General features: G+C 73.8%; 50 protein-coding genes (1 of these 50 only partly in view). 29 read left to right on the top strand and 21 right to left on the bottom strand.

All coding sequences use genetic code 11. The annotated features are described in order from the left end of the window. Window positions 1-496: 496 nt before the first annotated feature. Window positions 497-3,088 carry an AAA family ATPase gene (locus tag ACFW3D_RS27355; RefSeq protein WP_500508131.1) on the top strand — a complete coding sequence of 864 codons (2,592 nt, stop codon included), beginning with the start codon at window positions 497-499 and terminating at the stop codon, window positions 3,086-3,088. Here the strand turns inward: ACFW3D_RS27355 and ACFW3D_RS27360 are convergent. Continuing rightward, window positions 3,079-3,942: a 3-hydroxybutyryl-CoA dehydrogenase gene (locus tag ACFW3D_RS27360; RefSeq protein ID WP_500508133.1), complete on the bottom strand. Its 864-nt coding sequence runs from the start codon at window positions 3,940-3,942 to the stop codon at window positions 3,079-3,081. The genes ACFW3D_RS27355 and ACFW3D_RS27360 overlap by 10 nt on opposite strands. A 294-nt stretch (window positions 3,943-4,236) precedes the next feature. Here ACFW3D_RS27360 and ACFW3D_RS27365 point away from each other — a divergent pair, with 294 nt between their 5' ends. Next, complete coding sequence (locus ACFW3D_RS27365) at window positions 4,237-5,547, top strand: glycoside hydrolase family 10-like protein (RefSeq protein ID WP_500508135.1); 1,311 nt, start codon at window positions 4,237-4,239, stop codon at window positions 5,545-5,547. Window positions 5,548-5,617: 70 nt separating this feature from the next. On the opposite strand, the gene ACFW3D_RS27370 is transcribed toward ACFW3D_RS27365, so the two are convergent. The 4 genes from ACFW3D_RS27370 to ACFW3D_RS27385 form a co-directional block, all read right to left on the bottom strand. Next, entirely contained in the window at window positions 5,618-5,821 is a 204-nt protein-coding gene (locus ACFW3D_RS27370; RefSeq protein ID WP_500508137.1) for a DUF1918 domain-containing protein, read from the bottom strand. Window positions 5,822-5,916: 95 nt separating this feature from the next. Beyond that, on the bottom strand, window positions 5,917-6,660 hold the full coding sequence (locus ACFW3D_RS27375; protein WP_500508139.1) for a nucleotidyltransferase domain-containing protein: 744 nt from the start codon (window positions 6,658-6,660) through the stop codon (window positions 5,917-5,919). A 29-nt stretch (window positions 6,661-6,689) separates the two neighbouring features. Beyond that, the gene (locus ACFW3D_RS27380) at window positions 6,690-8,150 is read right to left on the bottom strand and encodes an aldehyde dehydrogenase family protein (protein WP_500508141.1); all 1,461 of its coding nucleotides are present in this window, start codon (window positions 8,148-8,150) and stop codon (window positions 6,690-6,692) included. Between the two features lie 565 nt (window positions 8,151-8,715). Next, window positions 8,716-9,111 carry a DUF5997 family protein gene (locus tag ACFW3D_RS27385; RefSeq protein WP_500508143.1) on the bottom strand — a complete coding sequence of 132 codons (396 nt, stop codon included), beginning with the start codon at window positions 9,109-9,111 and terminating at the stop codon, window positions 8,716-8,718. Between the two features lie 59 nt (window positions 9,112-9,170). On the opposite strand from ACFW3D_RS27385, the gene ACFW3D_RS27390 reads away from it, so the two are divergent. The 8 genes from ACFW3D_RS27390 (at window position 9,171) to ACFW3D_RS27425 (ending at window position 16,554) form a co-directional block, all read left to right on the top strand. Then, window positions 9,171-9,926: a LysR family substrate-binding domain-containing protein gene (locus ACFW3D_RS27390; protein WP_500508144.1), complete on the top strand. Its 756-nt coding sequence runs from the start codon at window positions 9,171-9,173 to the stop codon at window positions 9,924-9,926. Window positions 9,927-10,035: 109 nt separating this feature from the next. Beyond that, window positions 10,036-11,313 carry a hypothetical protein gene (locus ACFW3D_RS27395; protein ID WP_500508145.1) on the top strand — a complete coding sequence of 426 codons (1,278 nt, stop codon included), beginning with the start codon at window positions 10,036-10,038 and terminating at the stop codon, window positions 11,311-11,313. 189 nt (window positions 11,314-11,502) lie between these two features. Next, the gene (argC, locus tag ACFW3D_RS27400) at window positions 11,503-12,531 is read left to right on the top strand and encodes an N-acetyl-gamma-glutamyl-phosphate reductase (RefSeq protein WP_500508146.1); all 1,029 of its coding nucleotides are present in this window, start codon (window positions 11,503-11,505) and stop codon (window positions 12,529-12,531) included. After that, on the top strand, window positions 12,528-12,716 hold the full coding sequence (locus ACFW3D_RS27405; RefSeq protein WP_500508148.1) for a hypothetical protein: 189 nt from the start codon (window positions 12,528-12,530) through the stop codon (window positions 12,714-12,716). Before argC ends, ACFW3D_RS27405 begins: the two co-directional genes overlap by 4 nt. Continuing rightward, complete coding sequence (gene argJ, locus ACFW3D_RS27410; protein ID WP_500508149.1) at window positions 12,713-13,864, top strand: bifunctional glutamate N-acetyltransferase/amino-acid acetyltransferase ArgJ; 1,152 nt, start codon at window positions 12,713-12,715, stop codon at window positions 13,862-13,864. The genes ACFW3D_RS27405 and argJ overlap by 4 nt, the downstream gene beginning before the upstream one ends. Further along, complete coding sequence (argB, locus tag ACFW3D_RS27415; protein WP_500508151.1) at window positions 13,861-14,796, top strand: acetylglutamate kinase; 936 nt, start codon at window positions 13,861-13,863, stop codon at window positions 14,794-14,796. The genes argJ and argB overlap by 4 nt, the downstream gene beginning before the upstream one ends. Further along, complete coding sequence (locus ACFW3D_RS27420) at window positions 14,793-16,010, top strand: acetylornithine transaminase (protein WP_500508152.1); 1,218 nt, start codon at window positions 14,793-14,795, stop codon at window positions 16,008-16,010. Before argB ends, ACFW3D_RS27420 begins: the two co-directional genes overlap by 4 nt. Window positions 16,011-16,017: 7 nt before the next feature. Then, the gene (locus ACFW3D_RS27425) at window positions 16,018-16,554 is read left to right on the top strand and encodes an arginine repressor (protein ID WP_500508246.1); all 537 of its coding nucleotides are present in this window, start codon (window positions 16,018-16,020) and stop codon (window positions 16,552-16,554) included. A 33-nt stretch (window positions 16,555-16,587) separates the two neighbouring features. Here ACFW3D_RS27425 and ACFW3D_RS27430 read toward each other — a convergent pair whose 3' ends face one another. The 4 genes from ACFW3D_RS27430 to ACFW3D_RS27445 are packed head-to-tail and all read right to left on the bottom strand — an operon-like array spanning window position 16,588 to window position 20,122. Further along, on the bottom strand, window positions 16,588-17,367 hold the full coding sequence (locus tag ACFW3D_RS27430; RefSeq protein WP_500508154.1) for an SDR family oxidoreductase: 780 nt from the start codon (window positions 17,365-17,367) through the stop codon (window positions 16,588-16,590). A gap of 34 nt (window positions 17,368-17,401) precedes the next feature. Continuing rightward, a complete protein-coding gene (locus tag ACFW3D_RS27435) occupies window positions 17,402-18,178 on the bottom strand; it encodes an FAD:protein FMN transferase (RefSeq protein ID WP_500508156.1) in 777 nt (258 codons plus the stop codon). 2 nt (window positions 18,179-18,180) lie between these two features. Beyond that, window positions 18,181-18,729: an FMN-binding protein gene (locus tag ACFW3D_RS27440; RefSeq protein ID WP_500508158.1), complete on the bottom strand. Its 549-nt coding sequence runs from the start codon at window positions 18,727-18,729 to the stop codon at window positions 18,181-18,183. 7 nt (window positions 18,730-18,736) lie between these two features. Continuing rightward, window positions 18,737-20,122: a ferredoxin reductase family protein gene (locus tag ACFW3D_RS27445; protein WP_500508160.1), complete on the bottom strand. Its 1,386-nt coding sequence runs from the start codon at window positions 20,120-20,122 to the stop codon at window positions 18,737-18,739. Window positions 20,123-20,413: 291 nt separating this feature from the next. Between ACFW3D_RS27445 and ACFW3D_RS27450 the strand changes: the two genes are divergently transcribed. The 4 genes from ACFW3D_RS27450 to ACFW3D_RS27465 all read left to right on the top strand — a co-directional run bounded on the left by ACFW3D_RS27450 (window position 20,414) and on the right by ACFW3D_RS27465 (window position 25,227). Beyond that, window positions 20,414-21,607, top strand: coding sequence for an argininosuccinate synthase (locus ACFW3D_RS27450; RefSeq protein WP_500508162.1), 1,194 nt, complete (start codon window positions 20,414-20,416; stop codon window positions 21,605-21,607). A 90-nt stretch (window positions 21,608-21,697) separates the two neighbouring features. Continuing rightward, a complete protein-coding gene (argH, locus tag ACFW3D_RS27455; protein ID WP_500508164.1) occupies window positions 21,698-23,125 on the top strand; it encodes an argininosuccinate lyase in 1,428 nt (475 codons plus the stop codon). A gap of 99 nt (window positions 23,126-23,224) precedes the next feature. Continuing rightward, window positions 23,225-23,782 carry a TetR/AcrR family transcriptional regulator gene (locus ACFW3D_RS27460; RefSeq protein WP_500508166.1) on the top strand — a complete coding sequence of 186 codons (558 nt, stop codon included), beginning with the start codon at window positions 23,225-23,227 and terminating at the stop codon, window positions 23,780-23,782. Next, complete coding sequence (locus ACFW3D_RS27465) at window positions 23,779-25,227, top strand: MFS transporter (protein ID WP_500508168.1); 1,449 nt, start codon at window positions 23,779-23,781, stop codon at window positions 25,225-25,227. The genes ACFW3D_RS27460 and ACFW3D_RS27465 overlap by 4 nt, the downstream gene beginning before the upstream one ends. A 228-nt stretch (window positions 25,228-25,455) precedes the next feature. Here the strand turns inward: ACFW3D_RS27465 and ACFW3D_RS27470 are convergent, their stop codons facing one another. Further along, a complete protein-coding gene (locus tag ACFW3D_RS27470) occupies window positions 25,456-26,166 on the bottom strand; it encodes a hypothetical protein (protein ID WP_500508170.1) in 711 nt (236 codons plus the stop codon). Window positions 26,167-26,309: 143 nt separating this feature from the next. Between ACFW3D_RS27470 and ACFW3D_RS27475 the strand changes: the two genes are divergently transcribed. Continuing rightward, on the top strand, window positions 26,310-30,728 hold the full coding sequence (locus ACFW3D_RS27475; protein ID WP_500508172.1) for a tetratricopeptide repeat protein: 4,419 nt from the start codon (window positions 26,310-26,312) through the stop codon (window positions 30,726-30,728). A 299-nt stretch (window positions 30,729-31,027) separates the two neighbouring features. Here ACFW3D_RS27475 and ACFW3D_RS27480 read toward each other — a convergent pair whose 3' ends face one another. Further along, window positions 31,028-31,684 (bottom strand): lysophospholipid acyltransferase family protein, encoded by a 657-nt coding sequence (locus tag ACFW3D_RS27480; RefSeq protein ID WP_500508249.1) that lies wholly within the window; start codon window positions 31,682-31,684, stop codon window positions 31,028-31,030. Between the two features lie 301 nt (window positions 31,685-31,985). On the opposite strand from ACFW3D_RS27480, the gene ACFW3D_RS27485 reads away from it, so the two are divergent. The 3 genes from ACFW3D_RS27485 (at window position 31,986) to ACFW3D_RS27495 (ending at window position 34,440) form a co-directional block, all read left to right on the top strand. Then, window positions 31,986-33,191 (top strand): glycerophosphodiester phosphodiesterase, encoded by a 1,206-nt coding sequence (locus ACFW3D_RS27485; RefSeq protein WP_500508174.1) that lies wholly within the window; start codon window positions 31,986-31,988, stop codon window positions 33,189-33,191. 90 nt (window positions 33,192-33,281) lie between these two features. Further along, window positions 33,282-33,806, top strand: a complete 525-nt coding sequence (locus ACFW3D_RS27490) for a sigma-70 family RNA polymerase sigma factor (RefSeq protein WP_500508176.1) — start codon at window positions 33,282-33,284, stop codon at window positions 33,804-33,806. A gap of 124 nt (window positions 33,807-33,930) precedes the next feature. After that, the gene (locus ACFW3D_RS27495; RefSeq protein WP_500508178.1) at window positions 33,931-34,440 is read left to right on the top strand and encodes a GNAT family N-acetyltransferase; all 510 of its coding nucleotides are present in this window, start codon (window positions 33,931-33,933) and stop codon (window positions 34,438-34,440) included. A 13-nt stretch (window positions 34,441-34,453) separates the two neighbouring features. Here ACFW3D_RS27495 and ACFW3D_RS27500 read toward each other — a convergent pair whose 3' ends face one another. Then, window positions 34,454-34,897, bottom strand: a complete 444-nt coding sequence (locus ACFW3D_RS27500) for a hypothetical protein (RefSeq protein ID WP_500508180.1) — start codon at window positions 34,895-34,897, stop codon at window positions 34,454-34,456. Then, the gene (locus ACFW3D_RS27505; protein ID WP_500508182.1) at window positions 34,890-35,258 is read right to left on the bottom strand and encodes a hypothetical protein; all 369 of its coding nucleotides are present in this window, start codon (window positions 35,256-35,258) and stop codon (window positions 34,890-34,892) included. Before ACFW3D_RS27505 ends, ACFW3D_RS27500 begins: the two co-directional genes overlap by 8 nt. Window positions 35,259-35,712: 454 nt before the next feature. Here ACFW3D_RS27505 and ACFW3D_RS27510 point away from each other — a divergent pair, with 454 nt between their 5' ends. Genes ACFW3D_RS27510 through ACFW3D_RS27520 form a run of 3 tightly spaced genes read left to right on the top strand, consistent with a single transcriptional unit; the run spans window position 35,713 to window position 38,334 of the window. Beyond that, window positions 35,713-36,750, top strand: coding sequence for a methionine ABC transporter ATP-binding protein (locus tag ACFW3D_RS27510; protein WP_500508184.1), 1,038 nt, complete (start codon window positions 35,713-35,715; stop codon window positions 36,748-36,750). Then, a complete protein-coding gene (locus ACFW3D_RS27515; protein WP_500508186.1) occupies window positions 36,747-37,466 on the top strand; it encodes a methionine ABC transporter permease in 720 nt (239 codons plus the stop codon). The genes ACFW3D_RS27510 and ACFW3D_RS27515 overlap by 4 nt, the downstream gene beginning before the upstream one ends. Window positions 37,467-37,503: 37 nt before the next feature. Further along, a complete protein-coding gene (locus ACFW3D_RS27520; RefSeq protein WP_500508188.1) occupies window positions 37,504-38,334 on the top strand; it encodes a MetQ/NlpA family ABC transporter substrate-binding protein in 831 nt (276 codons plus the stop codon). Window positions 38,335-38,367: 33 nt separating this feature from the next. Here ACFW3D_RS27520 and ACFW3D_RS27525 read toward each other — a convergent pair whose 3' ends face one another. Together ACFW3D_RS27525 and ACFW3D_RS27530 are read right to left on the bottom strand one after the other, a co-directional pair. Next, complete coding sequence (locus tag ACFW3D_RS27525) at window positions 38,368-38,754, bottom strand: MmcQ/YjbR family DNA-binding protein (RefSeq protein ID WP_500508190.1); 387 nt, start codon at window positions 38,752-38,754, stop codon at window positions 38,368-38,370. A 42-nt stretch (window positions 38,755-38,796) separates the two neighbouring features. Next, window positions 38,797-39,570: a class I SAM-dependent methyltransferase gene (locus ACFW3D_RS27530; RefSeq protein ID WP_500508192.1), complete on the bottom strand. Its 774-nt coding sequence runs from the start codon at window positions 39,568-39,570 to the stop codon at window positions 38,797-38,799. Between the two features lie 212 nt (window positions 39,571-39,782). On the opposite strand from ACFW3D_RS27530, the gene ACFW3D_RS27535 reads away from it, so the two are divergent. From ACFW3D_RS27535 to ACFW3D_RS27555, 5 genes are all read left to right on the top strand, one after another. Next, a complete protein-coding gene (locus ACFW3D_RS27535) occupies window positions 39,783-40,427 on the top strand; it encodes a GNAT family N-acetyltransferase (protein WP_500508194.1) in 645 nt (214 codons plus the stop codon). Window positions 40,428-40,526: 99 nt separating this feature from the next. Further along, on the top strand, window positions 40,527-41,735 hold the full coding sequence (gene cbiE / locus ACFW3D_RS27540) for a precorrin-6y C5,15-methyltransferase (decarboxylating) subunit CbiE (RefSeq protein WP_500508196.1): 1,209 nt from the start codon (window positions 40,527-40,529) through the stop codon (window positions 41,733-41,735). Between the two features lie 249 nt (window positions 41,736-41,984). Continuing rightward, window positions 41,985-45,140 (top strand): nicotinate-nucleotide--dimethylbenzimidazole phosphoribosyltransferase, encoded by a 3,156-nt coding sequence (cobT, locus tag ACFW3D_RS27545; protein ID WP_500508199.1) that lies wholly within the window; start codon window positions 41,985-41,987, stop codon window positions 45,138-45,140. A 762-nt stretch (window positions 45,141-45,902) separates the two neighbouring features. After that, entirely contained in the window at window positions 45,903-47,150 is a 1,248-nt protein-coding gene (gene cobA, locus ACFW3D_RS27550; protein ID WP_500508201.1) for a uroporphyrinogen-III C-methyltransferase, read from the top strand. A 46-nt stretch (window positions 47,151-47,196) separates the two neighbouring features. After that, window positions 47,197-48,015 carry a TrmH family RNA methyltransferase gene (locus ACFW3D_RS27555; protein ID WP_500508203.1) on the top strand — a complete coding sequence of 273 codons (819 nt, stop codon included), beginning with the start codon at window positions 47,197-47,199 and terminating at the stop codon, window positions 48,013-48,015. Window position 48,016: 1 nt separating this feature from the next. Here ACFW3D_RS27555 and ACFW3D_RS27560 read toward each other — a convergent pair whose 3' ends face one another. The 6 genes from ACFW3D_RS27560 to ACFW3D_RS27585 form a co-directional block, all read right to left on the bottom strand. After that, window positions 48,017-49,141, bottom strand: coding sequence for an acyl-CoA dehydrogenase family protein (locus ACFW3D_RS27560; RefSeq protein ID WP_500508205.1), 1,125 nt, complete (start codon window positions 49,139-49,141; stop codon window positions 48,017-48,019). Continuing rightward, window positions 49,138-50,322 carry an acyl-CoA dehydrogenase family protein gene (locus tag ACFW3D_RS27565; RefSeq protein ID WP_500508207.1) on the bottom strand — a complete coding sequence of 395 codons (1,185 nt, stop codon included), beginning with the start codon at window positions 50,320-50,322 and terminating at the stop codon, window positions 49,138-49,140. The genes ACFW3D_RS27560 and ACFW3D_RS27565 overlap by 4 nt, the downstream gene beginning before the upstream one ends. A gap of 863 nt (window positions 50,323-51,185) precedes the next feature. After that, window positions 51,186-51,809 (bottom strand): TetR/AcrR family transcriptional regulator, encoded by a 624-nt coding sequence (locus tag ACFW3D_RS27570; RefSeq protein WP_500508209.1) that lies wholly within the window; start codon window positions 51,807-51,809, stop codon window positions 51,186-51,188. Between the two features lie 64 nt (window positions 51,810-51,873). Then, entirely contained in the window at window positions 51,874-52,620 is a 747-nt protein-coding gene (locus ACFW3D_RS27575) for an SDR family NAD(P)-dependent oxidoreductase (protein WP_500508211.1), read from the bottom strand. Window positions 52,621-52,643: 23 nt separating this feature from the next. Further along, window positions 52,644-53,405 (bottom strand): VOC family protein, encoded by a 762-nt coding sequence (locus ACFW3D_RS27580; RefSeq protein WP_500508213.1) that lies wholly within the window; start codon window positions 53,403-53,405, stop codon window positions 52,644-52,646. Between the two features lie 245 nt (window positions 53,406-53,650). After that, window positions 53,651-54,889: a serine/threonine-protein kinase gene (locus ACFW3D_RS27585; protein ID WP_500508251.1), complete on the bottom strand. Its 1,239-nt coding sequence runs from the start codon at window positions 54,887-54,889 to the stop codon at window positions 53,651-53,653. Between the two features lie 207 nt (window positions 54,890-55,096). Here ACFW3D_RS27585 and ACFW3D_RS27590 point away from each other — a divergent pair, with 207 nt between their 5' ends. The 3 genes from ACFW3D_RS27590 to ACFW3D_RS27600 form a co-directional block, all read left to right on the top strand. Then, window positions 55,097-55,339, top strand: coding sequence for a DUF8836 family protein (locus ACFW3D_RS27590; protein ID WP_500508215.1), 243 nt, complete (start codon window positions 55,097-55,099; stop codon window positions 55,337-55,339). Window positions 55,340-55,603: 264 nt separating this feature from the next. Next, on the top strand, window positions 55,604-55,807 hold the full coding sequence (locus ACFW3D_RS27595; protein ID WP_500508217.1) for a hypothetical protein: 204 nt from the start codon (window positions 55,604-55,606) through the stop codon (window positions 55,805-55,807). A 193-nt stretch (window positions 55,808-56,000) separates the two neighbouring features. Then, window positions 56,001-56,139, top strand: partial view of a phosphotransferase gene (locus ACFW3D_RS27600; protein ID WP_500508219.1) — the 5' end (the start) only. Its footprint extends 839 nt past the window's final position; 139 of the gene's 978 nt are visible here — the first part of the coding sequence; the start codon lies at window positions 56,001-56,003; the stop codon falls past the right edge of the window.

Below are 56,139 nucleotides of genomic sequence, written 5' to 3' on the forward strand. Positions count from 1 at the left end.
GCCGGTGGGGGTGAGGAGGCGGTCCAGGGTGTCCCCGGACCGCCTCCTTACCCACCCTTCTCTCCTCGGCCTTGGGCCGGGTCGGCCGGAGGGGGTGAGCAGGGCACTTGCGGCAACTCCGGACTGCTTCATCACCCCCCACCGGGCGTTGGTCGCGCAACTCGCGGAGGGGGTGGGGTCGTAGGGGTGGGCGTTCTGGACGCTGACGTGTATTTGTTGTGCGGCAGAGCGGCACCTGTCCGTATCGCCCGCCATGCACATAAATATGCGGTACAGAATGCCCATCCCGGAGGCCCCGCCCCCGGCCCACCAACGAACCCGGGCGAGACCCGCACCAACCAACCGGGGCCACGGGAGGGCGGGCGGGAAAAACCCCAACCGCAACCACAACGCACCCGCACACGAACAACCGGCCGCAATCACAACCGCGTCCGGGGACACGCCGACCCGACTGCGGGCATTGACAAGGGAGTTGAGCAAACGTTGTCATGAGCATATGCCGTCCCTGATCGGGCGTCGGGAGATCCTCGACCATGCCCGGACACAGCTGACCGCCGGTCCGGGCGTACTGCTCCACGGAGCGGCCGGGATCGGCAAGTCCGCCCTGCTCGCGGCGCTGACCGACGAGGTCCCGCCGGGAGGCTCCGTGCTGCGGGCCGTCCCCGTCGAGGAGGACGCGAAGCTGCCCTTCGTGGCGTTGATGGACCTCTTCGCCCGCGTGCCGGAGGAGTACGTCGACGGGCTGAGCGCGGGGCCCCGGGCCGCCCTGCGGGCGGCGTTGCTGCGGGGGCACGAGCCGGTCGCGACGCAGAGCCGGCTGGCGGTGCGTGACGCGGCCGTCGAACTGCTGCGGGCGCTCGCGGCGGCCGGCCCCGTGCTGATCGTCGTCGACGACCTGCAGTGGCTCGACACGCCGAGTGCTGAGGTGCTGTCGCTCGCGCTGCGCAGGCTGCCCCCGGGCGAGGGCGTGCGGTTCCTGGCCGCCGAGCGCGTCGTGGAGGGGGAGGAGCCGCTCGGGATGCGGTGCTGCCCGCCGGGCACCACGGCGCTGCCCGTGCCGCCGCTGTCCGACGGTGACGTGGCCGCGCTGCTGCTGGACCACACCGGGGCGGAGCTGCCCGAGCCGGCCGTGCGCGCCGTCCAGGACACGGCCGCGGGCAATCCGCTGTACGCCCTGGAGCTGGGCCGGGCCCTGATGCGGGACGGGACGCCGTTCGAGACCGGGGACGTGCTGTCCGTGCCGCCGCGGTTGCGCGACCTGCTGCTGGACCGGGTGCGGCTGCTGCCCGCCTCCGCCCGGCAGACGCTCCTGGTCGCGAGCGCAGCGGCCCGTCCCACGGTGCCGCTGCTCGGCGCCGCGGGGATCCCCGACCCGGAGGGCGACCTCGGCACCGCGGAGGCCCTGGGGGTCGCCGTGGCCGACGCCGAGGGAACGATTCGCTTCCAGCACCCGCTGATCCGCGCCGCGGTGTACGCCGACGCCCCCGAGCACGGCCGGCGCACCGCGCACAAGCTGCTGGCCCGCGTGGTGCCCGAGCCCGTGGAGCAGGCCCGGCACCTGGCCCTGGCCCACCCGCACGCGGACGAGGCCACCGCGGCCACGCTCGCGACCGCCGCGGATTCCGCGCGCCGTCGCGGCGCCCCCGCCACCGCCGCGGAACTGGCCGCCCTGGCGGCCCGCCGTACCCCCGAGGACCGACCCGACGAGCGGGCCGACCGGCTGCTGGCGGCCGCCGAGTACGCCAGCGACGCCGGGCTGCGGGGCGACGCGGACCGGGCCGCGGAGACCGTGCTCGCGGAGGCCGGCTCCGCGCGGCAGCGCGTACTGGCCCGGCTGATCATGCTGGGCAACGCCGGCCAGGCGCTGGGCGCCGCGGGACGCCTCATCTCGGACGGCCTGGTGGAGGCCGAGGGGCACCCCGGGCTGGAGGCCCGGCTGCACCAGTGGGCCGCCCTGCGGCACCTCATCGGCGGCCGGCCCGCGCAGGCCTCCGCCCACGCCCGCCGCGCCGCCGACATGGCGGTCCGGGCGGACGCCGTCGACACCCGGGTGGCCGCCCTGGCGCTGCTCGCCCGGCTGCACGCGCTGCACGGCGAGGCGGAGGCCGCCGAGGCCGCGCTCGGCGAGGCGTTCGGCCTCCCCGTGCCGCCGGACGGGCCCGGCGCCCGCGAACTGGTGCGCACCCGCGCGATCCTGGCCGCCGACGCCGACCGCATCACCGACGCGGAACACGAGATGGCCGGACTCCTCGGCAGGACCGGCGAGTACGCCTCCGTCGAGGAGACCGCCGCGACGCTGGTGGCGCTGATCCGCATACAGGTGCGGTCCGGCCGGTGCCGCGAGGCCCTGGACAACGTCGCCCGCTGCGCCGTGCTCCCCGTCCGGGCCGGCGACGACTCACCGCCCGTGCTGTACGCCGCCGCGCTCGCCGAGACGGTCGGAGGACGCCTGGAGCGCGCGCTGGAGCTCACCGACCGGACGATCCGGGCCTGCATGACGGACGGGGACCAGCTCTTCCTGCTGCGGGCCCTGGGCGTCCGCGGCCGGGCCCAACTGCTGGCCGGGGGGCGGGAGAACACCGCGGCGGCCGTAGAGACCCTGCGGCAGGTGCGCAGGCTGGGGGAGACGATGGGGATCGCCGACCCGGTGATGCTGCGCTGGTACGGGGACCTCGCCGAGGCAAGCGTCATCCTCGGCGACACGGACTCCGCCGCCGAGGTCCTGCGGGCGGCCCGCCGCCGCGCCGGGGCGCGGCCGTCCGCGAGCGTGCTGTCCGCCCTGGAGCGCGCCGAGGGCCTGCGCGACTGCGTGCTGGGCCGCTCCAAGCGGGGCGTCACCCGCATCCAGGCCGCCGCGGAGAGGCTGCGCGGCCGTTCGCTCCCCATCGACCTCGCCCGCACGCTGATCGTGCTGGGCGCCGCCGAGCGCCGTCCGCGGCGGGCGGCGGCGGCCCGGGGTGCCCTGGTCGAGGCGCTGGAGATCAGCTCGGCCGTCGGCGCCGCCCCGGTCGAGGCCCGGGCCAGGGCGGAACTGGCCCGGCTCGACGCGCGGCGGGAGACGACGGCGCGGACGCCGAACTACACGTAGTCGTAGAAGCCGTGGCCGCTCTTGCGGCCCAGCCGGCCCGCGTCGACCATGCGCTGGAGCAGCGGCGGAGCGGCGTACAGCGGCTCCTTGAACTCCTCGTACATCGACTCGGCGACCGAGGCCACGGTGTCCAGCCCGATCAGGTCGGAGAGCTTGAGCGGGCCCATCGGGTGGGCACAGCCCATCTCCATGCCGTTGTCGATGTCCTCACGGCTGGCGATGCCGGTCTCGAACATCCGGATCGACGACAGCAGATACGGGATGAGCAGGGCGTTGACCACGAAGCCCGCGCGGTCCTGGGCCCGGATCGGGTGCTTGCCCAGCACGTCGGTGACGAGCTTCTCGGCGCGCACCAGCGTCTGGCCGTCCGTGGTGAGGGCGGGGATCAGCTCAACGAGCTTCTGGACCGGCGCCGGGTTGAAGAAGTGGATGCCGATCACCTGCTCCGGGCGGGAGGTCGCCACGGCGAGCTTCACCAGCGGGATGGAGGAGGTGTTGGAGGCCAGGATCGCGTCGCGGCGGGTCACCACCTGGTCGAGCACCTGGAAGATCTCGGTCTTGACCTGCTCGTTCTCGACGACGGCCTCGATGACGAGGTCACGGTCGGCGAAGTCGCCCAGGTCGGTGGTGAAGCTGAGGCGCTCCAGCGTCGCGTCGCGCTCCTCCGCGGTGATCTTGCCGCGCTCCGCCGCCTTGCGGAGCGAGTTCGTCAGCCGGGTGCGACCCAGTTCCAGGGCCTCGCCGGTGGTCTCCGCCACCCGGACGTCCAGTCCGGCCCGGGCGCACACCTCGGCGATACCCGCGCCCATCTGGCCACAGCCCACCACACCGACACAACGGATGTCGTCGTTCAACGCCCAGCCTCTCCCTGATCGCGAGATGGAGACCCGGACCGTCGTGAGGTCCGGACCAGCCCGCTCGACATTACACCCGGCCGGCCCACCGGTCCGGGCCCCGGCAAGGGCCGCCCGGCCGGGCACGACGCCGTCGGCGGCACCCGTGCGCCGGAGGCGACGCGAGTGGCCGGGCGGGACGGACGGGACCCGGAGGCACCCCCGGACCCGTCCGGCTCCGGGTAGGTTGCCGGACGGGTCGATTCGGCCCAGTATCAGCGAAATATGAATATGACGGGGAATCAGGGGACAGCCATGCGCCGACTCTCACGCAGGACCTTCGCCGCGGGCGCCGCCGGGGCGATCGGCACCGTCCTCGGCGCGGGCGAGGCCGCGAGGGCGGCGGAAAGGACGGCCAGGATCGCCGGCGCGGTGCCCGCGGGGACGGAGTCACCGTCCGGCACGGCGGGCGGTCCTGGCGCACCGGCGCAGTTCCGCGGCATGTGGCTGGCGACGGTCGCCAACCGGGACTGGCCCTCCGCCCGGGGGCTGCCGGCCCGTCAGCAGTACGACGAACTCCTCGGCTACCTCGACCTCGCCGTCGAACGGCGCCTCAACGCGGTCGTCATGCAGGTCCGCCCGACCGCCGACGCGCTGTGGCCGAGCCCGTACGAGCCCTGGTCGGAGTACCTGACCGGGGTCCAGGGCCGGGATCCCGGCTGGGACCCGCTCGGCACGGCCGTGACGGAGGCACACGCGCGGGGGCTGGAACTGCACGCCTGGTTCAACCCGTTCCGCGTCGCCACCCACGACGACCCCGCACGGCTCTCCCCGGACCACCCGGCCCGGGTCAACCCCGACTGGACGGTCGCGTACGGCGGCAAGCTCCACTACAACCCCGGGCTCCCCCAGGTCCGCCGCTTCGTGCAGGACGCCATGCTCGACGCCGTCCGCCGCTACCCCGTCGACGGCGTGCACTGGGACGACTACTTCTACCCCTATCCGGTCGCGGGCCGGCGCTTCGCCGACGACGACGCCTTCGCCCGGTACGGGGAGGGCTTCGACGACCTCGCCTCCTGGCGGCGCGACAACATCGACCTGCTCGTCAGCGAGACCGCCGCCCGCGTCCGGGCGCTCCGCCCCGGCACCCGCTTCGGTATCAGCCCCTTCGCCGTCTGGCGCAACCGCGGCACGGACCCGCGCGGCTCCGCGACCCGCGGCGGGGTCCAGACGTACGACGACCTCTACGCCGACACACGCGGCTGGGTCCACAAGGGCTGGATCGACTACATCGTGCCCCAGGTGTACTGGCACATCGGCTTCGACGTCGCCGACTACGCCACGCTCGTGCCGTGGTGGGCCGACGTGGTCGACGGCACGGGCGTCCACCTCTACATCGGCGAGGCGCTCTACCGCGCCGGCGCCGCCGGCGAGGCGGCCGCCTGGCAGGACCCGGCGGAACTCTCCCGCCACCTCGAGCTGGACCGGAGCCATCCCCAGGTGCTCGGCAACGTGTTCTTCTCCGCCAAGGAGGTCGCCGCCGACCCCATCGGGGCGATGTCCCGCGTCGTCGCCGACCACTATCCGACCCGCGTCCGCACCCCCGGCCGGGGGCCGGGCGCGTAGCCGCGCACGCCGAGCGCCGCGGCCGCGTGGTGCCACGGCCGCGGTCCCGCACGATCCCGTACGGAGCGGCTCAGCGGGTGGGGGGCGCGCCCCGCCCGTGCTCCACCGTTGAGTCCGGCCCGGGGGACAGGATGCACTCGTGGCCGTCGTCGTACCGGACCCGGTACGGCGGCTCGCCGCCCTGCCCCATCACCTCGACGATCTCGGCCACCTTGTCGTGCTGGCCGACGACCCGCCCGTGCTGCCTGACCCGGTCACCCTTGTTCGCGTGCATCGGTCGACCTCCTGAGAACTCGGCGGTCCGCAGCCCTTGCCCCTCCAGTCTAGGTTCGGGCGTCCGCTCCGCACCCCCGGGAACGGAGCCGGCGCTCAGGCCGGCCGCAGGCCGAGTTCCGCCAGCATGCGCGGGTCCGGGGTGCGCCGGTAGCCCGCCCACAGCGGTCCGCCGCAGGCGTGCAGCACCGCGTCCACCGCCGCCGCGAACGGCTCGCGCGGGCCGCCGCGGACGAGGCCGCGGTAGCCGCCGAGCAGGAGCCCCGCGAGTTCGGGGTCGGCCTCGCGCAGCCGTCGGGGCAGCCACTTGCCGCCACCGCGCCAGTGCCCGCGGGTGGCGAGCAGGAGCTCGGCGGCACCGTCCAGCAGGGCGGCGGCCACGGCGAGGAGTTCGTCCTCGTCCAGCGCGCCGAGCAGGTCGTCGCGCAGGTCGGTGACGCAGTAGCGCCGGTGGTCGCGCGCCGCGTCCGTGACCGCGGGCGGTCCGGCGGCCAGGATCCGCTCCGCGGTGTCGCGCAGCCGGGCGGCGGTCCCGTCGCGGTCGAGCAGGACGACGCCCCGCGCGCACATGAACGCCATCGTGCCGTTGCCGCGGTCGCGGTCCCAGCCCATGAAGGCGTGCGCCGACTCGGGGGTGTGCACGAAGAGCTCGACCGGCCAGGACCCCCAGGTCAGCGATTCGGCGTGGCACCCGGCGGGCGGATCGAGGACGACGACCACGTCCAGGTCGGACGTCGCCGTCCCCTCACCGCGGGCGGTGGACCCGCCGAGGAAGCCGGCGAGGGCGTCGGGGAAGCGTTCGGCGAGAAGGGCGCGGGCCGCGCCGATTGGATCTTCCATGCGCGGACCCTACGCCCTTCGCAGCGGGTTCAGAACGGGTAGTGCGCCTGCCGAGTGGCCAGGGTGACCCAGCGGGTGTTGGAGAACGCCTCCAGGCCCCAGCGGCCGCCGAACCGGCCGTAGCCGGAGGCCTTGAAGCCGCCGAAGGGCGCCTGCGGTTCGTCGGCCACCGACTGGTCGTTGACGTGCACGATGCCGGTGCGCAGCCGGCGGGCGACGGCGAGGCCGTGGGTGCCGTTCTCGGTGATGACGCCCGCGGTCAGACCGTGGTCGGTGTCGTTGGCCAGGGCCACCGCCTCGTCGTCGTCGGCGAAGGAGGAGACGGTGACGACGGGGCCGAAGGCCTCGCCGTAGTAGATCTCCGCGTCCTTGGGCACGTCCCGCAGCACGGTGGCCGGGTGCACCGCGCCGTCCGGTTCGCCGCCGCCGGCCAGCACGGTGGCGCCCTTGGCGACCGCGTCCCGCACCAGCGCGGCCACGCGCCGCGCGGAGGCCTCGCTCACCAGCGGCCCGATCACGGTGTGCGGGTGCGCGGGGTCGCCGGAGGGCAGCGTGCCGACCTTGGCGGCGAACTTGGCCGTGAACTCCTCGGCGAGGCTCTCGTGGACGAGGATGCGGTCACCGGACATGCAGATCTGCCCGGAGTTGAGGAAGACGCCGAAGACCGCGGCGTCGACGGCGTAGTCCACGTCGGCGTCGTCCAGCACGACGATCGCGTTCTTGCCGCCGAGCTCGAGCACGGCGGGCTTGAGGTGGCGTGCGGCGTGGGTGCCGATGATCCGCCCGACCTCCGTCGACCCGGTGAAGTTGACGATGCGGACCCTCGGGTCGGCGATCAGCGCCTCCGCGACCTCGGCGGCGTCCTCGCGGGCGTTGGTCACCACGTTCAGCACGCCGTCCGGCAGCCCGGCCTCGCGCAGCACGTCGGCGACGAACAGGCCGCAGGCCACCGGGGCGTCCTCGCTCGGCTTCACCACGACCGTGTTCCCCGCCGCGAGGGGTGCGGCGACCGCGCGGACCCCGAGGATGACCGGGGCGTTCCACGGCGCGAAGGCGGCCACGACGCCGACGGGCTCGCGTACCGCCATGCCGAGGACGTCCTCCTCCTGCGCGCTCAGCACCTCGCCGCGCGGCGCGGTGACGGCGGCGGCCACCTCGCGCAGGATGTTGGCGGCCAGCCCGACGTTGAAGTAGGCCCAGGGGCGGGTTCCGCCGGCCTCCTGCGCCATGATCTCCGCGGCCTGCTCGGTACGGGCCTCCAGCAGGTCGGCAGCGGTCAGGAAGATCTTGCGCCGCGCGAACGGGCCGAGCGCCGCCCACTGCGGGAACGCGGCCTCGGCGGCGTCCACCGCCCGGGTGATGTCCTCGACGCCCCCGGCGGCGACGGTGGCGTACACCTCGCCGGTGAAGGGGCTGACGTCCTCGGCCGTGCGTCCGGAGACGGCCGGGACGTCCTTGCCGCCGATCAGCAGTTCGCGGGAGATGGTCATGGCAGCCCCTGTTCTGGCGCGCGAACAGCGCTGTTCGCACAGTGAACTATCGTTCATCGACCGTTCGGGCACTGAGTCTGCGACGCGCCCCCCGCGCTGTCAACGGACCGGGACGCGCTTTGTGCGCGGGGCGGGAGGGCGCCGTGCCGGGCGGCGGGGTTCCTGCCGCGGGCTGCCTCGGCGCCCGGGGGATGCCGTCGCCGGTGTGCCGTGAACGTGGCCGGCGGGCATGGGCAGAGCGTGAGCGCGCGGACGACGGCACGGCAGCGGGGCCTGAACCGGTGCCGCCGCCGTCGGGCCGACGTCCGGGCGTACGCGTGGAGGCCGGCCCCGGAGGGTGTGCGGGGACGGGGCGCCGTCCGCAGGCGGACGCCGTCTGCCGTTCACGGGGTTCGGTGTACGCGCCCCGGCCGCCTCCCGGGGCGCGGCAAGAGCGTCGGGGAATGCCGGTGCGGGCGCCGGGGCCGGGGGTGGAGCGCCTGTCGCCCTGCCGGTCGTACCGAAGCCGGTGATGCTGCGACGCAGGGCCGCCGTGAGGGCGGCCCTGCGTCGCGGGCGGGGGGTGTCAGGCGTCGGCGCGGCGGGCGCGCTCGGCGTCGCGCTCCTTGAGACGGGCGGTCTCCTTGCGGACCTCGGCCTGGGTGGCGCGCTCCTTCTGCAGCCACTCCGGCGCTTCCTGCTTCAGCGCCTCGATCTGCTCCGTGGTGAGCGCCTCGGTGACCCCGCCGCGGGCGAGACCGGAGATGGAGACGCCCAGCCTGGCCGCGACGACCGGCCGCGGGTGCGGGCCGTTGCGGCGGAGCTCCCGGAGCCACTCGGGCGGGTCGGCCTGGAGCGCGTTCAGCTCGTCGCGCGACACGACGCCCTCCCGGAACTCGGCGGGGGTGGCCTCGAGGTACACACCCAGCTTCTTCGCCGCGGTGGCGGGCTTCATGGTCTGGGTGGAGTGGTGCGACGTCATGCCCCAAGGATATCGATCGCGGGGACGGCCCCCGACCGGCGCCGGGGTAGCCTGGCCGGATGACCGGCTCGGAAGCTCCCTCCTCGTTCCGCCTCGCCTACGTCCCCGGGGTGACCCCCGCCAAATGGGTGCGGATCTGGCAGGAGCGGCTGCCGGACGTCCCGCTGGAGCTCGTCATGGTCCCGGCCGCCGAGGCTCCGGGGAAGCTCCGCGGCCTCGACGCCGACGCGGGCTTCGTGCGGCTGCCGATCGACCGGACGGACCTCAGCGCGATCCCCCTCTACACGGAGACGACGGTCGTCGTCGTCCCCAAGGACCACCTCGTGGCGGCGGCCGAGGAGGTGTCGGTGGCGGACCTGGCCGACGAAGTCGTGTTCCACCCCCTCGACGACACCCTGGACTGGGACGAGCTCCCGGGGCGGCCCGCGATCGAGCGCCCGGCCACGACCGCCGACGCGATCGAGCTCGTCGCGGCGGGCGTGGGGCTGCTGGTCGTCCCGCAGTCGCTGGCGCGCCTCCACCACCGCAAGGACCTCACCTACCGCACGGTCGTCGACGCACCGCAGTCGCGGGTGGCCCTGTCGTGGCGCGAGGACACCACGACCGACCGGGTCGAGGACTTCATCGGCATCGTGCGCGGCCGCACCGTCAACAGCACCCGCGGCCGTACCCAGCCCCAGGCGCAGCCTAAGAAGCAGCGCTCGGACGAAGGGGCGGCGCGGCGCAAGCCCGCCGCCGCCAAGTCGTCCGGCCGTGCGTCCGCGAAGACGCCTCGCCCCACCGCGAAGCGCGGAAAGCCCCGCCGGCGTTCCTGACCGGGTGATGACATCTCCATCATGACAGTCCGGCCGCACTTTTTGTAGGACGGAACGCACAGCTCACAGGCCTTGTTGGGGAGTTGGGGCGGCTTCCAGAATCCCCGTCATGGATGTCACTGGGGGATTCGATCAGGACGCGGTGCTGCGGGCACGGACCATGCTGCTGGGATCCGGCCGGCTCACCGCGCGTCAGAAGGTCACGGCGTACCGGGTGCTGGCGGAGGTGAGCCCGTTGTCGTATCTGCCGAAACTGTCGGAGGCGCTGATCTCGCACGGCTACGACGAGCAGTTCCGGGACCGGCCGCAGGAGCGGCTGGCCCTGCACGAGGAGGCGGCGGCCGCGGCGCGCCGGATCGACCCGGCCGAGCCGGGGCGCGCGAAAGTCCTCGTCGACGCCCTCGGGACGTACGAGCGCGGGTTGCACTCGGCGGGGCGGCGCGCCGAGGGTCTGGCGGTGTGCGAGGAGATGGCGGCGGCCGGGCGCCGGGGGTTCGAGCTGGGGCAGGTGCCGAGCCCGGTGTACGGGCACGGGCGGCTCGCCGTCGTTCTGGCCGAGGAGGGGCGCCACCGGGAGGCCGCGGAGATCTGCGAGGGGCTCGTCCGGGGCGGGAGCTCGGACGGCGAGGACGACGTCTCCTTCTGGTACACGGTCGCGTGGGTCGCCGCACTGGAGGCCGCGGGGATGCGCGACGCGGCGCTGGACGCCCTCGCGCCGCTGCTGGACTTCCTGCGCCGCCGGGTCGACGAGGACGGCGAGCCGCTGGCCATCCTGACGTGGACCCTCGTGCGGCACTCCCAGATGCTGGACGAGGGCGGGCGTCCCGCCGAGGCCGCCGCGGCCCGGAGGGAGGCGCTGACGCTCCTCACGGAACTCGACCTGACAGGGGAGCGCAGGAGCTGGAGCAACATCCTCTCGTGGTGGACCACGCTGTACGCGCTGTCCGGCAGGGCGCTGGAACCGGCGGGTGCCCCGGGCGCACCGGCGCCGCCGTACGGCTGGGACATGATGCACTGGTCGCCGGACGTCTCCCGGGCCTACGTCGCGGAGCTCCCCGGCCTGGAGGCGGAGGCCGCCGCGCTCGCCGGGGCGGCCGCGGCCGAGCCCGGGCGGCACCTTCCCGCGCTGGTCGCCGCCCACCGCAGGCTGACCGTCCGCTCGGCGCTGTGCTGGGAGCGCCGTACCCACCGCATCCTGAAACCGCTCCGGCCGCTCTTCGCCGAGGGCGTCACGCTCGCCCGCCGCCTCGCCGCCCTGCCCGGCGCCCGGCGGGGGCAGGAGGCGCTGGGCCGGGCGCTGACCGACCGGTCGATGTTCCTGCTCGCCGCCAGGCAGTATGGAGAGGCCTGCGACGACTTCCGCGAGGCCGTGGCCCTGCTGGGCTGACCTGCGGAGAGTTCGCCCAGTGTTCGCCGGGCGGCGCGCGGCCGCCACCGGGCGGAGGGCCGCGCGCCAACCGGGGCGCCGAGACTCGCCGGGCTCCGCGGCGCCCACCGCGTCCCGGGGCGGCGGGCGTCAAATCTTTGCATAAAAGTTCCGATGGCTGTATATTCATGCCATCGACGAGGAGGGTCCATGGCATTCCGGGCAGCGGTGGCGGGAGCGAGCGGGTACGCGGGCGGGGAGATCCTGCGCCTGTTGCTGAACCACCCCGAGATCGAGATCGGCGCGCTCACCGGGAACTCCAACGCAGGGCAGCGCCTCGGCGGACTGCAGCCGCACCTGCTGCCGCTGGCGGACCGCGTCCTGGAGGCCACGAGCGCGCAGGCGCTGGCCGGTCACGACGTCGTCTTCCTCGCGCTGCCGCACGGGCAGTCGGCCGCCGTCGCCGAGCAGCTCGGCGACACGGCGCTCGTCGTGGACTGCGGCGCCGACTTCCGGCTCGAGGACGCTGCGGACTGGGAGAGGTTCTACGGCTCCCCGCACGCCGGCACGTGGCCGTACGGCCTCCCGGAACTGCCGGGTGCCCGCGCCGCGCTGGCGGGGTCCAAGCGCATCGCGGTGCCCGGTTGCTACCCCACCGCGGTCTCGCTGGCCCTCTTCCCCGCGTACGCGGCGGGCCTGGTGGAGCCCGAGGCCGTGATCGTCGCCGCGTCCGGCACCTCCGGTGCGGGCAAGGCGGCCAAGCCGCACCTGCTGGGCAGCGAGGTCATGGGCAGCATGACCCCGTACGGCGTCGGCGGCGGGCACCGGCACACCCCCGAGATGATCCAGAACCTCTCCGCCGTGGCCGGCGAGCGGGTCACCGTCTCCTTCACCCCCACGCTGGCGCCGATGCCGCGCGGCATCCTCGCCACCTGCAGCGCCAAGGCCAGGCCCGGCACCACCGGCGACGCCCTTCGGGCCGCCTACGAGAAGGCGCTGGCCGACGAGCCGTTCGTGCACCTGCTGCCGGAGGGCCAGTGGCCCGCCACCGCCGCCGTGTACGGCTCGAACGCCGCGCTGATCCAGGTGGCCCACGACGAGGCCGCCGGCCGGGTCGTCGTCGTCAGCGCCATCGACAACCTCACCAAGGGGACCGCCGGCGGCGCCGTGCAGAGCATGAACATCGCGCTCGGCCTCCCCGAGGGGCTGGGTCTGAGCACCGCGGGCGTCGCGCCATGACCCCCCGCCCGGCCACCCGCGCCCGCCGCGCCGTCGCGGAACTGCTCACCCGGGCCACGCCCTGCGACACGGGCGCCGACACGCACGGCACGGCCCCGGTGACCGGGTCGCACACCGACATCACGGCGAAGGCCGCGCCCCTGCGGTGCGTCGGCCCAGAAGCGGACAAGGAGACGACACAGTGAGCGTCACGGCAGCACAGGGATTCACGGCGGCGGGCATCGCCGCCGGGATCAAGGAGAACGGCAACCCGGACCTCGCCCTCGTGGTGAACAACGGTCCGCGGCTCGCCGCGGCCGGCGTCTTCACCTCCAACCGCGTCAAGGCCGCCCCCGTCCTGTGGTCGGAACAGGTCCTCAAGGGCGGCCAGGTCTCCGCCGTCGTCCTCAACTCCGGTGGTGCCAACGCCTGTACGGGCCCCCTGGGCTTCCAGGACACCCACGCCACCGCCGAGGCGGTCGCCGACGCCCTCGGGCAGAGCGCGGGGGAGGTCGCCGTCTGCTCCACCGGGCTGATCGGCGTCCGGCTGCCGATGGACAAGCTGCTGCCGGGCGTCGCCAAGGCTGCGGCCGAACTCTCCGCGCACGGCGGCGAGAAGGCCGCCATCGCCATCAAGACCACCGACACCGTCCACAAGACCGCCGTGCACGAGGGCGAGGGCTGGACCGTCGGCGGCATGGCCAAGGGCGCGGGCATGCTCGCCCCGGGCCTGGCCACCATGCTGGTCGTCCTCACCACCGACGCCGACCTGGACGCCGCCGCCCTGGACGAGGCGCTGCGCGCCGCCACCCGCACCACCTTCGACCGGGCCGACTCCGACGGCTGCATGTCGACCAACGACACGGTGCTGCTGCTCGCCTCCGGCGCGTCGGGCGTCACCCCCGCACCGGAGCCCTTCGCCGCCGCCGTCGAGGAGGTCTGCGCCGACCTCGCCCGGCAGCTGATCCGGGACGCCGAGGGCGCCTCCAAGGACATCAAGATCGAGGTGATCAACGCCGCGACCGAGGACGACGCCGTCGAGGTGGGCCGCTCCATCGCCCGCAACAACCTCCTCAAGTGCGCCATCCACGGCGAGGACCCCAACTGGGGCCGGGTGCTCTCGGCGATCGGCACCACCTCCGCAGCCTTCGAGCCGGACCGCCTCAACGTCGCGATCAACGGCGTGTGGGTCTGCAAGTCCGGCTCCGTCGGCGAGGACCGGGAACTGGTCGACATGCGCTACCGCGAGGTCCGGATCACCGCCGACCTCGCCGCCGGCACTGAGACCGCGACCATCTGGACCAACGACCTGACCGCCGAGTACGTCCACGAGAACAGCGCCTACAGCTCATGAGCGCCCGCAAGCACACCGCCCTGCCCAAGGCGCAGATCCTGATCGAGGCGCTGCCCTGGCTGACCCGGCACCACGGCAAGACCGTCGTCATCAAGTTCGGCGGCAACGCGATGGTCGACGAGGAGCTGAAGGCGGCCTTCGCCCAGGACGTCGTCTTCCTGCGGCACGCCGGCCTCAAGCCGGTCGTGGTGCACGGCGGCGGCCCGCAGATCAGCGCGCAGCTCGACAAGCAGGGGCTGGTCAGCGAGTTCAAGGCGGGGCTGCGGGTCACCACACCGGAGGCCATGGACGTCGTCCGGATGGTGCTCGCCGGGCAGGTGCAGCGCGAGCTGGTCAACCTGCTCAACCAGCACGGCCCGCTCGCCGTCGGGCTGACCGGCGAGGACGCCCACACCATCAGCGCGACCCGGCACCGCCCGATGATCGACGGCGAGGCCGTCGACATCGGCCGGGTCGGGCAGATCACCGAGATCGACACCGGCGCCATCCGGGCCCTGCTGGACGACGGCCGCATCCCGGTCGTCTCCTCCATCGCCCGCAGCGCCGACGACGGCCACATCTACAACGTCAACGCCGACACCGCCGCGGCGGCGCTCGCGGCCGCGCTCGGCGCCGAGACCCTGATGGTCCTCACCGACGTCGAGGGCCTGTACGAGGACTGGCCGAACAGCGACGAGGTGATCAGCCGGCTCACCGCCAGCGAGCTGGAGAAGCTGCTGCCCGAGCTGTCCAGCGGCATGGTGCCCAAGATGGAGGGGTGCCTGCACGCGGTGCGCAACGGCGTCCGCACCGCCCGGGTCATCGACGGGCGGGTCCAGCACTCGATCCTGCTGGAGATCTTCACCGACGAGGGAATCGGCACGATGGTGCTGCCCGACACCGTCAACGCGGCGGGCGGCGCCACATCGCAGAACGGAGGGGGACGGGCATGACCGGCACCGGAAACCAGGGGAACGAGGCGCTCACACGGCGCTGGCAGGGCGCCCTGATGGACAACTACGGCACCCCGCGGCTGCCGCTGGTCCGCGGTGAGGGCGCGCGGTACTGGGACGCCGACGGCAAGGAGTACCTGGACTTCCTCGGCGGCATCGCCGTCAACGCCCTCGGCACCGCCCATCCCGCGGTCGTCCGTGCCGTCTCCGAGCAAATCGCGACCCTCGGCCACGTCTCCAACTTCTTCATCGCCGAGCCCACGGTCGCCCTCGCCGAGCGGCTGCTGCAGCTGTCCGGCCGCCCCGGTCGCGTGCTGTTCTGCAACTCCGGCGCCGAGGCCAACGAAGCCGCCTTCAAAATCGGCCGGCTGACGGGCCGTACCCACATGGTGGCCACCGACGGCGGCTTCCACGGCCGCACCATGGGCGCGCTCGCGCTCACCGGGCAGCCCAAGAAGCAGGAGTCCTTCCGCCCGCTGCCCGGCGACGTCACCCATGTGCCGTACGGCGACGCCGACGCGTTGCGCGCCGCCGTCACCGAGGAGACCGCGCTGGTGATGCTCGAGCCCGTCCAGGGCGAGAACGGCGTCATCGTGCCGCCCGCCGGGTACCTGGCCGCCGCACGGGAGATCACCCGTGCCACGGGCACCCTGCTCGTCATGGACGAGGTGCAGACCGGCATCGGCCGCACCGGCCACTGGTTCGAGCACCAGGCGCAGGGCGTCGAGCCGGACGTCGTCACCCTCGCCAAGGCGCTCGGCGGCGGACTGCCCATCGGCGCCACCCTCGCCTTCGGCCCCGCCGCCGACCTGCTGACCCCCGGTCAGCACGGCACCACCTTCGGCGGCAACCCGGTGGCCTGCGCGGCGGCGCTCGCCGTCCTGGACACCATCGCCCAGGAGGGCGTGCTGGAGAACGTCAAGCGCCAGGGCGAGAAACTGCGCCAAGGTGTCGAGGCGCTGGGCCACCCTCTGGTCGATCACGTGCGCGGTGCGGGCCTCCTGCTGGGTATCGTGCTCACCGAGCCGCTCTCCGCGCAGGTGCAGAAGGCGGCTCAGGACGCCGGACTCCTGGTGAACGCCGCCGTACCCGACACGGTGCGGCTCGCCCCGCCGCTGATCCTCGGTGACGCCGAGGTGGACGCGTTCCTGGGGGCGCTGCCGGGTGTCCTCGACGCCGTACACGCCGCAGAGGAACCGCGATTTGGAGAATGACACGACGATGACCGAGGCGCAGCAGCAGGCCGGCGGGGGAGCCGCCGCAGTACCGCAGACCCGGATGGCACGCCACCGGCGGATCGTGGACATCCTGAACCGGCAGCCTGTGCGGTCCCAGAGCCAGCTCGCCAAGCTGCTCTCGGACGACGGGCTGAGCGTCACCCAGGCGACGCTCTCCCGCGACCTCGACGAACTGGGCGCGGTGAAGATCCGCACCAACAACGGCGAACTCATCTACGCCGTGCCCAGCGAGGGCGGATTCCGCACCCCCATGGCGCCGCTCGGGGAGTCGGTGAAGGAGGAGCGGATGCGCCGCCTCGCCGGTGAGCTGCTGATCTCCGCGGAGGCCTCGGCCAACCTCGTCGTCGTCCGCACCCCACCGGGCGCCGCGCAGTTCTTCGCGTCGGCGATCGACCAGGCCGAGGTGTACGACATCCTCGGCACGATCGCGGGCGACGACACGGTCATGCTGATCAGCCGCGACCCGGCCGGCGGGCAGGCGGTCGCCGACCACCTGCTGCGCCTGGCCGCGGGCAGCTAGGCCCCGGAATCCGGTCCGGGGCCCGGGGCCCGGTCAGACGACGGGGCTGAGGCCGCCGTCGAAGTTGATGCCGGTGCCGGTCACGTAACCGGCCCGGTCGGACAGCAGGAAGGCGACCAGGTCAGCGAACTCCTCGGCGCGGCCCACCCGGCCCAGGGGGATGCCGGAGTCGCGGCCCATCGTGGCGTACAGCTCCTCGACGGCGATCCCGCGCTCCTCGGCCTGCCGGGTCCACTGGCCGCTCTCCACCAGTCCGACGAGGACGGCGTTGACCCGGATGTTGTCGGGCCCGAGCTCCTTGGACAGCGCCTTGGTCAGGGCGAGGCCCGCCGCGCGGGAGACCGAGGTCGGGGTGCTGCCCGCGCCGGGGGCCTTGGCCGACACGGCGAGGGTGTTGACCACGCCGCCGCCCCCCGCGGCGCGCAGGTGGGGGAGGGCCAGCCGGGTCAGCCGTACCGCGGCGTGCAGCTTCAGCTGCAGGTCCTCCTCCCACACCGAGTCGTCCTGGCGCTCGAAGAACCCGGCCGCGCTGCGGCCCGCGTTGTTGACCACGGCGTCGATCCGTCCCCAGCGCCCGTCGGCGGCGGCGACGAAGCGCTCGAGGTCCTCGGGACGGGTGACGTCGGCCGGCACGCCCAGCACGTCGGCACCGGTGGCGCCCATCTCCTTCACCACGTGCTCGATGCGCTCGGGGTCACGTCCGCACAGCGCCACCTTGGCGCCCTCGTCGGCGAGCCGCCGGACAAGGGCCGCGCCGAGCCCGTCGGACCCTCCGGTGACCAGCACGACCTTGCCGTTCAGTTGCAGATCCATGTGACGAATTCTTGCCACCTGGAACAGCTGATCGTCAAGCGCTCAACTTCGCGACGAATCGCCCGAATCCCGTGGTGTGCCAGGTCGTGCCGTCGGCGGCGACGGCGAAGGCCTCCAGATCGGGGAGCGCTTCCAGCCACGCGCGGGCCCGGTCGCCCATGGCGTACCCGGCCGTCGCCCAGGTGTCCGCCTCGGTGAGGGAGGGGCACACCACGGTGAGGGACGCCAGTCCCCCGGCGGGCGGGGCCCCCGTGCGCGGGTCGAGGACGTGGCAGCCGCGCTCGGCGGGCCCGGAGGTGGCGACGGCCAGTTCGCCGTCCGCCTCGACGACGGTGGCGAGCCCACCGGGCCGCAGCGGGTCGGCGATGCCGACCCGCCAAGGGCCGCCGGTCAGCTGCACGTCGCCGCCGCCGTTGAGGCAGACCTTCCCGGCACCCGCGGCCGCGATCGTCCGGACGGCCCGCTCCACCGCCCAGCCCTTGACGAGGCCGGTGGGGTCGAGCGGGGTGCCGGGGCCCGCGTAGCGCGGGGTGAACCAGCCGTCGGTGCGGCGCTCGGCGTCCTCGCACAGCCCGAGGACCTCCCGCACCTCGGGGGAGCAATCCGCGAGGGCGAGTTCACCGCGGCCCAGCCGGCTGACCTCGCTGTCGGCGCGGAAGGTGGAGAACACCGCGTCGGCCCGGTGCAGGCCCGCCACCGCCGCGTCCAGGGCGGTCCGGACGCGCGGGTCGCGGGCGCCGCGCACGTCGAAGGAGAACACCGTCCCCATGCAGTGCTCCACGTGCCGCAGGCGCGGCGGGTTCTCGGACATCGTCAGGCACCGGCCTTGTCCAGGGCGCTCTGCAGCGACTTCCGGTAGCCCTCGCTGGTGAAGGAGGCACCGGAGACGGTGTCGATCTGCGCGCTCTGGGCGGTGACCGCGGCCTGGTTGAGCTCCGGCACGGCGGTGGCGGTGAGCTGGTCGCTGGTGGGCGTGCCGGCGGGCGCCTGGACGGCGGCGGCCGAGACGATCCGCCCGCCGTCGACCGTGATCTCGACCTGGACGGGTCCGTAGCCGGTCTGCGCCACGTCCCCGGTGACGGTCTTCCGCGCGGGCACGCCGCCCTGCTTCCCCTGCTGCTTCCCAGGGTTGCGCGCACCGCCGGAGCCGCCGCCGTCCGCCGGGTCCGAGGCGACCGGCACCGACGGGTCGGGACCGGCGGGCGAGGGGGCCGCCGAGACCGGCGGCAACTGCTGCGCCGGCGCGCCGGCCTGCGAGGTGAAGGGTGCGGTGGTCGGCTTCAGGGCGAGCAGCAGCACGACCCCGGAGACGGTCGTCACGCTGCTCAGGAGGATCCGGCGCAGCGGGTGCTTCTTCTTCACTCGGACCTCACATCTCGAAGGACTCGTGGTGGATACGGCGTTCGGGCACTCCCGCCTCGCGCAGCGCGGAGTACGACTCCTCGGCCAGCCCCGGCGGGCCGCACAGGTACACGTCGTGCCGGTCGATGTCGGGCAGCATCCGCCGCAGTCCCTGGGCGGTGATCTCCGGGCGGGCGCCGTCGGGTCCGTTCACCGCGTACACCAGGCGTGCGCCGCGCTCGGCCGCGATCTCCTCCAGCTCGGCCCACAGCGCGAGGTCCTGCCTGCTGCGGGCCCGGTACAGCAGCGTGAGGTCGCCGGGCGCGGCCGGCAGCGTCTCGAACAGCGCCCGCAGCGGCGTGATCCCGGCGCCGCCCGCCAGCAGCAGCACCTTGCCGCCGCGGCGGCGGGAGGCCGTCATGGCGCCGTACGGGCCCTCGGCCCACACCCGCGTGCCGGGCTCGAGCGAGGCCAGCGCGGAGCTGTGGCCGCCCACCGCCTTGACGGTGATCCGCAGCAGGTCGGGGCGCGGCGGCGCCGACAGGGAGTACGGGTTGGCGCTCCAGCGCATCCCCTCGGCGAGGAAGCGCCAGCGGAAGAACTGGCCGGGCTCGGCGCCGAGCCGGTGCAGCCTGCGTCCCGTGATGAGCACCGAGACCACGCCCGGTGCCTCCTCGACGGTCTCCGCGACCCGCATGCGGTGCCTCATGTTGAGCCGCACGGGCACCAGCACCCGGTACCAGAGCACCAGCGCCGTCACCGAGCCGTACAGCGCGTACCAGATGCCGCGCGCGGCGGCGCTGCCCGCGAACTCGGCGCCGGTGGCGAGCTGGTGCCAGAAGGTCAGGTAGACCGCGGCGTAGGTCAGCAGGTGGACGTAGTACCAGGTCTCGTAGCGCAGCCGGCGGCGCAGCACGCCCGCCGAGACGAAGCCGACGACCAGCAGCAGCACGGTGCCGGCGGTCGCCTCGATCATCCGCGGATAGTCCATGACGACCGCGACCGACTGCTGCACGACCGGCTGCCCGGACTGCTCGGAGTAGCCCCACAGGATCAGCGCGACGTGCGCGACGACCAGGGAGACGGCGTAGCGGCCGCTCATCGCGTGCCAGCGGGCGACCCGGTCGCTGCCCACCCGCCGTTCCAGCGCGGGGACCCGGGCCATCTGCAGGACGACCAGGGCGATGGCGTAGCCGCCGAGCAGGCCGGTGATCCGGCCCGCGGCGGTGAGCCGGCCGGCCGTGGTCGGCTGGATGTAGGGGGTGTTGCCCCACCACAGCCACACGACCCCGGCGGCGCCCGCCCAGGCCAGGAGGAGCAGCGGGATCGCGGGGGAACGGCGGGGCCGGATCCGGCGCATGGCCTGCCGCCTGCCCGCCCTGCTGTTGTGGATCATCGTGGTCGTGGCCGCCATGCGCATGAGTACGGAAGGACCCGTGCCGCTGTTCAAAGCCCGGTCTCTCCCCGTGTTGCGTGCGGTGTCGCGATGCGGCCGCACTCACCGGGGAGCGGCTGTGCCGGGGCGGCCGCGGTGTTCTCGGCGCGGCTGCCGCGGGGAGTCGCGGGGAGTCGCCGACACGCCTGTGACCTGCGACGACGCGGCCGATTGACGAAGCATGCAGAGGAGTGCATACTTATACCCAACAGCGTATGCATCATCACCGCCGCCATACGCACTCGACCTCGCGCACCAAAGGAGAGACCCGTGACCGAGCGCGTCGTACTCGCCTACTCGGGCGGACTGGACACCTCCGTCGCCATCGGATGGATCGCCGAGGAGACCGGCGCCGAGGTCATCGCGGTGGCCGTGGACGTCGGCCAGGGCGGCGAGGACCTGGACGTCATCCGCAAGCGGGCGCTCGCCTGCGGCGCGGTGGAGGCCGAGGTCGCCGACGCCAGGGACGAGTTCGCCGACGAGTACTGCCTCCCGGCGATCAAGGCCAACGCCCTCTACATGGACCGCTACCCGCTGGTCTCCGCGCTCTCCCGGCCGACCATCGTCAAGCACCTGGTGGCCGCCGCCAAGAAGCACGGTGCCTCGATCGTCGCCCACGGCTGCACCGGCAAGGGCAACGACCAGGTCCGCTTCGAGGCCGGCATCTCCTCCCTCGCCCCCGAGCTGACCTGCATCGCGCCGGTCCGCGACTACGCGATGACCCGGGACAAGGCGATCGCGTTCTGCGAGGAGAAGAACCTCCCGATCGCGACCACCAAGAAGTCCCCCTACTCGATCGACCAGAACGTCTTCGGCCGTGCCGTCGAGACCGGCTTCCTCGAGGACATCTGGAACGCCCCGATCGAGGACGTCTACGAGTACACCCAGAACCCGGCCACGGCCCGCGAGGCCGACGAGGTGATCATCACCTTCGAGCAGGGCGTCCCGGTCGCCGTCGACGGCAAGCCGGTCACCGTGCTGCAGGCCATCCAGCAGCTCAACGAGCGCGCGGGTGCCCAGGGCATCGGCCGGATCGACATGGTCGAGGACCGGCTCGTCGGCATCAAGTCCCGTGAGGTGTACGAGGCTCCGGGCGCGATCGCCCTGATCACCGCCCACCAGGAGCTGGAGAACGTCACCGTCGAGCGTGAACTCGCCCGCTACAAGCGGCAGGTCGAGCAGCGCTGGGGCGAGCTGGTCTACGACGGCCTGTGGTTCTCCCCGCTCAAGCGGGCCCTGGACGGCTTCATCGAGGAGGCCAACCAGCACGTCACCGGCGACATCCGGATGACGCTGCACGGCGGCCGCGCCGTCGTCACCGGCCGCAAGTCCGCCGAGTCCCTGTACGACTTCAACCTGGCGACGTACGACACCGGCGACACGTTCGACCAGTCCCTCTCCAAGGGCTTCATCGAGATCTTCGGCATGTCGTCGAAGATCGCGGCCAAGCGCGACCTGGCCTAGTCAGTAGCCTCGATCACGGCAGCCCGCCTCCTCGCCCGTCCGGGCGGGGAGGCGGCCGCACATCCACCCCCGACGGAAGCGAGCAGAGCAGTGAGCACCAACAGCGGCGACGTCCGGCTCTGGGGCGGGCGTTTCGCCGACGGTCCCGCGGAGGCGCTGGCCAAACTCTCCGCGTCCGTCCACTTCGACTGGCGGCTCGCGCCGTACGACATCGCGGGCTCCCGCGCCCACGCGCGCGTGCTGCACAAGGCCGGCCTGCTCAGCGACGTCGAGCTGACCCGCATGCTCGCCGGCCTCGACCAGCTGGAGTCCGACGTCGCCGACGGTTCCTTCACCGGGACCATCGCCGACGAGGACGTCCACACCGCCCTGGAACGCGGCCTGCTGGAGCGGCTCGGCCCCGAGCTCGGCGGCAAGCTGCGCGCCGGCCGGTCGCGCAACGACCAGGTCGCCACCCTCTTCCGGATGTACCTGCGCGACCACGCCCGGACCATCGGCGGCCTGATCGCCGAGCTGCAGCACGCCCTGGTGCGGCTCGCCGAGACGCACATCGACGTCGCCATGCCCGGCCGCACCCATCTGCAGCACGCGCAGCCGGTGCTCTTCGCCCACCACGTGCTCGCCCACGTCCAGGCGCTGTCCCGGGACGCCGAGCGGCTGCGGCAGTGGGACGCGCGCACCGCCGTCTCGCCGTACGGCTCCGGCGCGCTGGCCGGCTCCTCGCTCGGGCTGGACCCGGAGGCGGTCGCCAAGGATCTCGGCTTCGAGCACGGCTCGGTGGCCAACTCCATCGACGGCACCGCCTCGCGGGACTTCGTCGCCGAGTTCGCCTTCATCACCGCCATGATCGGCGTCGACCTCTCGCGGATCGCGGAGGAGGTCATCATCTGGAACACGAAGGAGTTCTCCTTCGTCACCCTCCACGACGCCTTCTCCACCGGCTCGTCGATCATGCCGCAGAAGAAGAACCCGGACATCGCCGAACTCGCGCGCGGCAAGTCCGGCCGGCTCATCGGCAACCTGACCGGGCTGCTCGCCACGCTGAAGGCGCTGCCCCTGGCGTACAACCGGGACCTCCAGGAGGACAAGGAGCCGGTCTTCGACTCCTGCGACACCCTCGAGGTCCTGCTGCCCGCCTTCACGGGCATGATGGCCACGCTCACCGTCAACCGGCAGCGCATGGAGGAACTGGCCCCGGCAGGCTTCTCGCTCGCCACGGACATCGCCGAGTGGCTGGTGAAGCAGGGGGTGCCCTTCCGCGTCGCGCACGAGGCCGCGGGGGAGTGCGTCAAGGTCTGCGAGGCCGAGGGCATCGAGCTGGACCAGCTCACCGACGAGCAGTTCGCGAAGATCTCGCCCCATCTCACCGCCGAGGTGCGCTCGGTGCTCGACGTCCACGGCGCGCTGGCCGCCCGTGACGGCCGCGGCGGGACCGCGCCGTCGGCGGTGGTCGTCCAGCTCGCCGAGGTCAAGCGGGACCTCGCCGTCCAGCTGGCGTGGGCGCAGGCCAAGAGCTGATCCCGCGAGCGGGGAGCCCGGCCGGGTCCGTCCACCCGGCCGGGCTTCTTCGTCCTCTCGAATGAGACATCAATGTCTCACATGGGTTAATCTTGTCTCATGAGCTTCGATCGTGAGCAGGTCCTGCGGGACGCGGCCGACCTGCTGTCGCGGCGTGCCACCGCCTCCATGGACGAGATCGCCAAGGCCGCCGGCGTCAGCCGCGCCACCCTCCACCGGCACTTCCCCGGCCGGGACGCGCTGGTGCGGGCCCTCGGCATGCTCGGCATCGAGCAGACCGAGGAACGGCTGGACGCGGCGCGCATCGAGGAGGGCGACCCCGTCGAGGCCGTCCGCCGGCTCATCAACGAGGCCGTGCCCGTCTCCGGCTTCCTGGCCTTCCTCTACGGCGAGAACCAGATCTACGACTTCGCCGAGATCAACGACGGCTGGGCACGCATCGACGCCCGGGTCGCCGCACTCTTCCGGCGCGGCCAGGAAACCGGCGCCTTCCGCTACGACCTGACCCCCGCCTGGCTCGTCGAGGCGCTGTACGCGCTCATCGCCGCCTCGGCCTGGTCCGTCCAGGACGGCCGCATGGCCCGCCTCGACTCCGCCCGCATGGTCACCGGACTGCTGCTCGGCGGCATGCTGCGCGAGCCCCGGAGCGGCTCATGACCACCGCCGCACCCGCCACGACCCCGCGCCACGACGACCGCGGCCACCCCGCCCGCTGGCTCGCCCTCGGCGTCCTCACCCTCGCGCTGCTGCTCATCGCCGTCGACGCCACCGTGCTCGGCCTCGCCGTGCCCTTCCTCAGCGCGGACCTGCGGCCCACCTCCACCCAGCTGCTGTGGATAGGCGACGTCTACTCCTTCGTCATCGCCGGACTGCTCGTCTCCATGGGCGGCCTCGGCGACCGCGTCGGCCGCAAGCGGCTGCTGCTCACCGGCACGGCGGCCTTCGGTGCGCTCTCCGTCCTCGCCGCGTACGCCACGAGCCCCGGCATGCTCATCACCGCCCGCGCCCTCATGGGCGTCGCGGGCGCCACCCTCATGCCGTCCACGCTCGCGCTGATCCGCACCCTCTTCCCCGACCCGCGCGAGCGGAGCTTCGCCATCGGCGTCTGGGGCGCCGTCTCGACCGCCGGCGCGGCCCTCGGCCCGGTCGTCGGCGGTGTCCTCCTCGAGCACTTCTGGTGGGGCTCGGTCTTCCTCATCAACCTGCCCGTCATGGCCCTGCTGCTCGTCGTCGGCGGCCGGCTGCTGCCCGAGTCCCGCGACCCCGCGCCCGGCCCCTGGGACCCGCTGAGCGTCCTGCTCTCGCTGCTCGGCATGTTCGGCGTCGTCTACGCCGTCAAGCAGCTCGCCGTGCACGGCCCCGGCCTCGGCGCGGCCGGCGCCGGGCTGCTCGGCGCGGTCTGCCTCCACACCTTCGTCCGCAGGCAACTCGCGCTGCCCAAGCCGCTGCTGGACATGCGGCTCTTCCGGCACCGCGGCTTCTCCGGCGCGGTGCTGGCCGACCTGCTCACCGTGCTCGGGCTCGCCGGGAGCGTCTTCTTCCTCTCCCAGTTCCTCCAGATCGTCCAGGGCCGCACCCCGCTCCAGGCGGGCCTGTGCGAACTCCCCGCGACCCTGGGCGCCGCCGCCACCGGACTCGCCGCCGGCGCCGTCGCGCGCCGCTGGTCGGTACGCGTCGCCGTCGCCGGCGGCCTCGTCGCCACCGGCCTCGCCCTGCTCGCGCTGCTGGCCCTGCGCCCCGGCACGGGCTACCTCTTCCTCGGCGCCGCCCTGCTGGTCGTCGGCGCGGGAGCCGGGCTGTCGTTCACCGTCACGGCCGACGTCATCCTCTCCAGCGTCCCGCCGCAGCAGGCCGGTGCCGCCTCCGGTGTCTCCGAGACCGCCTACGAACTCGGCGCCGCCCTCGGCATCGCCCTCCTGGGCTCCGTCGTCACCGGCATCTCCGGCGGCCCGGCCTCGGCCGACCCCGCCGCCTTCACCGACGGCCTGCGCGCCGCGTCCGGCGCCGGCGGCGCCGTCCTGCTGCTGGCCGCCACCGCCGCCTGGCGCCTGCTGCGCGGCCAGCGGCTCGTGGAGGGCCGGGTCTCCGCGGTGGGCCACTGAGGGTTTCGGCGGCGGGGTGAAGTGGCGTGTCGCGCCGAGGTGTTCGGCGGGGGTCGCCTTCGGCCGGCGGGCGATGGACGCCTTCTGCGAGGAGGACGACCGGATCCCCGGCCACGCCGCCGACGCCCGGCGCGAAGGAACCCTCCGCGAGCACCGGCGCCGCGCCAGCCGCCGGGCCGGACGCGTCCTGCTCCCGAGGGCCGGACCGCGTCCCCGAGCCGTACCGGGTCAGGCGGCGCCGGGGTCGTCGAGGGAGAAGACCGTGAGCCACTGCGATCCGGCGGGCCGGTAGCCCAGGTCCATCAGCGCCGTGGTGACCGCGCGCATGTGCGCCGCGCCGTACAGGATCCCCGCCGTGAACGGCTCGGCACGGCCGGCCCGGGCGTGGTGCAGACGCGTCACCGCGTCGATCAGCAGGCGGTCGCGCTGATGCAGCACCAGATCGTCCGCCTGGAGATCCGTGTCCTCGTCGTCCACCGGCAGGTCCTCCAACTGCAGGTGCCGGGCGAGGAACCGGCGCGTGCCGAGCAGCCGCATGCCCGCGACGTAGGCGGGGACGAGCGCGGCCAGCGCCGCCCGCTCCTTGAGCGGCAGCCGCCGCCACCGGTCGTCGAACTCCTCACCGCTCATGTCCGGGCACATCACCGGTACGCCCAGCGTGGCGAAGTCGATGTCCTGGACGACCAGGCCGAGCCGCTCGTGGCCGGAGAGGCTGCGGTACGACCGCGTGAGCGCACGGGCCGCCGTACCGCCCCGGATGCCCTCGGCGATCACGAGGTCGCAGGAGGCGCGCAGACGGGCCGTCACCTCCTCGTAGAACGCCGGCTCCGCCAGATGGATCATCGGGTAGAGCTCGAAGACCAGCGCCGTCCCGCGGCTGCGGAAACGGATGAGCGCCGACCGTACCCCCGCCAGTTCCGTGACCTCGATGTACTGCACACGTCCCCCCGCCCCCGGTGGATCCGTCACCGGCGAGGACGCGCCGTGCGGGTCCACGGGTTGCGGCGACGCCAACACGGCCTGCGCGCCGCCGGGTTGTACTTCCGTATGCTGCCGGTACCCGCCGCGGGGGAGGGAGCGCCATGAGCACGGACGCACAGTCCGGTCAGGACACCGACGTCCTGGCCGTCCTGAGGGACTACATCCTCGACTGCCGCTACGAGGAGGCCGAGGCCCTCATCGGCGCCGAACTCGCCCGGGCGGACGGCGACCCGGAGCGGACGGCCCGGTTGCACGTCGCACGCGGCCGGTCGCTGCTGCGGCAGTACGAACACGCCGCGGCCCTCGCGGAGTTCGCCACCGCCCTGCGCCACGACCCGCGATGCGGCCGGGCGGCAGGATGGCGCGTGGCGACCCTCGACCGCATGGGCCGCCACGACGAGGCCCTGGCCGAGGGCACGGCGGCCGCGGCGCGCCTCCCGGAGGCCGTGGACGTCCACACCGCGCTGGGCTGGCTCCACCACCACGCATGCCGCTGGGACGAGGCACTGGCGGCCTTCGAGCGGGCCACCGCCGTCGGACCGCGCCACGCGGAGGGCTGGATCGGCGCCGCGTGGACGCGTGCCGATCTGGGCGACACCGCGGCCGCGCTGCGGGGCCTGGAGGACGCCGAGCGCGGTCTCGCCGACCCCGTCGAGGTCCGCTGCGCGGCCGTACGGATCGCGGCGAGCCGGGGCGAGACCGACCTCGCCCGCGCCAAGCTGGTCTCCGCCCGTTCCCTGGACCGCGACGACATCGCCGTGATGACGGCGGAGGTCCGCTACGAGAGCGGCCGCGGGGCCGACCAGGCCGCCCTGGAGGCCGCCGAGCGCCTCGTGGGCAGGTACGGTCGCCGGCCCGACGCGCACGTCGAACACGTCCGTTGCCTCCTGGACCTCCGGCGATGGGACGAGGCGATCGCGGCCTGCGACCGGGCGCTGGCGATCGAACCGCGCTGGACCGACGCATGGGGGTGCAAGGCCCAGGCGCAGCGGCAGCGCGGCGACCTCGAGGGGGCCCTCTCCACGGGACGGCACGCGGCGCGGATGTGCCGGTACTCCCCGGGCATCAGGCTGGAACTGGCCGCCGCCGAACTGGCCGACGGATCAATCGAAGGCGCCCTGGCGCGCACCGAGGAGGTCCTGGAGCTCAACCCCACCGACGAATGGGGGCTCTCCGCCCGGGCCGAGCTGCTGCTGTGCACCGGCGACGTGGCGGGGGCGATCACGACGGCCGAGCGCGGCGCCGCCCTGCGCCCCGCAGAACCCGCGGCGCTCACCACCCTCGCCCGTGCCCTGTGCACGGCCGCCCGGCAGGACGAGGCGCTCGCCGTCCTGACGCGCGCCAGGCAGATCGCGCCCGGCGACACCGTCCTCGTGGAGGAGGTCCTGGCCCTGCTGCGCTCGGCCCACCGCTGGGACGAGGCAGGGCGACTGATCGCCTCGCTGCGCGCGGACGACACCACGGGGCGGCTCGAGGGATTCCTCCTCGAACAGGAAGGCTGCCTCTCCTACGGGCGGCAGATGTACGTCCGGGCCCTGGGGGAGTTCGAGGCCTCACTGCGCGCGGAACCGGGGCGCCGCCTCGCCGCCAGACTGCGCGTCCAGTCGCTGGAGATGCTCGGGCGCCTGACCGACGCCGAGGCCGGGGCCCGGCAGGGAGCACAGGACGCCGCCGACGATCCGGACGCCCACGTGCTCCTCGCGAAGGTCCTGTTCGCCGCGGAGCGCGACGACGAGGCGCTCGCGGCGATCGATCACGCCCTGCGGCTCGACATGACCTCCACGGAGGCCCACTTGGCGCGTCTGGACGGCCTCCGCGGGGCGGAACGGTGGAGCGAGGCCGCCGCCGCCCTGGAGGAGGCCGCCCGCCATGGTGTGCCGGCGGACGAAGTGGCCGTTCAGCGGGCCTGGATGCACCTCGGAGCGGAGGAGCACGAAGCGGCTCTGACCGCGGCGGAGGAATGTCTGCGCCTGCACCCGGACGCCACGGGCGGCCTGCACGTGCTCGCCCTGGCGCACGCGGGTCTTCAGGAGTGGACGGCGGCCGAGTCGGCCGCGCGCCGGGCCGCCGCCGCGTCGCCCCGTTCGGCGGCGGGCCCCTGCCTGCTCGCCACGTGCCTCGGCGAGCAGGACCGCCGTGCCGAGGAGTGCGAGGCGTACGAGGAGGCGCTGCGCCGTGAGCCGGACCACCGCGACGCACTGCTGGGCAGGCTCTCCGTCCTGCGGACGCTCGGGCGGTGGGAAGAGGCCGAGAGCGCCGCCGAGCATGCCGTCGGACTCCGGCCCGACGACCCCGAGGTGCTGATCGCCGCCGGACGGCTGTACTCGGCGATGGAACGGCCGCACGACGGCCTGCCCTTCGCCCGGCGCGCCGACGAGCTGACCGGCGGCAACGCCGACGCCGCGGGCCTCCTCGCCTGGCTCCTGCGTCGTTCGCGGAACTGGAACGAGGCGCAGGAGGTGCTGCGCGGCTACATCGGCCGTCACCCGGAGGAGGTGGACGCCCACGTCGATCTCGCGTACTGCCTCTGGGACCAGGACAGGGACGAGGAGTGCCTCGCGAGCGTCGACCACGCCCTGGCCCTGCGGCCCGACCGCGTGCGCACGCTGACCTTCAAGGTGGAGGTGCTGTGCGCGCTGCGGCGGTGGAACGAAGCGGAGGCCGTCGCGCGCCAGGCGCGCCACGGCCATCCGGAGATCGCCGCCGCGCACGTCGCGACCGCCCAGGTGCTCGCCGACACCTACCGCCGGGAGGACGCGCTCCCGCACCTCAGGCGCGCCCTGCAGCTCGACCCGGAGCACGAGTGGGCCTGCCGGCTGCTGATCGACACCCTCGCCGCGCTGGGCCGTTTCGAGGAGGCGGAACAGGCGGCGGAGGCGCTGCTCGGCAGGGTCCCGGGCGCGGTGTCCGTACGGTGCCGGCTGGCCGCCGTGCTGTGCGAGCAGCACCGGTACGACGAGGCCCTGGCCCAGTGCGAACGCGCCCTGGCCGATGCCCCGTACAGCGTGGCCGCCCACGACCAGCGGGCCACCGCACTGCGCGAATGCGGCAGCCTGGACGAGGCCGAGCGCTGCGCCGAGGAGTTCACCCGCGGCCGCCCGCACCTGACGTCGCTGCGGTTCCAGCTGGCGGCGGTGCACGCGGAGCGCGGCGACCACACCGCGGCCCGGCAGGTCCTGGACGAACTGCTGGAGTCCGCGGCCGGCCCCCTCGGGCGGGCGGAGGCCCGGGCCGCGACCGGCTGGGTCGCGCTGATGGACCAGCGTCCGCCGGACGCGGCGGACGCCTTCGCGGAGGTCCTGCGGGACTGGCCGCACGACCACGACTTCCGGATCGGCCGCGCCTGGTCGCTGGTGCGTCTGGCGGACCTCGGCCCAGACGGCCCCGAGGCGGACGGGCTCCTCGCCGAGGCGGCCGCCCACTGCCGTGCCGTCGGTCGTGAGGACCCGCGCAGCGCGGCCGCCCACACCTGCCTCGGACTGATCGCGCACCGGCGCGGGGAACCGGCCGCCGCCGAGCGGCACTTCACCCGCGCCGTGGAACTCGACCCGTACGGGCGCTCCCACACCGAACTGGGCGCGCTCCATGTGCAGCTGGGCCGGTACGGGGAGGCCGAGACCGTGCTGCGCCGGGCCGTGGAGCTGGACTGGTACGACGTGCAGGCCCACGTCGAACTGGGCAGCCTCGCGCTGCACCGGGCCCGGGAGGGCGGGGGCGGGGCCACGATGGCGGAGGCGGCGGGCGAGTTCCGCCGGGCCGTCGCGGTGGACCCGGACAGCGGCAGCGCGGCCCTCGGGCTCGCGGTGGCGCTGGCGGAGGGCGCCGGCGACCTCGGCGCCGCCGAGGAGGAGCTGCGGCGGGTGCTGGGCCGCCGCGGGGTGCGGGACCAGCCGCAGTGGCAACTGCGGCTCGCCCTCGCGCGCCTGCTGGTGCAGGCCGGCGACGCCGAGCAGAACGCCGACCGCTACCGCGACGCCGGCCAGGAGGCGCGGACCGCCATCCGGCTGGCCGAGCGCGAGGCCGAACCGCACTTCGTGGCGGGGGTCGTGGAGCAGCGCCTGGGCACGCAGACCGTCGACGTCCGGCTGAAGCTGCTCCACCGGCGCCGGGCCCAGCGTTTCCTGACCCGCTGCCGCCGTCTCGACCCGGCGCACCAGGACGCGGAGCGGGCGCTGCGGCTGCTGGAGGAGGACTCCCGGGCCGCCCGGGGGAGCCGGCTGAGCAGCGCGGTCCTGGTACTGGTGGCGACCGCCGTGCTCGGCGCGGCCTGGGTGGACTTCCTGTGGAAGCACCACGTCACCGCCGTGATGCTGACGACGCTGACCCCGGTGCTGGCCGGGCTGATCGCGGTGGGGTTCCTGCTGCCGGTGCTGATCCGGCTGAAACTGCCCGGCGGGATGGAGGCCGACCTGTCGGCGAGCATCGGCCAGATCTCCCGCGGCCCGCGCGGCGAGGTGGCGCTCACCCCGGCGCGGACACCCGCCGGCAACGGGCCGGTCGGCCGGATGCCGCGCCTGTGAGGGGGAGAGGGCGCGGGGTGGGGGCGCCCCCCCCGGCCGAAGGCTGGGGAGGGACTTCGGCGACGGGGCCCAGGGCCCGTCGTCACATGAGCTCCCCAAGCCTTCGGCCGGGGGTGCCCCCCGCTGCCCGGAGGGCGGGCCCAGCGGCTCCCCGGGCGTGCGCTGGGAGGTGCCCCCAGTGCGGTGCATCGCACGGCGGTGAGTCGTCCTCATAGTGGGCTGCTCGGACGATCCGGCACTCCCCCGGGCCGAAGGCAGGGGGAGTGCCGTGCCTGGGGGAGGGACTTCGACGACGGGCCCTACGCCGCCGTCGCGTGGTCCGTGGCCTTGGACGCCTTCGCCTTGGTGGCGTAGATGTCGACGTACTCCTGGCCGGACAGCCGCATCACATGGCTCATCACCTCGTCGGTGACGGCGCGCAGCACGTAGCGGTCGCGGTCCATGCCCTCGTAGCGGGAGAACTCCAGCGGCTTGCCGAAGCGCACGGTGAAGCGGTGCACCCGCGGGACGCCGGCGCCGCCGGGCTGGATGCGGTCGGTGTCGACCATCGCGAACGGGACGACCGGCGCCCCGGTCATCAGCGCCAGCCGCGACACGCCCGTACGGCCGCGGTAGAGACGGCCGTCGGGGGAGCGGGTGCCCTCGGGGTAGATGCCGAAGACCCGGCCCTCGTCGAGGATGCGACGACCGGTCATGAGGGCGGCGACGCCGCCGTGCCCGCCGTCGCGGTCCACGGGGATCATGCCGACGGAGGTGAAGAAGGCCGCCATCAGCCGGCCCTTGATCCCGGGGGTGGTGACGTACTCGTCCTTGCCGATGAAGAAGACCTGACGCCTCACGACCAGTGACAGGAACATCGAGTCGATGAAGGTGACGTGGTTGCCGGCGAGGATCACGGGGCCGTCGCCCGGGATGTGCTCCGCTCCCTCGACCCGGGGGCGGAACAGTACGCGCATCAGTACTCCGAGCAGTGCCTTGAGGATGATGCGGAACAACGGGTCCTCCGGTCGTGGTCGGCGGGAGTCCGGCCGGACGCCCGCGGGGTTTCGCTCACCAGTGTGCGCCTCCCCCGCCGAGGACGATACTTCCGCCACGTCGCGACACGCACACCGGGTTCACACGACCGGTACGCATTGTTGACGTGCGTTTCCGTCACGTTCCGTCGCTCGCCGCTCCAGGGCAACACGGGCCCGCCTACGATGCGCGCGTCGCTTGGCAGGATCCGGACGTACGTTCGGCCGACACGAGGGAGCGCACATGACGCACGAGCAGCAGGGCGGCCGGGAGCAGGGCAGGGGGCCCGGGCGCCGGGCACTGATCGGGGCCGCGGCGCTCGGCGCCGGCGTCACCGTGCTCGGCGGCGCGGGCACCGCCGTGGCCGGCGAGCGGAACTCCTCGCACGGCTCCTCGCACGGCTCCTCGCACGGTTCCGTCCCCGTCCTCCCCCTGCCCGTCCCGACCGTCGTGGGCCACCGCGGTGCGAGCGGCTACCGCCCCGAGCACACCCTGGGCTCGTACCAGCTCGCCCTGGACCTCGGCGCCGACGTCATCGAGCAGGACGTCGTCCCCACCAGGGACGGCCACCTCGTCTGCCGCCACGAGCCGGAGATCGGCGGCACGACGGACGTCGCCGACCACCCCGAGTTCGCCTCCCGCCGGACCACCAAGACCATCGACGGTGTCGCCACCACCGGCTGGTTCACCGAGGACTTCACCCTCGCCGAGCTGAAGACGCTGCGGGCGGTCGAGCGCCTGCCCGCGCAGCGGCAGCGCAACACCCTCTACAACGGCCACTGGGAGGTGCCCACCTTCGAGGAGGTGCTGCGCTGGGCCGACGAGCAGGGCCGCAAGCGCGGCAAGGCGGTCTGGCTGCACGTCGAGACCAAGCACCCCACCTACTTCCGCGGCATCGGCCTGGGCCTGGAGGAGCGGCTCGCCAAGCTGCTGCGCCGCTACGGCCGTGACAAGCGCAACTCCCCGCTGTTCCTGCAGTCCTTCGAGCCCGGCAGCATCCAGCGGCTCGGCGCGCTCGGCCTGGGCAACCCCAAGGTCGTCCTGCTGGACGCGGCGACCACCCGTCCGTACGACTTCGTCGCCGCCGGGGACCCGCGCACGGTCGCCGACCTGGTCACCCCGGCCGGCCTGAAGTGGATCGCCGGCTTCGCGCAGGGCATCGGCCCCACCCTGAACCTGATCATCCCGCGTGACGCGGCCGGCAAGCTCGGCACGCCCACCACGCTGGTGCGCGACGCCCACAAGGCCGGGCTGATCCTGCACCCCTACACGATGCGCAACGAGAACAGCTTCCTGCCCGCCGACTTCCGGGTCGGCACGGACCCCAACGCCTACGGTGACGCCTTCGGCGCCTTCAAGGTCTACTTCGAGCAGGGCATCGACGGCATCTTCTCCGACAACTGCGACACCGCGCTCCTGGCCCGCGCGGACTTCGTCGGCCGGAAGTGACCGTCAACACGAGGTGATCCCCCTCCCGCGCACGGGTGGTTCCCCCACCAGGGGGCAACCACCCGGCGCGGCACGGGTGTCCCGGCGGGCATGACCCCGCGCGTACGACACGAAGAACTCACCACCATCCGCCCGCTGCTCGCCGCGGAGGCCGCGGCCGAGTCCGTCCCCTCCTGCATCGAGGCGGCCGACCTCGAACAGTCGGTGTGGCTGCGGCTGCTGGAGCTCCCCGAGCCGCCCGCCGACCCCGCCCGCTGGCTGCGCCGTGCGGTGCGGGCCGAGGCCCGCCTTGCCGTGCGCCGGGCCCGCCGGGAGACGCCGTACGGCCCCGGCCGTCATCCCGCCGCCGAGGCCCTGCCGAGCACCGAGCAGCAGGTGCTCGCCGCCGAGCAGCGCCGCACCCTGCTGGCCGCCGCGCACCGGCTGCCCGGGCGCTGCCCGGAGCTGGTATCCGCCCTGATCTCCCGTTCCGACCCCACTTACCGGGAAATCTCCCGGGAGTTGGGAATCTCACAGGGCAGCCTCGGGCCGATGCGTTCCCGGTGCCTGAGTTGCCTGCGTACGATCCTCGCAACCGGGGTTGCATCACCCGTACGACGGGGTAATGCACCGTAAACAGTCGGCGTATGGACGCTTGTGCACGGCCGCGCCGCCTTCCGGAAACGATTCAGGGCAACGTCCCGCGGCCGCACCCTCACCCCCCGCGGCCCGGGCGGACTCGAAGGAGAGGCCAGCGCACATGGGCATGAGCGTGACCATCTCTGCGGCTACCGGCGACGACGCCGAGAAGATCCTCAAACTGCAGTACCTCTGCTACCAGGACGAAGCCGCACTGTACGGGGACTACGGCATAGAACCGCTGACCCAGACCCTCGAGGCGCTCCGCGCCGAACTCGCGGGCGGGATCGTGGTGGTGGCCCGGCTGGGCGAGGAGGTGGTGGGTTCGGTCCGCGGTTCCGTGGACGAGGACGGCACCGCGCGGATCGCCAAGCTGATCGTCCACCCCCGCATGCAGCGGCACGGACTCGGCGGCCGTCTGCTGCGGGCCATCGAGGAGCGCCTGGCCGCGGAGAGCGAGGCCAAGCGGTACCGGCTCTTCACCGGGCACCGCAGCGAGTTCAACCTCCGGCTCTACCGCAAGCTGGGCTACGCGCAGGTGGGCAGCGTCGAACCGGTCACCCGGCAGCTGAGCCTGGTGCACATGGAGAAGCCGGCCGCCCGGCCCGAGACCTACGCCGCGAGCGCCTGAGCCCGCGTCAGGATCACGCAGCCTGCTGTGGCCGCGCCTGCCGGCGCAGCCACAGCAGGCCGGTCACCGGCACGACGACGGGCAGGAACAGATAGCCCATGCCGTAGTCGGACCACACGGTCTGATCGGGGAACGCCCCGGAGTCGACCAGTGTCAGCGTGCCCACCGTCAGCACGCCGACCAGCTCCAGCGCGCAGCTGACCAGCGCCACCTTCCGTGCGCCCTCGCCGCCCCGCCACAGGGCCACCGTGATCACCGCGTAGACGACGCCCGCCAGCAGGGAGAGCAGATAGGCCAGCGGCGCCTCGTCGAACTGCGTGCTGATCTGCACGATCGCGCGGGAGAGCGCGGCGACGGTGAAGACGCCGTACAGGGACAGCAGCAGCCGGCCCGGCCCGCGGCCGATCCCGCTCCCGGCGGCGGCCGGCGCGCCGGCGTCCTTCGCGGACTCAGGCACTGACGCCTCCCCAGATGTCGTGGAGCCGCACCTCGAGCACGGCCAGGATCACCCCGCCGGCGGCCACGATCGCCGAACCCCAGCGCGTGCGCTCCGTCAGCGACATGAAGCCCGCCGCCGGGACGGTGCAGGCCGCGCCGATCAGGTACGCCACGAAGATCGTCGTGCCGTCCACCGGCTTCTCGCCGCCGGTGAGCTTGACCACACCTATCACCAGCTGGACGAGCGCCAGCACCGCCACCAGGGCCATGCCGATGAAGTGCCAGTCCTTGGTGGGCTGGTCGCGGAAGGCCGCGAAGCCGCACCAGGAGGCCAGGAGCAGCGCCGTGGCCGAGACCACGATCGTGAGCGCGTCGAGCATGCCGCGACTCTATTACGGGCCGGTACCACCGGGTCCCGGCCCCCCCGGGTGTCCACATTCCGGACTCGGGGACCGGATATTGGTACGCCGCGCGGGGGTCTGCTTTACTGGGGCTCATGACCACGACGAACCGCCGCTGCCGCGCGACCGAGGCGATGACGCCCGGTGTTCGTCGTATGTGTCGAATGTGTGCACGCTGAGGGCCCACGCCATCTGAGTCCCGCGCCCCGAAGCGAGACCCGCCCCTCCAGCAACGGACCGCACACCCCCATGCACACGGAACCGCAGCAGACTTTCCGCCGCTGCCGGCTGGCGCACGACCCCCAGCCGCCCGGCACCCACTGCTGACCTGCTCCCGCACCCCCTTCCAGGGGCGGAGCCATGCCATGTCCGCGGTCCATACACCCCGTGTGCGGCTTTCGTCCGCCGCGCACTCGACAGTGACGGAAATCCAGTGATCACCACAACGGGCCTGACCAAGGTCTACCGTTCCCGCGACCGGGAGACGGTGGCCCTCGACGGCGTCGACCTGCACGTCCGCGAGGGTGAGGTGTACGGCGTCGTCGGACGCAGCGGCGCGGGCAAGAGCACGCTCATCCGCTGCGTCAACCTGCTGGAGCGGCCCACGTCGGGCACGGTCGAGGTGGCCGGCCGCGACCTGACCGCGCTCGCCGGCCGCTCCGACCGCGCGGGCTCCGCGCTGCGGACCGCCCGCACCGGCATCGGCATGGTCTTCCAGCACTTCAACCTGCTGTCCTCGCGCACCGTCCGGGACAACGTCGAGCTGCCCCTGGAGATCCTCGGTGTCTCCGGCCGCGAGCGCCGCCGCAAGGCCCTCGAACTGCTCGACCTGGTGGGCCTGGCCGACAAGGCCCGCGCCTACCCCGCGCAGCTGTCCGGCGGCCAGAAGCAGCGGGTCGGCATCGCCCGCTCCCTGGCCGGCGACCCCAAGGTGCTGCTCTCCGACGAGGCCACCTCGGCGCTCGACCCCGAGACCACCCGCTCGATCCTGCAGCTGCTGCGCGACCTCAACCGGCAGCTCGGCCTGACCGTCCTGCTCATCACCCACGAGATGGACGTGGTCAAGGCCGTCTGCGACTCCGCCGCGCTGATGAAGGGAGGCCGCATCGTGGAATCCGGCAAGGTCACCGACCTGCTCGCCACGCCCGGCTCCGAACTGGCCCACGAACTCTTCCCGGTCGGCGGCGAGCCGTCCGGCGAGGGCCGCACCGTGGTCGACCTCACCTTCCACGGCGAGGCCGCCACCGAGCCCGTCATCTCCCAGCTCTCCCGCACCTACAACATCGACATCTCCGTGCTCGGCGCCGCCCTGGAGACCATCGGCGGCCGCCAGGTCGGCCGGATGCGGATCGAGCTGCCCGGCGCCTTCGAGGACAACGTGGTGCCGATCGGTTTCCTCCGTGAGAAGGGCCTCCAGGTCGACGTCGCCCCGGCCGGCACGGACGAGCTGGTCAAGGAGGGCGCGAAGTGAGCTGGTCGCAGATGCAGCCGCTGCTGTCGCAGGCCTGTTGGGAAACCCTGATCATGGTCGGCTGGTCCACGCTGATCGCGGTGGCCGGCGGACTGCCGCTGGGTGTCCTGCTGGTGCTGACCGACCGCGGCGGACTGCTGCGCAACGCCTCGGTCAACAAGGCCGTCGGCGTGGTCGTGAACCTCGGCCGCTCACTGCCCTTCCTCATCCTGATGATCTCCGTGCTGCCCTTCACCCGCTGGGTGATCGGCACCACCATCGGCGCCGAGGCGATGGTCGTCCCGCTCTCCATCGGCGCCATCCCGTTCCTCGCGCGGCTGGTGGAGACCGCCGTCCGCGAGGTCGACGGCGGACTCGTCGAAGCCGTCCAGGCCATGGGCGGCAGCACCTGGACCGTCGTCCGCAAGGCCCTGCTGCCCGAATCGCTGCCCTCCCTGATCGCCGGGCTCACCACCACGGTGATCGCGCTCATCGGCTACTCCGCCATGGCCGGCACCATCGGCGGCGGCGGCCTCGGCGACCTCGCCATCCGCTACGGCTACCAGCGTTTCGAGACCTCGCTGATGCTCGTCACGATCGGCGTGCTGATCGTCATCGTGACCGTCGTCCAGCTCGCCGGCGACCTCGCCGCCCGCGCCGCCTCGCACCGCGGCCGCACCTCCACCGCGCCCCGGCTGCGCCTGCCGCGCCCGGCCGCGACCACCGAAGCCTCCTGACACCGCAAGGCAACACCGTTCCAGAAAGGCACTTTTCGTGCGTACCACCGTCAAGATCACGACCGCCGTCCTCGTCGCCGCGGGGCTCACCCTCGGCCTGACCGCCTGCGGCGCGGACTCCGGATCCAAGAAGGACAGCGCGAGCGATCCCCTCGTCGTCGCCGCGAGCCCCGTCCCGCACGCGGAGATCCTGAACTTCGTCAAGGACAACCTGGCGGCCAAGGCCGGGCTCAAGCTCGAGGTGAAGGAGTTCAGCGACTACGTGACGCCGAACACCGCCACCGAGGACGGCTCCGTCGACGCGAACTACTTCCAGAACCAGCCCTACCTGGACGACTTCAACAAGAAGAAGGGCACCCACATCGTGCCCGTCGTCACGGTGCACCTGGAGCCGCTGGGCCTGTACTCCGACAAGCTGAAGTCCGCCGACGCGATCAAGAACGGTGCCACGATAGCCGTCGCCAACGACGCGGTGAACGAGGCCCGCGGCCTCAAGCTGCTCGCCGCGAACGGCCTGATCACCCTCAAGGACGGCGTCGGCAACGAGGCCACCCCCGCCGACATCACCGGCAACCCCAGGAACCTCAAGTTCAAGGAGCTCGAGGCGGCCCAGCTGCCGCGCTCCCTCCAGGACGTCGACGCCGCCGTGATCAACGGCAACTACGCGATCTCCGCCGGCCTCAAGCCCGCCCAGGACGCCCTGGTGCTGGAGTCCGCCGACAACAACCCCTACGGCAACTTCCTCGCCGTCAAGGAGGGCAACGAGAAGGACCCGCGCGTGCTGAAGCTCGAGAAGCTGCTCACCTCGCCCGAGGTGAAGAAGTTCATCGAGGACAAGTACGCCGGCTCCGTCATCCCCTCCTTCTGACCCACCGGGCCCCGGCGGGGGCCGGGCAGCGCGTCACCGCGCCCCGTCCCCCGCCTCCCCCGGCCAGTCCAGGCGCAGCCGCTCCGCGCGCGGCAGCCGCGCCACCACCAGGTCGTACGAGTCCTCGACCAGCTCCCGCACCATCGGGTCGGGCAGCGAACCGTCCAGCGTCACCGTGTTCCAGTGGCGCTTGTTCAGGTGCCATCCCGGCACGATCGCCGCGTGCTCCGCCCGCAGCCGCACCGCGAGGTCGGGGTCGCACTTCAGGCTCACCTTCAGCGGCTCGCCCCCCAGCGCACTGAGGGCGAAGATCCTCCCGCCGACCTTGAAGACGGTCACCTCCGGGTCACGCGGGAAGGGGTTCTCCGCCACGGCGCCGTTGAAGCCGAGGCAGAGGTCCCCGAGCAGGTCCGCGTCCATGCACCCATTCAACAGGGCCCCACCGACAGCCGGGGTGACCGCTCAGCGGCGCCGCACCCAGTACACGTCCGTGGTGTACGGCATCTCGACGGCGTCCCTGCCGCGCCTGGCGTCGTGCCCGGCCATGGCCAGCACCGCCTCCACCTCGGCCCGCACCCGCTCCTGCTCCGCCGGGCCCATCACCGCGATGTGGCTCGAGGAGGTCATCCGCTCCACCACGTCCGAGACCGTCGTCGAGTGCAGGTTCGGCCAGTGCCGCTCGTGCACCCGCGACCAGCCCGCGCGGTCGGTGAAGGCCTTGCGCCAGCCGCCGTCCAGCGGGCTCGGCAGGTCACGCGGCGCCAGCCGGAAGACGATGTCCTGGTAGTCGCGCACCCACGGGACGGAGGTGTCGTAGGTGTTCCACACCAGCGCCAGCGAACCGCCCGGCCGCAGCAGGCGCTCGACCTCCGCCAGCGCCTCCTCCTCCTGGAACCAGTGCCAGGACTGCGCCGCCACCACCGCGTCCGCGCACCCGTCCGGCAGGCCCGTGTCCTCGGCCGTCCCGGCCGTCACCCGCACCCCCGGCAGCAGCTCCGCGAGCCGCTCCCGCATCTCCGCCACCGGCTCGACCGCGATCACCTCCGCGCCCGTCAGGGCCAGCAGGCGCGTGAACTTGCCGGTGCCGGCACCCAGGTCGACCACCGTACGGCCCGCCTCGAGGGGCAGCGCGTCCGCCAACTCGGCCAGGGCCGCCATGGGGTACGAGGGCCGCGACCGCTCGTACACACCCGCGGCCCGCTGATATCCGACTCCTGCTGCGTGGTGCACCGTCACGCGGGCAGACGCTAGCAGGACCCCATGACCACAGGAGTAGCGGACCTGCGGAAAAGCCGGGGAACAGCACGCCAACTGCTCCCGTCGTGCGGATGGTTGGACGTACCCTGGGGCGACGGCCGCGCAGGCCCCGCGACGACCCGGTCCTGCGGGTGAACCGGTGGATGCTGCATGCTGTGCACTTCACACATGCCCTGGCTACGGAGCGTCGAATGACCAGCTTCCCGGAGATCTCCATCAGTACGGAGCGGCTGGTGCTGCGCACGTACGAGGAGTGCGACATCCCCGCCCTGGCGGAGATGATGAACGACGAGTCCGTGATCGCCTGGACCTCCGTGCCGCATCCGTACACCGAGGCGGACGCCCGCTCCTTCGTCGCCGAGTTCGCCCCCGCCGAGCGCGCGGAGGGCCACGGCATCGTGCTGGCCGTCACCGAGTTCCTCACCCAGCGGCTGGTCGGCACCGTCCACCTGCAGCGCACCGACTGGCGCATCCGCAGCAGCGAGGCCGGGTACATGATCGCCCCCTGGGCGCGCGGCGAGGGCTACGCCGCCGAGGCCGTGCAGGCCGCCGCCCAGTGGCTCTTCGACGACCAGAAGTTCGAGCGGCTGGAGCTGCGCACCGCCGCCGACAACGCCGCCTCGCAGCAGGTCGCGCAGAAGATCGGCTGCATCAGCGAGGGTGTGCTGCGCAACGCCGGTCTGGTCCGCCACCGGCCCGACGGGGAGCCCGGCGGCCGCTGGGAGGAGATCCGCACCGACCTGATCGTGTGGAGCCTGCTCCCGGAGGACCTCGACGGCCTCGCGGAGGAGTCCACCGACGGCTCCGACTACGCGGCGTACGCCGACTGGCAGTGAGCACCCGCTAGCGCAAGATCCTGGCCGGGGTACTGTGCACACCCCGGGATCACCTCACCCCGGCACCACACTGCGACGCGCCCAGAAGGCAGGACGACGATGGCCGACCGTGTCACCGTGATCGGGTGGGACGGCTCACCACCAAACGAGGCGGCGCGCTCCGCGCTGTCGGCCGCCACCCTGGTGGCCGGGACCAGGCACCACCTGGCGCTGCCCTTCGTGCCGGAGGACGCCGAGCGGATCGTACTGGGCAGCATCGACCTGGCCGCCCGCCGCATCGCGCGGCACCGCGGCACGGCGGTCGTCCTCGCCGACGGCGACCCCGGCTTCTTCGGCGTCGTCCGCGCCCTGCGGGCCCCCGAGCACGGGCTGGAGGTCGAGGTCGTCCCCGGCGTCTCCTCGGTCGCCCAGGCCTTCGCGCGGGCCGGGATGGCGTGGGACGACGCCCGGGTGGTCGTCGCGCACACCCGCACCCTGCGCAGGGCCGTCAACATCTGCCGGGCCCACCCCAAGGTCGCCGTGCTGACCGCGCCGGGCGCCGGACCGGCCGAACTCGCCCTGCTGCTCGGCGACGAGCACCGCACCTTCGTGATCTGCGAGGCCCTCGGCACCGAGCACGAGCAGGTCACGGTCCTCACCTCCGACAAGGTGGCCGACCACACCTGGCGGGACCCCAACGTGGTCCTCGTCGTCGGTGCCGCCCCGGCCGCCGGGCCCGTCCCGGTCGCCGCCCAGTCCGGCTGGCTGGCGGGCGGCGAGCACGCCTCGGCCGACCGCGTACGGGGATGGGCGCTGCCCGCCGAGCGCTACGCCCCCGAGGACGGCCCGGCCCACCTGCGCGCCCTGCAACTGGCCCGGCTCGGGCCGCGGGCGGGGGACCTGCTCTGGGACATCGGCGCCGGCGGCGGCGCCGTCGCCGTGGAGGCGGCGCGCTTCGGCGCGGCCGTCATCGCGGTGGAGGCCGAGGCCGCGGCGTGCGAACGGATCGAGGACACCGCACGGGACTTCGGGGTGCAGGTGCGGGTCGTCCACGGCCGGGCGCCGCACGTGCTGGAGGACCTTCCGGAACCGGACATCGTGCGCATCGGCGGCGGCGGACCGGAGGTCGTGGCCGCCTGCGCCGCGCGCCGGCCGGAGCGAATCGCCGCGAGCGCGGCGAACCGGGACGAGGCCGAAGCCGTCAGCCGCGCCCTCGACGAGGGCGGATACACCGTGGAATGCGCGTTGTTGCAGGCAGTCGAGCTGGACGACGAGTGGTCCGAGCGGGAGCGCACGGTGGTCTTCGCGCTCCTCGGACACCGCAGGTGAGCGGGTGGGTTGCGCCCGTATTGGCACCGGTTTGAGGTGAACCCCCCTGAGCACCCGCGGGCACACGCACGGTAGGCTGACGGACCGCTGTGCCGTTGTCGCGCATTGACGTCGAGTGAGGGCTGATCAGTATTGGTCAGTACCGGTCAATCGCCGTCGTCGTGCCGGTTGTCGCCCACGCTCGTTCTCTCTGTGGGCAGTGCTCGGCGCAGCGATGGAAGGAGCGAAACCGATGGGCGAGGGGCACGCATGACTGACACCGGCCAGGTCCCGGGTGAGGGACTGCCGGAGAACGCAGGCGAAGAAGCGGTTCTGCAGCCGCACGCCGACCTTCCCGGCAGTGGCGCGCAGCAGCAGTCCGTCCCCTCGTGGGACGTCGATCCGCTCACCGCGCCGGTTCCTCCCGAGTACCGCTACCTCGACCAGCCGTCCGGCCCCCTGCCGGTCGACGAGGACGAGGAGATGCTGCTGATGCCGGGTCTGCAGGGGTCCTGGGCGGACCCGCAGCCCGTGCCGCCGCAGCCGGTCCAGGTCGCCGCACCCGTTCCGGCCCCGGCACCCGTGACCCCGCCCGCGCCGGTCCCGGCGCAGGCCCCCGCCCCCACCGCCGTGCCGGTCGAGCACACCCTCCACGGAATGCCCGTGGCGCCCGCGGGCATCGAGCACGACGCCCACGAGAGCGGCGGCCGCGACTCCGTCTCCCTCGACTACTCCGCGGTCCGCACCGAGGTGCCGGTCGCACCGGGGACGCCGGTCCCGGAGCAGGCGCCGACGGAGCAGGCCGTGCCGGAGCAGCCGGTGCCCGTGTCGGCGGAGCCGGTCGCGGTGCCGGAGCCGGTCGCGGTGCCCGAGCCGGTCGTCGAGGCCGAGCCCGCCCCGCAGCCCCATGTGCCCGCGCAGGCACAGGTGCAGGAGGCCGCCCCGGCTGCTCCCGTACCGCCGCGCCGCCCCCTCCACATGGGCCCCCCGATCCCGGACCCGTCCAACGGCGGCGGCATCGTGCGCTCCCTGGCCGACCGCGGTCCGGCCACCCCGACCCCCGCGCCCCAGCCGGTCCCGGCGCCCATGCGCCAGTCCGGGCCGCCCACGACGGGGCCGGAGTACCTGGACATCCCTCGCGACGAGGCCTCGTCCGAGGCGCCGGCGCCCGAGCCGGTCGTCGTGCCCGAGACCGAGCCGGTGGCCGTCGTGCCCGAGCCGGTGGCCGCGCCCGTGTCGCCGCTGGAAACCCCGGACGAGCCGCTGCCGTTCGGCATGGAGCCGGCCGCCGAGGTGCCCGTGGCGCCGGTTGTACCCGAGGTGCCCGAGCCGGTCGCGGTGCCGGAGCCCGTCGTGGTGCCCGAGCCCGTCGTGGTCGCGGCGCCCGAGCCGGTCGCGGTGGTGGAGCCCGTCGCAGTGGCGGAGCCGGCCATGGCGCCCGAGCCGGTCGTCGATTCCGCGCCCGCCCTGGAGCCCGAGCCCGAGCCCGTGTTCGAGACGCCCGTCGTCGTCGAGCCGGTCGTGGAGCCCGCCCCTGCCGCGGTCGTGCAGGAAGAGCCCCCGGTCGCCGCCGCCGTCGAGTCGCAGCCCGAGGCCGAGGTCGTCGCGGCGCCCGAGGAGGCCGAGGAGCCCCAGGCGTCCGAGCAGCCCGAGGCGCCGGCGCCCGCCGAGGAGGAGGACCCGGCGCTGCTGCCCGCCGCCGAGGGCTACGACCCTGCCGTACGGGACGCCGTGCACCGTGTCATCCGCGAGCGCCGGGACATCCGCAACGGCTTCCGCAAGGACCCGATCCCGCACGAGGTGCTGATCCGCGTGCTGGAGGCGGCGCACACCGCGCCGAGCGTCGGCCACTCCCAGCCGTGGGACTTCGTCGTCATCCGCTCCGCCAAGACCCGGGAGCGGATGCACGAACTCGCCACGCAGCAGCGCGACGCGTACGCCAAGTCCCTCCCCAAGGGCCGCGCCAAGCAGTTCCGCGAGCTGAAGATCGAGGCGATCCTCGACACCCCGGTCAACATCGTCGTCACCGCCGACCCCACCCGCGGCGGCCGCCACACTCTGGGCCGCTACACGCAGCCGCAGATGGCGCCGTACTCGTCGGCGCTCGCCGTGGAGAACCTCTGGCTCGCCGCCCGCGCCGAGGGCCTCGGCGTCGGCTGGGTCAGCTTCTTCGACGAGCGCGAGATGGTCCGCGAACTCGGGCTGCCCGAGCACCTCGAGGTCGTCGCGTACCTCTGCGTCGGCTACGTCGACGAGTTCCCCGAGGACCCCGAACTGGTGCAGTCCGGCTGGTCCAAGCGGCGCCCGCTGTCCTGGGTCGTCCACGAGGAGGAGTACGGCAACCGGGCCCTGCCCGGCGAGGAGCCGCACGACCTCCTGGAGGAGACCCTGCGCGGCATCCGGCCGCTGGACGCCAAGGCGCTCGGCGAGGCCTGGGAGCGGCAGAAGCGGATGACCAAGCCGGCCGGCGCGCTCGGCATGCTGGAGATCATCTCCGCGCAGCTCAGCGGACTGTCCCGGCAGTGCCCGCCGCCGATCCCCGAGCCCGCGGCAGTCGCGATCTTCGCCGGGGACCACGGGGTGCACGCCCAGGGCGTCACCGCCTGGCCCCAGGAGGTCACCGGCCAGATGGTCGCCAACTTCCTGGGCGGCGGGGCCGTGTGCAACGCCTTCGCCAACCAGGTGGGCGCCGAGGTGTGCGTGGTGGACGTCGGCGTCGCCTCCGACCTGCCCAGCACCCCCGGCCTGCTGCCCCGCAAGGTCCGCCCCGGCACCGCGGACATGACCGCCGGGCCCGCCATGACGCGCGAAGAGGTGCTGCGCGCGATCGAGGTCGGCATCGAGACCGCCCGCGACCTCGTCGCAGCGGGCAACAAGGCGCTGCTCACGGGGGAGATGGGGGTCGCCAACACCACCGTCTCCGCTGCCCTGATCTCCGTCTACACCGGGGTCGACCCGGCGGAGGTCACCGGGCGCGGCACCGGCATCAACGACGAGATGCACGCCCGCAAGATCGACGTCGTCCGGCGCGCCCTCGAACTCCACCAGCCCGACCCGTCCGACCCGATCGAGGTCCTCGCGGCGATCGGCGGCCTCGAGCACGCGGCCATGGTCGGCCTGCTGCTTGGCGCGGCCTCCCTGCGGACCCCGGTCATCCTCGACGGCGTCAGCGCGGGCGCGGCTGCCCTGGTGGCCCGGGCCATCGCCCCGGAGGTCCTCGCGGCCTGCATCGCCGGCCACCGCAGCGCGGAGCCCGGCCACCGCGCGGCCCTGACGAAGCTGGGCCTGCGGCCGCTGGTAGAGCTCGACCTGCGGCTCGGCGAGGGCACGGGTGCGCTGCTGGCGCTGCCGCTGGTGCAGAGCGCTGCGCGCGCGATGCACGAGGTGGCGACGTTCGACTCGGCCGGGGTCACCGAGAAGTCCTGACCTACGCTAGGCACGTCGGAGCGGGCGGGGGTCTTCCCCCGCCCGCGCCCGTTCTCCGGGTGCGGGTCCGTTGCGCCTGCGGCGGGCGGTTTCCCCGCCGCCCGCCCGTGGTCCCGGTGCGGTCAGTGACCGCCTCGCACCCGTGTGCCTGGGTCGGTGGCGCGCCGGCGCACGTCCTCAGCGCTCGCGGATTCGCCGGGCCGTTGCGTCACCGGCATCACCGCTCGTCGCTTCCGGGCGCACCCCGCCACACCCCCTCCTGTTGAGTGGGCGCATGACGGCCGGTGGGGGGTGAAGGGGCAATCCGGGGTTGCCGCACATGCCCTACTGACCCCCCACCGGGCGTTGGTCGCTCGCGATACGGAGGGGGTGGGGTCGGAGGGGTGGGCGTTCTGGACGCTGACGTGTATTTGTTGTGCGGCAGAGCGGCACCTATCCGGATTGCCCGCCATGCACATAAATATGCGGTACAGAATGCCCACCCCGGAGGCCCCGCCCCCGGCCCACCAACGAAACCCGGCGAGACCCGCACCAACCGTCCCCGGGGCAACGGGCGGGCGGGCGGGGAAAAGAACCCCAACCGCAACCACAACGGACCCGCGCACAACAACAACGGCAAGCCCACCGCCGGTGTGATCTTGGGCGCTGCACCACAACCACCCCGCACCGTAGGGTTGGGGCGGGGCAGGGTCGCCCCGCAACCCCACCCCCGTCGCGCCGCGAGGCACCCGCCGCGAGGCACACGCTAGGAGCCGCACCGCCATGACTGCCGCCGAGGACCGCAACGACCCGCCCGCCTACCCCGTCGGACTGCGCCTCGCGGGCCGGCGCGTGGTCGTCCTGGGCGGCGGTCAGGTCGCCCAGCGCCGGCTGCCCCCGCTGGTCGCGGCCGGCGCCGACGTCGTCCTGGTCTCGCCGTCCGCGACGCCGTCCGTGGACGCGATGGCTGCCGCGGGCGAGATCCGCTGGGAGCGCCGCCGTTACCGGCCCGGCGACCTGGCCGACGCCTGGTACGCGCTGATCGCCACCACCGACCCCGAGGCGAACGCCGCGGCCTCCGCGGAGGCGGAGGAGCGCCGGGTGTGGTGCGTGCGCAGCGACGACGCCGAGGCGGCGACCGCGTGGACGCCGGCGACCGGCCGTACCGAGGGCGTGACGGTCGCCGTCCTCACGGGCCGGGACCCGCGGCGGTCCGCGGCCGTGCGGGACGCGATCGTGGAGGGCCTGCGCGACGGCTCGCTCGCGGCGCCGCAGCACCGGGGGAGGACCGCGGGTGTGGCGCTGGTCGGCGGCGGCCCGGGGGACCCGGACCTGATCACCGTGCGCGGCCGCCGGCTGCTCGCGGAGGCGGATGTCGTCATCGCCGACCGCCTCGGCCCGCGCGACCTCCTCGACGAACTGCCGCCGCACGTCGAGGTGATCGACGCCGCGAAGATCCCGTACGGCCGGGCGATGGCCCAGGAGGCGATCAACGCGGCGCTGATCGAGCACGCGAAGGCCGGCAAGGCGGTCGTGCGGCTCAAGGGCGGGGACCCGTACGTGTTCGGGCGCGGCATGGAGGAGGCGGAGGCGCTCGCGGAGGCGGGCATCGCGTGCACCGTCGTGCCGGGGATCTCCAGTTCCATCAGCGTTCCGGCCGCCGCCGGCATCCCGGTCACGCACCGGGGTGTGGCGCACGAGTTCACCGTGGTCAGCGGTCATGTGGCCCCGGAGGATCCGCGCTCACTCGTGGACTGGGCGGCCCTCGCCCGGCTGCGCGGCACGTTGGTGCTGCTGATGGCCGTGGAGCGGATCGGCCCGATCGCGGCGGCGCTCGTCGAGCACGGCCGGGGCGCGGACACCCCCGTCGCCGTGATCCAGGAGGGCACGACCGCGGCCCAGCGCCGGGTCGACGCGACGCTCGCGACGGTGGGGGAGCGGGTTGCGGCGGAGGGCATCCGGCCGCCCGCGGTGATCGTCATCGGCGAGGTCGTCGCCGTGGGCGATCGCGTGACCGGCGGTAACCAGTGACGTCGGTGCCGTTGGCACCGCACTTCGGACAAGGCAGTATCACCCTGTGGCTGAGCTCATCACCATCGACGATCCCGACGACCCGCGCCTGCGCGACTACACGTCCCTGACCGACGTGGAGCTGCGCCGGCGCCGCGAGCCCGCGGAGGGGCTGTTCATCGCGGAGGGCGAGAAGGTCATCCGGCGTGCCCGGCAGGCGGGTTACCGCATGCGCTCCATGCTGCTGTCGGCCAAGTGGGTCGACGTCATGCGGGACGTGATCGACGAGGTCCCGGCGCCGGTCTACGCGGTCAGGCCGGAGCTCGCCGAGCAGGTGACCGGCTACCACGTGCACCGCGGCGCCCTCGCCTCGATGCAGCGCAGGCAACTGCCCGACGCCGCGGACCTGCTGGGCGACGCGCGACGCATCGTCGTCATGGAGTCGGTCAACGACCACACCAACATCGGCGCCATCTTCCGCAGTGCCGCCGCGCTCGGCATGGACGCCGTCCTGCTCTCCCCGGACTGCGCCGACCCGCTGTACCGCAGGTCGGTCAAGGTCTCGATGGGCGCCGTCTTCTCCGTCCCGTACGCCCGGCTGGAGAACTGGCCCCGGGACCTGGAGGCGGTGCGGGAGGCCGGCTTCAAGCTGCTCGCGCTGACCCCGGACGAGAAGGCCGCCGACATCGACGAGGCCGCCCCGTACCGGCTGGAACGCGCGGCGCTGATGCTCGGCGCCGAGGGCGACGGCCTGTCGACCCGAGCCCTGGTCGCCGCCGACGAGTGGGTGCGCATCCCCATGGCGCACGGGGTGGACTCGCTGAACGTGGGGGCGGCCGCCGCCGTCGCGTTCTACGCGGTGGCCACCGGCCGCCCCCGGGACTGACTCAGCCCGCCGCGGCCGGCAGGTCCACCAGCGCGGCGAGGGCGGCCCGGTGGCGGCCGGGCGTGCCCAGGGCGATCTCGTCGGCCTTGGCGCGCTTCAGCCGCAGGTGGGCCGGGTGCTCCCAGGTCATGCCGATGCCGCCGTGCAGCTGGACGCACTCCTCCGCGGCCCGCACCGCGACCGGTGCGCAGAACGCCTGCGCCACGGCGACCGCGACCGGGGCGTCCGCGCTCTCGCCCGCGAGCGCGTCGGCGGCGTTGCGCGCGGCGGCACGGGACTGGACGACCTCCAGCCACAGGTCCGCGAGCCGGTGCTTGAGGGACTGGAAGGAGCCCACGATCCGGCCGAACTGGTGACGCTCCTTCAGGTACGCCACCGTCTCGTCCAGGCACCACTGGGCCAGGCCCAGTTGCTCCGAGGCCAGCAGCCCCGCCCCCGTCAGCAGCGCCCGTTCCACGGCCGCCGCGGCGGTCCCGGGCCCGGCGAGCCGGCGGGCCGCCGCCCCGTCGAAGGAGACGTCCGCGATCGGCCGGGTCAGGTCGAGCGGCACCGGCACGGACAGGGCGACTCCGGGTGCGTCCGTCCGCACCTCGTAGAGCCCGGGCCCGTCGGGGCCGGTGGCCGGCACGATCAGCACGTCCGCGGCGGTCGCGTCGGCGACGCTGGTCACGCGCCCGCCGAGGACGCCGTCCGCGTCGGCCCGCACCCCCTGGGACACGTCCGCGCCCGGTGCCGAGGGCAGCGGCACGGCCAGCGCGGCGGTCGCCTCGCCCTCCGCGAGGCGCGCCACGAGGGCGTCGGCCTCCGCGGTGCCGGCCGCCAGCAAGGCCGTCGTGGCCAGCACGGCGCTGCCGAGGAAGGGCACGGGCGCCACGAAGGCCCCCAGCTCCTCCAGTACGACCGCGGCCTCCCGCGCGGAGGCTCCCTGGCCGCCGAGCTTCTCCGGCACCAGCAGCCCGGCGACCCCCACCTCCCGGCTCAGGGTCCGCCACAGCGCGGCGTCGTACGGCTCCTCGCCCTCGCAGCGCGCCAGGACGTCCGCCGGGGCGCACCGGTCGGTGAGCAGACCGCGCACCGCGGCGCGCAGGTCGTTCTCGACGTCGGAGTAGAGCAGGTCGGAGCTCATCGCGGCAGGTCCTTCCAGGGAACGTCCTTGTCCGTACGGGGCTCGGAGGGCAGGCCGAGGACACGCTCGGAGATGATGTTGCGGAGGATCTCGGACGTACCGCCCTCGATCGAGTTGCCCTTGGCGCGCAGATAGCGGTAACCGGCGTCGCGGCCGTAGAAGTCGACGACCTCCGGGCGGGTCATCGTCCAGTCGCCGTAGCGCAGTCCGTCCTCGCCCAGCAGCTCGACCTCCAGGCCGCTGACGCGCTGGTTGAGCGAGGCGAACGCCAGCTTCATGCCCGAGCCCTCGGGACCCGGGGCGCCCAGGGCGAGCTGCTGCCGCAGCCGTTCGCCGGTGAGGCGGGTGACCTCGGCGTCCACCCACAGCCGCAGCAGACGGTCGTGCAGGTCCGGCGTGCGCAGCCCGGGCCGCTCGCGCCACGTCGCGGCGACGGTGCCGATCATCCCGCCCTCGCGGGGGAGCGCGGAGCCACCGATGGCGACCCGCTCGTTCATCAGCGTCGTCTGCGCCACCCGCCAGCCGTCGCCGACCTCGCCGAGGCGCTGGGCGTCGGGGATCCGCACGTCCGTGAGGAAGACCTCGTTGAACTCGGCCTCACCCGTGATCTGCCGCAGCGGCCGCACCTCGACGCCCGGGGCCGTCATGTCGCACACGAAGTACGTGATGCCCTGGTGCTTGGGGACGTCCGGGTCGGTGCGCGCGATGAGGATCGCCCAGCGCGCGTTGTGGGCGTTGGACGTCCACACCTTCTGGCCCGTGACGATCCAGTCGTCGCCGTCGCGCACGGCCCTGGTGCGCAGGCCCGCCAGGTCCGAGCCGGCGCCGGGCTCGCTGAACAGCTGGCACCAGACCTCCTCCCCGGTCCACAGCGGGCGCAGGAAGCGGGCCTTCTGCTCCTCGGTGCCGTACCGGAGCACGGTGGGGGCCGCCATCCCGAGGCCGATGCCGATCCTGCGCGGCTCGTTGTCCGGCGCCGAGACGGCGGCCAGTTCGGCGTCCACGACCCCCTGCAGGGCGCGTGGCGCGCCCAGGCCGCCGAGGCCCTCCGGGTAGTGCACCCACGCCAGGCCGCCGTCGAACCGGGCCCGCAGGAAGTCCGGGCGGTCCGTCGCCGCCGGATCGTGAGAGGCCAGCAGCGCGCGCACGCGCTCGCGCAGCACCTCCGGTGTGACCGTCATGCGAATGCGTCCCTCCGCGTGTGGGTACCCTAAGCAAGCGCTTAGAAATTAACCCACGGGACGTGCATCCGTCACCCCCTCGCGTGCGCGTGCCGCGTTCCTGCCCGGGGTCCGCGGACGCGCCCGGTGGTCGTGTGCGGGTCGTTTGTGGTTGCGGTTGGGTTTTTTCCCGCCGCCCTCCCGGTGCCCCGGGACGGTTGGTGCGGGTCTGCGCTCTGTTCGTGGGTGGGCCGGGGGCGGGGCCTCCGGGGTGGGCATTCTGTACCGCATATTTATGTGCATGGCGGGCAATCCGGGTTCGGCACCGCTCTGCCGCACAACAAATACACGTCAGCGTCCAGAACGCCCACCCTCCCCCAGTCTTCGGCCGGGGGTGCCCCCAACTCCCCCACCCCCTCCGTATCGCGAGCGACCAAAGCCCGGTGGTGGGGGATGAAGGAGTCCGGGGTGACCCCGGATTGCCTCCTCGCCCCCTCTGGCCGGCCCGGCCCAAGGACGGGGGAGGGCGGGCGGGCGGGAGACGGCCGGAGGGTGGGCGATGAATCGGTCCGGGGTTGCCGCGAGTGCCTTACTCACCCCCCTCCGGCCGTCATGCGCCCACACGACGGGAGGGGGTGTGGCGGGGTGCGCCCGGAAGCGACGAGCGGTGATGCCGGTGACGCAACGGCCCGGCAAATCCGCGAGCGCTGAGGACGTGCGCCGGCGCGCCACCGACCCCCAAAACACGCAGCGAGGCGGTCACTGACCGACCGGGGCCACGGGCGGGCGGGCGGGAAAAGAACCCCAACCGCAACCACAAACGCACCCGCACACAACAACCAACCGCAACCACGACGTACGGGCCCCGGAAACGCCGCGCGCCGCTAGCGCCGCGCCCCCGCGGCATCCCGCACCGCGCCCAGCGCCGCGTCGACGAGGGCGTCGACCCGCTCGGTGCCGCCGCTTTCCGTCCACGCCCCCACGGCGGCGTTGAGGCAGGACAGCACCGTCACGGCGAGGGCGCGCGCCCGCAGTTCGCGGTGCTCGCCGCCGTCCCCTTCGAGGCGCGCCGCCACGAGCGGTACGAGCAGGTCCAGCCACTCCCGGTGCTTCCTCGCCAGCGCCCCCTGAAGCGCGGGCGTGCCGGCGAGCATCACGGAGGTGGCGAGCAGCGTGCCGTCCGGGTCGCGGTCGAGCGCGGCCACGTGCTCGTCGAGGGCCCGGCGCAGCGCCTCCCACGGGGCTTCGGCGGCGGGGCGTGCCGCCAGGCGGTCGGCGATGCCCTGCCCGATCGCGGTGAGGTTGCCGACGACCATGTCCTCCTTGCTGGCGAAGTAGCGCGAGACGCTCCGCCCGGACATGCCGATCTCCGCCGCGATCTGCTCGATGGTCGTCTTCTCGAAGCCGTGCTCGATGAACAACTTCATCGCGCGGTCGGCGATCTGCGTCCTCACCGACTGGCGGGTCAGTTCGCGAAGGCCCGACCGCAGGGGATCCGTGCTGCTCATGGGTTCAGCGTAGCCAAGCCGGAAACCTCTGGCGCGGAGGGACGGATCTGTCGTGGTCCGTCACTCACAGCTGGGTCTGCCCGCCGTTGACCTCGTACACCGAGCCGGTGACGAAGGACGCCTCGTCCGACAGCAGGAAGTTCACCACCGCGGCGACGTCCTCCACGCCGCCGGTGCGGTTCATCGCGGTCTTCGCGGCGATCGCGGCGCGGACCTCCGGGGGGAGTGCCCGAGCCGACGGTGCGTCGATCGGGCCGGGCGCGACGGCGTTGACGCGGATGCCGCGCCGGGCGTACTCCACGGCAGCGGACCGCGTGAGGCCGACGACACCGTGCTTGGACGCGGCGTACGCGGCCCGCCCGGCGTGCGCCATGACCCCCGCGGTGGAGGCCATGTTGACGATGGCGCCGCCGCCGTGCGCCGCGAAGTGGGCGAGCTCGGCCTGCATGCAGGTGAAGACCCCGGTCAGGTTGACGTCGATCACGCGCAGCCAGTCCGCCGGATCGATCTCGTGGGCGTCGGCCGGCCGTGGGGTCACGCCGGCGTTGTTGAACGCGATGTCGAGGCCGCCGAAGGTGGCGACGGCGAACTCCACGAGCCGCCGGGTGTCCGTGAAGGACACGACGTCGACCTCGTACGGCGCGGCCTCGCCCCCCGCGCGGATGATCGCGTCGGTGACGCGCTCGGCGGCGGCCCCGTCGACGTCGGCCACGACGATCCTGGCTCCCTCGCGGGCGAGCCGCCTGGCCCCCGCCTCGCCGAGCCCGGAGCCGGCGCCGGTCACGATGCCGGTCTTTCCCCTGACGGACATGGTGCTACCTCCTTGGTACGCGGTCATGCCCGCGGCTCGACGAGGGTGAAGACGGCACCCGCCGGGTCGAGGAGGACCGCGATGCTCGCGGTGCCGATGGCGGTGGGCGGCATGAGCAGGGTGCCGCCCGCCGAGGCCGCGCGGGTGGCCGCGGCGGAGACGTCGGCGACGGTGAAGTAGGCGTCCCAGTAGGGCGGCATCTCCAGCGGCATCGCCGGAGGGCGGGGGAGCAGCAGCGAGACGGGCGCGCCGCCGAGCCGCCACTCTCGGCGGCCCAGTGGTCCGGCGGGGTCGCCGGTCGTCCAGCCGAACAGCGCGCCGTAGAAGGCGGCACTGGCGTCGACGTCGTCGGTGATGAGTTCGGCCATGGCGAAGCCGCCGGGCCCTGCCGCGGCCGAGGGGGCCTGCCGGGCGTCGGGTTCCCGGACGGCGAAGTGCGCGCCGCTCGGGTCCGCGCAGAGGTGCTCCCTGCCGCTCGCGGCGCTGCCGTGCGTCCTGCCGAGGACGGTGCCACCGGCGGCGACGACCGCGGCGGCGGCCTTGTCGGCGTCGTCCACGGCGAAGCAGGCCGTCCAGCCCGGCCGCGGCAGGTCACCGACCGGCCCGAGGCCGGCTACGGGCAGCCCCCTCAGCCGGGCCGTCCGGTGGCCGGGGCCGTGTGCGGGGTCCTCGGTGAACTCCCAGCCGAACAGCGCGCCGTAGAACGCGGCCGCGGCCTGCGGGTCGGGCGATCCCAGCTGTGCCCAGTACGGGGTGCCGGGTTCGCCGGCGGTGGTGGTGTCCATTCGCTGCTCCTCGCTGCGCCAGATCCTGCCCCCCTGCCTGGCGACTATAGACACGCTTGTCAGTCAATGACAAACATGGCTCATGGCGTCATGGGGTGAGGAGCACCGGCCCGAGCGTGGGCACGCGCAGCCGTCACGGGGTATCGGGGCATGCCGCGGCGCACCGTGGACGGGCGTCAGGCACGGCGGGTGTTTCGGTGAGTACGCGCGCTGGGGGCGGTGGTCCGCCGGCCCTGCGGCCGGGACTACGGCGTGTGCGGCGACGCCGGGTCGGCGGCGCCGACCCCGGGCAGCAGGCCGAGGCCGCGGCTGGGGCCCTGGCAGCCCTGGGCGGCCGCGATGCCGAGCGCGACGAGGAGGGTCACGGTGACGAAGACGATGAGCCGCTGCCGCAGCAGCCTGCGGTCGGCACCGACGGGGCGGCGACCGGTGGGCGTGCGGGCGGCCGGGGTGCGGCCGGAGGGGGTCCGGGCCGGGGTGCGCGGCGCGGCGGGCGTACGGGGGGACGCCGGGGTGCGCGGCGCCACCGGTGTGCCGGGTGCCGTCCGCCGCTCGGTCTGCTGCTCCGCGTACACCTGCGCCCGCGGTCCCGTGGGCCGCTCCATGCGCGGACCGGACGCCTTGGGCACGATGTCGCGCCGGCCGGGCGCCGCGCCGAGGCCGCGGGCCTCACGGGCGGCGATCTCGGCCAGCCGCTCGGAGAGCTGGACGGTGCTGGGCCGCTGCTCCGGGTCCTTGGCGAGGCAGGCGTACACCAGCGGGGCCAGCGAGTCCGGCACACCGGTGAGGTCCGGCTCCTCGTGGACGACCCGGTAGAGCATGACCTCCGAACTGCCCTGCCCGAAGGGGGAGTCGCCCATCGCCGCGTACGCCAGCGTCGCGCCGAAGGCGAAGACGTCGGTGGCCGGGGTGACCGCGGCACCGCGCACCTGCTCCGGCGCGAGGAAGCCGGGGGAGCCGACGGCGGTGCCCACGTGGGTGAGGGTGCTCGCGCCGGTGGACCAGGCGATGCCGAAGTCGATGATCCGGGGGCCCTTGGGCGACAGCAGGATGTTGGAGGGCTTCAGGTCGCGGTGGACGACCCCGGCCTCGTGGACGGCGACGAGTCCCTCCGCCAGGGCGGCGCCGATGGACGCGGTCTCGGCCGCAGCCAGCATGCCGTCCCGGGCGACCTTGTCGTGCAGCGAGGGCCCGGGGACGTACTGCGTGGCGAACCACGGGCGGTCCGCCTCCAGGTCGGCGGCGACCAGCCGGGCCGTGCAGCCGCCGCGGATGCGTCTCGCCGCGGACACCTCGCGGGCGAAGCGGGAGCGGAACTCCTGGTCCTCGGCCAGTTCGGGGCGGATCACCTTCAGCGCGACCCGCTGGCCGCGCTTGTCGGCGCCCAGGTAGACGACGCCCATGCCGCCGGCGCCCAGCCGCCGGTGCAGCCGGAACGAGCCGACGACACGCGGGTCCTCGCGCCGGAGCCGCATCATCGCCATGTCGTCCATCCCCGCTGCCTGCCTGGCCAGTCTGACCCCGACAGCTTACGGACTGACCGACCGTCGCGCCGCGAGGCCGCGCCCGCGCGGGGCGGCGGATTGTCAGTGCCGGATGGGATCCTTGAAGGGTGGGGAAAATTCCGGCCGCTGACGGCCCGGGATTTCGTCATGCCGTCAACAGTCCGTCGGACAAGGGGGATTGACGCCATGAAGGGTGATCGTGTGGAGATAGTCGTCGACGCCGGCGACACGACAAGGACGTACGAAGTGGTCGCCACCAGGGCGGGCCGCAGGGTGGAGACGGCGGTCCGCCGAGGGGTGGTGGAAGTGAGCGAAGTCACCCGGTCCGGCTCCGTGGTGCGCACCGCGCGCTTCATGGCCACCCGGGTCCTGGCCCTGGTCGAGCAGCCCGTGCCGACCGCCGACGCGGAGGAAGAGGAGCGGGCCTGACGGGCCCCGGCCGCGCCCGCCCGGGAGATCCCCTCGGGGATGTCCCGGGGGTGCGGCCGGATCCCTCCACCCAGGGGAGTACGCGGCCGCTCCCGGAGTCATCCTCGGGGAGGCCGGGGAAGCGGTACGAAGGCATGACGACCGCCGCCCGCGCCGCGCCTAGTGTTGAGGTCAAGCGGCGGGCGGAGCACTCGTCCCCCGAGGTCAAACGCCCGCCGCCCCGACAACTGTGCACGATCACGGAGCACGACCCGGGAGAGGGCCATGGCGAACACGGTGAGCCGTACGGTGCGGCCGGCGCGCGGCAGCAGGATCGCCGCCATCGGCATACGCCCGTCGGGCACCCGGCATCCGCTGGTGGCGGTGGCGATGGTGCTGCCGCTCGCGGTGCTGCTCGCGGTGGCCTTCGGAGGCTGGGACGCGGTGGTCACACAGGCGTCGTCCGTAGCCGGTCTGATGGGGCGCTGACAGACGCCCCGCGGCCCCGGAAGAGCGGTCCGGGACCGCGAGGACCGGTGAACCAACCCCGTGGGGACGGGGGTACGGCGGACGGCATGAATGCCCGGGTACCTGTGGCGGTACCCGGGCATCACACCCGGCATTGCCAGTGGGCGGCGCGCTGCCGCACAGTGGGCCGGTGACACGGGCGGTGGGGGAGGAAGTGACCAGCAGCGGAGAACCGCTGACGCACGCCCTGGGGGCGGTCGCGGCAGCGGCCTCGCGTGTGCCCGGCCAGGCGCGGCCTGCCGTGCTCGCCGAACGGCCCGACGTCACCGTCGTCCGCGGCGGCCGCCTCGTCG

Source organism: Streptomyces sp. NPDC058864 (genome assembly GCF_042742985.1).
Classification (GTDB): Bacteria; Actinomycetota; Actinomycetes; order Streptomycetales; family Streptomycetaceae; genus Actinacidiphila.

Excerpts from the sequence above, each read along its gene's own strand:
- ACFW3D_RS27355 (WP_500508131.1), top strand. The coding sequence starts at position 497 with ATGCCGTCCCTGATCGGGCGTCGGGAGATCCTCGACCATGCCCGGACA.
- ACFW3D_RS27365 (WP_500508135.1), top strand. The coding sequence starts at position 4,237 with ATGCGCCGACTCTCACGCAGGACCTTCGCCGCGGGCGCCGCCGGGGCG.
- ACFW3D_RS27370 (WP_500508137.1), bottom strand. The coding sequence starts at position 5,821 with ATGCACGCGAACAAGGGTGACCGGGTCAGGCAGCACGGGCGGGTCGTC.
- ACFW3D_RS27375 (WP_500508139.1), bottom strand. The coding sequence starts at position 6,660 with ATGGAAGATCCAATCGGCGCGGCCCGCGCCCTTCTCGCCGAACGCTTC.
- ACFW3D_RS27380 (WP_500508141.1), bottom strand. The coding sequence starts at position 8,150 with ATGACCATCTCCCGCGAACTGCTGATCGGCGGCAAGGACGTCCCGGCC.
- ACFW3D_RS27385 (WP_500508143.1), bottom strand. The coding sequence starts at position 9,111 with ATGACGTCGCACCACTCCACCCAGACCATGAAGCCCGCCACCGCGGCG.
- ACFW3D_RS27390 (WP_500508144.1), top strand. The coding sequence starts at position 9,171 with ATGACCGGCTCGGAAGCTCCCTCCTCGTTCCGCCTCGCCTACGTCCCC.
- ACFW3D_RS27395 (WP_500508145.1), top strand. The coding sequence starts at position 10,036 with ATGGATGTCACTGGGGGATTCGATCAGGACGCGGTGCTGCGGGCACGG.
- argC (WP_500508146.1), top strand. The coding sequence starts at position 11,503 with ATGGCATTCCGGGCAGCGGTGGCGGGAGCGAGCGGGTACGCGGGCGGG.
- ACFW3D_RS27405 (WP_500508148.1), top strand. The coding sequence starts at position 12,528 with ATGACCCCCCGCCCGGCCACCCGCGCCCGCCGCGCCGTCGCGGAACTG.
- argB (WP_500508151.1), top strand. The coding sequence starts at position 13,861 with ATGAGCGCCCGCAAGCACACCGCCCTGCCCAAGGCGCAGATCCTGATC.
- ACFW3D_RS27420 (WP_500508152.1), top strand. The coding sequence starts at position 14,793 with ATGACCGGCACCGGAAACCAGGGGAACGAGGCGCTCACACGGCGCTGG.
- ACFW3D_RS27425 (WP_500508246.1), top strand. The coding sequence starts at position 16,018 with ATGACCGAGGCGCAGCAGCAGGCCGGCGGGGGAGCCGCCGCAGTACCG.
- ACFW3D_RS27430 (WP_500508154.1), bottom strand. The coding sequence starts at position 17,367 with ATGGATCTGCAACTGAACGGCAAGGTCGTGCTGGTCACCGGAGGGTCC.
- ACFW3D_RS27435 (WP_500508156.1), bottom strand. The coding sequence starts at position 18,178 with ATGTCCGAGAACCCGCCGCGCCTGCGGCACGTGGAGCACTGCATGGGG.
- ACFW3D_RS27445 (WP_500508160.1), bottom strand. The coding sequence starts at position 20,122 with ATGGCGGCCACGACCACGATGATCCACAACAGCAGGGCGGGCAGGCGG.
- ACFW3D_RS27460 (WP_500508166.1), top strand. The coding sequence starts at position 23,225 with ATGAGCTTCGATCGTGAGCAGGTCCTGCGGGACGCGGCCGACCTGCTG.
- ACFW3D_RS27465 (WP_500508168.1), top strand. The coding sequence starts at position 23,779 with ATGACCACCGCCGCACCCGCCACGACCCCGCGCCACGACGACCGCGGC.
- ACFW3D_RS27475 (WP_500508172.1), top strand. The coding sequence starts at position 26,310 with ATGAGCACGGACGCACAGTCCGGTCAGGACACCGACGTCCTGGCCGTC.
- ACFW3D_RS27480 (WP_500508249.1), bottom strand. The coding sequence starts at position 31,684 with ATGCGCGTACTGTTCCGCCCCCGGGTCGAGGGAGCGGAGCACATCCCG.
- ACFW3D_RS27485 (WP_500508174.1), top strand. The coding sequence starts at position 31,986 with ATGACGCACGAGCAGCAGGGCGGCCGGGAGCAGGGCAGGGGGCCCGGG.
- ACFW3D_RS27490 (WP_500508176.1), top strand. The coding sequence starts at position 33,282 with ATGACCCCGCGCGTACGACACGAAGAACTCACCACCATCCGCCCGCTG.
- ACFW3D_RS27495 (WP_500508178.1), top strand. The coding sequence starts at position 33,931 with ATGGGCATGAGCGTGACCATCTCTGCGGCTACCGGCGACGACGCCGAG.
- ACFW3D_RS27505 (WP_500508182.1), bottom strand. The coding sequence starts at position 35,258 with ATGCTCGACGCGCTCACGATCGTGGTCTCGGCCACGGCGCTGCTCCTG.
- ACFW3D_RS27525 (WP_500508190.1), bottom strand. The coding sequence starts at position 38,754 with ATGGACGCGGACCTGCTCGGGGACCTCTGCCTCGGCTTCAACGGCGCC.
- ACFW3D_RS27535 (WP_500508194.1), top strand. The coding sequence starts at position 39,783 with ATGACCAGCTTCCCGGAGATCTCCATCAGTACGGAGCGGCTGGTGCTG.
- cbiE (WP_500508196.1), top strand. The coding sequence starts at position 40,527 with ATGGCCGACCGTGTCACCGTGATCGGGTGGGACGGCTCACCACCAAAC.
- cobT (WP_500508199.1), top strand. The coding sequence starts at position 41,985 with ATGACTGACACCGGCCAGGTCCCGGGTGAGGGACTGCCGGAGAACGCA.
- cobA (WP_500508201.1), top strand. The coding sequence starts at position 45,903 with ATGACTGCCGCCGAGGACCGCAACGACCCGCCCGCCTACCCCGTCGGA.
- ACFW3D_RS27560 (WP_500508205.1), bottom strand. The coding sequence starts at position 49,141 with ATGAGCTCCGACCTGCTCTACTCCGACGTCGAGAACGACCTGCGCGCC.
- ACFW3D_RS27565 (WP_500508207.1), bottom strand. The coding sequence starts at position 50,322 with ATGACGGTCACACCGGAGGTGCTGCGCGAGCGCGTGCGCGCGCTGCTG.
- ACFW3D_RS27570 (WP_500508209.1), bottom strand. The coding sequence starts at position 51,809 with ATGAGCAGCACGGATCCCCTGCGGTCGGGCCTTCGCGAACTGACCCGC.
- ACFW3D_RS27575 (WP_500508211.1), bottom strand. The coding sequence starts at position 52,620 with ATGTCCGTCAGGGGAAAGACCGGCATCGTGACCGGCGCCGGCTCCGGG.
- ACFW3D_RS27580 (WP_500508213.1), bottom strand. The coding sequence starts at position 53,405 with ATGGACACCACCACCGCCGGCGAACCCGGCACCCCGTACTGGGCACAG.
- ACFW3D_RS27585 (WP_500508251.1), bottom strand. The coding sequence starts at position 54,889 with ATGGCGATGATGCGGCTCCGGCGCGAGGACCCGCGTGTCGTCGGCTCG.
- ACFW3D_RS27590 (WP_500508215.1), top strand. The coding sequence starts at position 55,097 with ATGAAGGGTGATCGTGTGGAGATAGTCGTCGACGCCGGCGACACGACA.
- ACFW3D_RS27595 (WP_500508217.1), top strand. The coding sequence starts at position 55,604 with ATGGCGAACACGGTGAGCCGTACGGTGCGGCCGGCGCGCGGCAGCAGG.